Here is a 57,039-nt window from a genome sequence, read left to right as displayed (position 1 = left end):
CACGATCGCGGCAAAACACACTCTTCCGGTAAGTTATTGTTTTCTGCGCGTATTATTCCCTACCGCGGCTCTTGGCTGGATTTCGAGTTCGATCCGAAAGACTTGCTGTATTTCCGTATCGACCGCCGCCGCAAAATGCCGGTAACCATTCTGCTGAAAGCCTTGGGCTATAACAACGAGCAGATTCTGGATACTTTCTACGACAAAGAAACTTTCTATCTTTCTAAAAACGGCGTGCAAACCGATTTGATCGCAGGCCGTCTGAAAGGCGAAACTGCCAAACTCGATATCGTTGATAAAGAAGGCAACGTATTGGTTGCCAAAGGCAAACGCATTACCGCCAAAAATATCCGCGATATCAGCAATGCCGGTCTGACCCGCTTGGACGTTGATCCCGAAAGCCTGTTGGGTAAAGTGTTGGCGACCGATTTAATCGTGCCCGACACAGGCGAAGTGCTGGCTGTGGCCAATGACGAAATCACCGAAGAGCTGCTGGCAAAATTCGATATACATGGCATCGAGAAAATCGAAACCCTGTATATCAACGAATTGGATCAGGGCGGTTATATTTCCAACACCCTGCGTACCGACGAAACCGCCGACCAACAGGCCGCGCGCGTGGCGATTTACCGCATGATGCGCCCGGGTGAGCCGCCCACCGAAGAGGCGGTGGAGCTGTTGTTCAACCGTTTGTTCTTCAATGAAGACAGCTACGATTTGTCGCGCGTAGGCCGTATGAAATTCAACACCCGCACCTACGAGCAGAAACTGAGCGAAGCGCAGGCCGAATCATGGTATGGCCGTTTGTTGAACCAAACCTTTGCCGGTGCGGCCGAAAAAGGCGGCTATGTGCTGAGCGTGGAAGACATCGTGGCTTCCATCGCCACTTTGGTCGAGCTGCGCAACGGCCACGGCGAAGTGGACGACATCGACCACTTGGGCAACCGCCGCGTGCGTTCGGTAGGCGAATTGACCGAAAACCAGTTCCGCAGCGGCTTGGCACGTGTGGAGCGTGCCGTGAAAGAGCGTTTGAACCAAGCGGAATCGGAAAACCTGATGCCGCACGATTTGATTAACGCCAAACCTGTTTCCGCCGCCATCAAAGAATTCTTCGGCTCCAGCCAGTTGAGCCAGTTTATGGACCAAACCAACCCGTTGTCGGAAATCACCCACAAACGCCGCGTATCGGCGCTCGGCCCGGGCGGTTTGACCCGCGAACGCGCAGGTTTCGAGGTGCGCGACGTACACCCGACCCACTACGGCCGCGTGTGTCCGATTGAAACGCCCGAAGGCCCGAACATCGGTTTGATCAACTCGCTGTCGGTATTTGCCCGCACCAACGAATACGGTTTCTTGGAAACCCCCTACCGCCGCGTGGTGGACGGCAAGGTTACCGACGAAATCGACTATCTGTCGGCCATTGAAGAAGGCCGCTATGTGATTGCACAGGCCAACGCCGAATTGGATTCAGACGGCCGCTTAACCGGCGATTTGATTACCTGCCGCGAAAAAGGCGAAACCATTATGGCCACCGCCGACCGCGTGCAATATATGGACGTGGCAACCGGCCAGGTAGTGTCCGTGGCCGCCTCGCTGATTCCGTTTTTGGAGCACGACGACGCCAACCGCGCCTTGATGGGTGCGAACATGCAGCGTCAAGCCGTGCCGTGCCTGCGCCCCGAAAAACCGATGGTGGGCACCGGCATCGAGCGTTCGGTAGCCGTTGACTCGGCCACCGCCATCGTGGCCCGCCGCGGCGGTGTGGTGGAATATGTGGACGCCAACCGTATCGTGGTGCGCGTACACGACGACGAAGCCACTGCCGGCGAAGTGGGTGTGGACATCTACAATCTGGTGAAATTCACCCGTTCCAACCAATCGACCAACATCAACCAGCGCCCCGTGGTTAAAGCGGGCGACGTGCTGCAACGCGGCGACGTGGTGGCCGATGGCGCATCCACCGATTTGGGCGAACTGGCTTTGGGTCAGAACATGACCATCGCCTTCATGCCGTGGAACGGTTACAACTATGAAGACTCGATTCTGATTTCAGAAAAAGTGGCCGCCGACGACCGCTACACCTCCATCCACATCGAAGAGCTGAACGTGGTGGCGCGCGACACCAAACTGGGCGCGGAAGACATTACCCGCGATATTCCCAACCTGTCGGAGCGTATGCAGAACCGTTTGGACGAATCGGGCATCGTGTATATCGGTGCCGAAGTGGAGGCGGGCGACGTGCTGGTGGGTAAAGTGACCCCCAAAGGCGAAACCCAGCTTACCCCCGAAGAAAAACTGCTGCGCGCCATCTTCGGCGAAAAAGCATCCGACGTGAAAGACACCTCACTGCGTATGCCCACCGGCATGAGCGGCACCGTAATCGACGTGCAGGTGTTTACCCGCGAAGGCATCCAGCGCGACAAACGCGCCCAGTCGATTATCGATGCCGAGCTGAAACGCTACCGCCAAGACTTGAGCGACCAGCTGCGTATTTTCGACAACGACGCTTTCAGCCGTATCGAGCGCATGATTGTTGGCCAAAAAGCCAACGGCGGCCCGTTGAAGCTGGCCAAAGGCAGCGAAATCACCGCCGAATATCTGGCTTCACTGCCGAGCAAGCACGACTGGTTCGACATCCGCATGAGCGACGAATCGCTGGCCAAGCAGCTTGAGCTGATTAAAGTCAGCCTGCAGCAAAAACGCGAAGAAGCCGACGAACTGTATGAAATCAAGAAGAAAAAGCTGACCCAGGGCGACGAATTGCAACCCGGCGTGCAAAAAATGGTGAAAGTGTTTATCGCCATCAAACGCCGCCTGCAAGCCGGCGACAAAATGGCCGGCCGCCACGGTAACAAAGGTGTGGTATCGCGCATTCTGCCGGTGGAAGACATGCCCTACATGGCCGACGGCCGCCCCGTGGACATCGTGTTGAACCCGCTGGGCGTACCGAGCCGTATGAACATCGGCCAGATTCTCGAAGTGCACTTGGGTTGGGCGGCGAAAGGCATCGGCGAGCGTATCGACCGTATGCTGGCCGAGCAGCGCCAAGCAAGTGAAATCCGCGCCTTCCTGAACCAGCTCTATAACGGCAGCGGCAAACAGGAAAACCTCGACGAGTTGAGCGACGACGAAATCCTGGCGTTGGCCGCCAACCTGAAACGCGGTGCTACTTTTGCTTCGCCGGTGTTCGACGGTGCCAAAGAAAACGAAATTTACAGCATGTTGGATTTGGCCTACCCGAACGAAGACCCTGAAGTTCAGAAACTCGGCTTTAACGACAGCAAAACCCAAATCACCCTTTACGACGGCCGTTCCGGCGAAGCGTTCGACCGCAAAGTTACCGTCGGCGTGATGCACTACCTGAAACTGCACCACTTGGTTGACGAGAAAATGCACGCCCGCTCGACCGGCCCGTACAGCCTCGTTACCCAGCAGCCGTTGGGCGGTAAGGCGCAGTTCGGCGGCCAGCGTTTCGGTGAGATGGAGGTGTGGGCGCTCGAAGCCTACGGCGCCGCCTACACGCTGCAAGAGATGCTGACCGTGAAGTCCGACGACGTAACCGGTCGTACCAAAATGTATGAAAACATTGTTAAAGGCGAGCACAAAATCGATGCCGGTATGCCCGAATCCTTCAACGTATTGGTTAAAGAAATCCGTTCGCTGGGTTTGGATATTGATTTGGAACGCTATTGAGCAACAGGTTTTCAGACGGCCTGAAAAACACAGGGGCCGTCTGAAAACAGCACGCAGGCCAAACCGGGCCGGACCGGCAATCCGCTGTGCCGCATCGGCAAAACAGCGTGAAAAAACCGCATGGGCGGTACAGGCCGTCTGAAAAGCCCGGGCGTGCAACCCGAATCAGAATATCCGTATTGCTGCAAAAAATACTTCCTTCTAAGGAGCCAAAATGAATTTAATGAACCTGTTCAATCCGCTGCAATCCGCCGGTATGGAAGAGGAATTCGACGCCATCAAAATCGGCATCGCCTCACCCGAAACCATCCGCTCGTGGTCTTACGGCGAAGTGAAAAAACCCGAAACCATCAACTACCGCACCTTCAAACCCGAGCGCGACGGTTTGTTCTGCGCCAAAATCTTCGGCCCGGTAAAAGATTACGAATGCTTGTGCGGCAAATACAAACGCCTGAAATTCAAAGGCGTAACCTGCGAAAAATGCGGCGTGGAAGTTACCCTTTCCAAAGTTCGCCGCGAACGCATGGGCCACATCGAACTGGCCGCCCCCGTTGCCCACATCTGGTTTTTGAAATCGCTGCCCTCGCGTTTGGGCATGGTGTTGGACATGACCCTGCGCGACATCGAGCGCGTGCTGTATTTTGAAGCCTATGTGGTTACCGACCCCGGCATGACCCCGCTGCAACGCGGCCAACTGCTGACCGAAGACGACTACTACACCAAGCTCGAAGAATACGGCGACGATTTCGATGCCAAAATGGGGGCCGAAGGTATCCGCGAACTGTTGCGCACGCTGAATATCGCTTCCGAAGTGGAAATTCTGCGCCAAGAGCTGGAATCCACCGGTTCCGACACCAAAATCAAAAAAATCGCCAAACGCCTGAAAGTGTTGGAAGCCTTCCAGCGCAGCGGCATGAAGCTCGAGTGGATGATTATGGACGTGCTGCCGGTGCTGCCGCCGGACTTGCGCCCGCTGGTGCCGCTCGACGGCGGCCGTTTCGCCACGTCTGATTTGAACGACTTATACCGCCGCGTCATCAACCGTAACAACCGCCTGAAACGCCTGTTGGAACTGCACGCGCCCGACATCATCGTGCGCAACGAAAAACGCATGCTGCAAGAAGCCGTCGACTCGCTGCTGGACAACGGCCGCCGCGGCAAAGCCATGACCGGCGCCAACAAGCGCCCGCTCAAATCGCTGGCCGACATGATCAAAGGTAAAGGCGGCCGCTTCCGTCAAAACCTGCTGGGTAAGCGTGTGGACTATTCCGGCCGTTCCGTGATTACCGTCGGCCCCTACCTGCGCCTGCACCAATGCGGCCTGCCCAAGAAAATGGCGCTGGAGCTGTTCAAACCGTTTATTTTCCACAAACTCGAAAAACAGGGTTTGGCTTCGACCGTGAAAGCCGCCAAAAAACTGGTGGAGCAAGAAGTGCCCGAAGTTTGGGACATCTTGGAAGAAGTGATCCGCGAGCACCCGATTATGCTCAACCGTGCGCCGACCCTGCACCGTTTGGGTATTCAGGCGTTCGAGCCGATTCTGATTGAAGGCAAAGCCATCCAGCTGCACCCCTTGGTGTGCGCCGCGTTCAACGCCGACTTCGACGGCGACCAAATGGCCGTTCACGTTCCGTTGAGCTTGGAAGCACAAATGGAAGCGCGCACGCTGATGCTGGCTTCCAACAACGTATTGTCGCCCGCCAATGGTGAGCCGATTATCGTGCCTTCGCAAGACATCGTATTGGGCCTGTATTACATGACCCGCGACCGCATCAACGGCAAAGGTGAAGGCAGCCTGTTTGCCGACGTGAAAGAAGTGCACCGCGCCTACCATACCAAACAGGTGGAGCTGGGCACCAAAATCACCGTGCGCCTGCGCGAGTGGGAGCGCAACGAGCAAGGCGAGCTGGAGCCGGTGGTCAACCGCTACGAAACCACCGTCGGCCGTGCGCTGCTGAGCGAAATCCTGCCCAAGGGCCTGCCGTTTGAATACATTAACAAGGCTCTGAAGAAAAAAGAGATTTCCAAGCTGATTAACGCCTCGTTCCGCCTGTGCGGCCTGCGCGACACCGTGATTTTCGCCGACCACCTGATGTACACTGGTTTCGGTTATGCAGCCAAAGGCGGCATCTCCATCTGCGTGGACGATATGGAAATCCCGAAAGAAAAAGCCGCCCTGCTGGCCGAAGCGCAAGGCGAAGTGAAGGAAATCGAAGACCAATACCGCCAGGGTTTGGTAACCAACGGCGAGCGCTACAACAAAGTGGTCGATATCTGGGGCCGTGCTGGCGATAAAATCGCCAAAGCCATGATGGACAACCTTTCCAAACAGAAAGTCATCGACCGCGAAGGCAACGAAGTGGATCAAGAGTCGTTCAACTCCATCTACATGATGGCCGACTCGGGCGCCCGCGGTTCGGCCGCCCAGATCAAACAGCTTTCCGGTATGCGCGGCCTGATGGCGAAGCCCGACGGCTCGATTATCGAAACGCCGATTACTTCCAACTTCCGCGAAGGCCTGACCGTATTGCAATACTTTATCGCCACCCACGGTGCGCGTAAGGGTTTGGCCGATACCGCCTTGAAAACCGCCAACTCGGGTTACCTGACCCGCCGCCTGGTTGACGTTACCCAAGACTTGGTGGTGGTGGAAGACGACTGCGGCACTTCAGACGGCTTCGTGATGAAAGCCGTGGTACAGGGCGGTGATGTCATCGAACCGCTGCGCGACCGTATTCTCGGCCGTGTAACCGCTGCCGACGTGGTGGATTCTTCCGGCGAAACACTGGTGGAAGCGGGCACGCTCTTAAACGAGCAGCTGGTGGATTTAATCGACCAATCCGGTATCGACGAAGTGAAGGTGCGTACCCCTATTACCTGTAAAACCCGCTACGGCCTGTGTGCCCACTGCTACGGACGCGACTTGGCGCGCGGCAAACTGGTGAACACCGGCGAAGCCGTCGGCGTGATTGCCGCCCAGTCTATCGGCGAACCGGGCACCCAGCTGACCATGCGTACCTTCCACATCGGTGGTGCCGCATCGCGTGCCGCCGCTGCCAGTCAGGTAGAAGCCAAATCCAACGGCACCGCCCGCTTCAGCAGCCAGATGCGTTATGTGGCCAACAACAAAGGCGAGCTGGTGGTTATCGGCCGCTCTTGCGAAGTGGTGATTCACGACGAAATCGGCCGCGAGCGCGAGCGCCACAAAGTGCCTTACGGCGCCATCCTGCTGGTGCAGGACGGTGCGGCGGTGAAAGCCGGCCAAACGCTGGCTACTTGGGATCCGCACACCCGCCCGATGATTACCGAGCACGCCGGTTTGGTGAAATTCGAAAACGTGGAAGAGGGCGTAACCGTTGCCAAACAAACCGACGATGTAACCGGTTTGTCCACGCTGGTGGTGATCGACGGCAAACGCCGTTCGGCCTCCACTTCCAAACTGCTGCGCCCGACCGTGAAACTGCTCGACGAAAACGGCGAAGAAGTATGCATTCCCGGCACCAACACCGCCGTTTCGATGGCCTTCCCCGTGGGTGCGGTGATTACCGTGCGCGAAGGTCAGGAAGTGGGCAAGGGCGACGTGCTGGCGCGTATTCCTCAGGCTTCTTCCAAAACCCGCGACATTACCGGCGGTCTGCCGCGCGTGGCCGAGCTGTTTGAAGCCCGCGTACCCAAAGACGCCGGCATGCTGGCCGAAGTAACCGGCACCGTGTCGTTCGGTAAGGAAACCAAAGGCAAACAGCGCCTGATTATCACCGACGTTGACGGCGTGGCTTACGAAACCCTGATTTCCAAAGAGAAACAGATTCTGGTGCACGACGGCCAAGTGGTGAACCGCGGCGAAACCATCGTCGACGGCGCAGTCGATCCCCACGACATCCTGCGCCTGCAAGGCATCGAAGCGCTGGCGCGCTACATCGTGCAAGAGGTGCAAGAGGTTTACCGCCTGCAAGGTGTGAAGATTTCCGACAAACACATCGAGGTAATCATCCGCCAGATGCTGCGCCGCGTGAACATCGCCGATGCGGGCGAAACCGGTTTCATCACCGGCGAACAGGTGGAGCGCAGCGACGTTACCCTGGCCAACGAAAAAGCCGTTGCCGACGGTAAAGAGCCGGCACGCTACGAAAACGTGCTGCTGGGTATCACCAAAGCCTCGCTTTCGACCGACAGCTTCATTTCGGCCGCATCGTTCCAAGAAACCACCCGCGTGCTTACCGAAGCCGCGATTATGGGCAAACAGGACGAACTGCGCGGTTTGAAAGAAAACGTGATTGTCGGCCGTCTGATTCCCGCGGGCACCGGCCTGACCTACCACCGTACCCGCCGTCAGGCATGGCAGGCGCACCACGAAGCCGAAGTGGCCGAACAGGTAAAAGAGGCCGAGTAAGCCGCATCGAAATGCAAACACCGGTTGCGAAAGCAGCCGGTGTTTTTTATGGCGGAACAATCCGGCAGCTTCGGTATTCCGGGCCGATCGGGGCTTTTGTATTAAGAAAAAGTACACCCGTTATAGTCGGGCTAAACCCGACTATAACGGGTGTTGTTAGTAAACATTTGATTTTTCTTTGAAATTCATGGTCTCAGGCCGTCTGAAAAAATATTTTCAGACGGCCTGAGACCTTTGCAAAATTCAAATTGCTATCTAAAAAATCTGAACTCCGTCATTCCCGCGTAGGCGGGAATCCAGACGCTTGGCATCCAAGTATTTGTTTAATCAATACTTCAATATTTCCATCTGGATTCCCGCCTACGCGGGAATGACGGTATTTAAGCATTTCAGACGGCCTTAAGGGTATTTTTGCAAAGGTCTCAGCCTATTTTTCCAACACATCAGGCCGTCTGAAAAAATATTTTCAGACGGCCTTCGATCTATTTGCGGTATACGGTTGTTATGCTTGAGTTTGCCCAGAGTATCTGAATGGCTGCAAAAACAACCGCCGTTCAATATCTGTCCAATATCCCGTTTTTCAGCACGGCGCCCGTTTCCCTGATGATTTCCAGCCAATAGCGGGCTGTTCCGTCGTAGCAGCGGTTGCGGTGGGCGTAAACCTGAATGTGTTTGTCGGGCCACTGGCGCGCGGCGAGCCAGGCGGCGCGGCGCATATGGAAGCCGGAGCTGACCAGCACCACGCTGCGGTCGGCGGCCAGCAGCGGAGTGCTGTAAACAATGTTTTTAAACGTATCGTCGGCCTCGGTTTCTTGAACGATGGCACCGGCAGGCACGCCCATCTGCTCGGCCAGCGCCTGCATGGTTTTTGAGCCGTGGTGGAAATCGCGGTTGATGCCGCCGCTCATCACCAACCGTTTCACTTTGCCCGCTTTCCATAGTTCCACTCCCGCCGCCACACGCGCGGCCAAACAGGGGTTGGGGCGGCCCTGTTCGTAAACTTTGGTGCTTAAAATCAATGCGCTGTCGGCTGTTTGCAGATCGGCAGGCTGCCGTTTACTCAGTTTGAAGTCGCTGTAGGCAACCCAAACAGCGGCGGCTGCAAGGCAGAATAGGGCAGCGGCAGACAGGCAGGCGAGGGTGGGCAGGATTTTTTTTGTGGTGGATCGTGTTGGCGGAGTCATGACGTTTAGAACTCAGAAAAAGGGCTGAGTTTTCCGTAATTGGGAAAAAGTGGCGGTGGCGGCGGTTAAGGCCGGTAAGGCCGTCTGAAACCGTTTTCAGACGGCCTCGGGCGCTCGGGCGGGCTTAATCGGTTCCGCATGGTAGTATTTCTATAGCGACTTAAATTTAGAAGAGGGCAAGGCGATGATAAAAATCTTTTCCGGCTAACCACTTAAATCTTCGGGTAAATCCGTTATAATGCGCGCCTGTTTTACTTTTTTTAACCAGAACCATCATGAATATTCCGCAAAACGGCCTCTTGGAGCGCCTGTTCAAACTCAGCGAGCACGGCACCACCGTGCGCACCGAGCTGCTGGCCGGCCTGACCACTTTTCTGGCGATGTGCTACATCGTTATCGTCAACCCGCTGATTCTTTCGGAAACCGGCATGGATATGGGCGCGGTTTTCGTGGCCACCTGTATTTCCGCCGCCATCGGCTGCCTGATTATGGGGCTGCTGGCGAATTATCCGATTGCGCTGGCGCCCGGCATGGGCTTGAACGCTTATTTTACCTTCGCCGTGGTCAAAGGCATGGGCGTGCCGTGGCAGGTTGCCCTCGGTGCCGTGTTTATGTCGGGCATCATCTTTATTTTGTTCAGCTTTTTCAAAGTGCGCGAAGCGATTGTGAACGCGCTGCCGATGAGCCTGAAAATGTCGATTGCCGCCGGTATCGGCCTGTTTCTTGCCCTGATTGCCTTAAAAGGCGCGGGCATCGTGGTGGACAGCCCGGCCACGCTGGTGAAAATGGGCAATTTCTATGTGGAGGAAAACGGCGCCAAGCTGCCCAACTGGCCGGTTTTGCTCACCTTTTTGGGTTTCGTGATGGTGATTGTGTTGGATTACTTCCGCGTGCGCGGCGCGATTATCCTCACCATTTTGGCGTTAACCGGCATTGCCGCCGCGCTGGGTTTAACCGAGTTTAAAGGCGTGGTCGGCCAGATTCCGAGCATTGCGCCCACCTTTATGCAGATGGATTTCAACGGCCTGTTCAACATCAGCATGATCAGCGTGATTTTCGTGTTTTTCCTGGTGGACTTGTTTGACAGCACCGGCACGCTGGTAGGCGTTTCCCACCGTGCGGGGCTGCTGGTCAACGGCAAACTGCCGCGCCTGAAAAAAGCCCTGTTTGCCGACTCCACCGCCATTGTGGCGGGTGCGGCTTTGGGCACGTCGTCCACCACGCCCTATATCGAAAGCGCGGCGGGCGTGTCGGCGGGCGGGCGCACGGGTTTGACCGCCGTTACCGTGGGCGTGCTGATGCTGGCCTGTTTGTGGTTTTCGCCGCTGGTGCAGAGCGTGCCCGCGTTTGCCACCGCGCCCGCGCTGCTGTATGTGGGCGTGCACATGATGCGCAGCGCCACCGATATCGACTGGAACGACATCACCGAAGCCGCGCCTGCGTTTCTCACCATCGTGTTCATGCCGTTTTCTTATTCGATTGCCGACGGCATCGCCATGGGCTTCATCAGCTACGCCGTTATCAAACTCTTGTGCGGCCGTGCCAAAGACGTGCCGCCGATGGTGTGGGTGGTGGCGCTGGCGTGGGCGGCCAAATTCTGGTTTTTGGGCGCATAAGCCCTCGGCGACACGATCTGGAAAAAAGGCGGAGGTTTCCGCCTTTTTTGCTTTTCAGACGGCCTCAAGGTATTTTTGCAAAGGTCTCGGCCTGTTCAGAACGGTGTTTACCGCCCTTTAACAATCAGCCGGTAAATCCAAACCACGATAAATACCTGTAACGGTGTGCGCACCAGCAGATAAACCGGTCCCCACGCATTGCCGCTCATCGGAATGCGCATCATGGCTGCATAAATATTGGCAGGAAAAAACGCAATCAAAACCGTAATGGCGGCAAAAGCGGCCAACCTGCGCGTGCGGGCGAAAAAGAAGCCGGCGGCAATCGCGAATTCCAACACGCCTGTTGCATAAACCAGCAAAGTGCGCTGCGGCACCCATTCGGGCAGCATCCAAGTGAACTGTTCGGTTTGGATAAAATGCCCCGTGCCGGTGAAAACAAACAGAATACCCGCTCCCCAAGCCGCAGCGGCGCGGCTGTCAAACGGGCCGAAGCCGGCCGCAGTCGACAGGCGCAGCAGCAGATAGGGCGCGGTGAGCAGCGCCAGCATAATCAAAATATTCGTCATCGGTTTCTCCTTCCGTTGGCTTTGCCGGTATTTCTCCATGTGAAGATTGGAAAGAGGGCGGGCAGATAAGTTTCGCGTGTCGCGGGTTTCAGGCCGTCTGAAACCAAAAGCGCGTATAATACCACCCTTTGTTAATCAGATTTGCCTACCCAAATGCACATTTCCGATTTCGACTTCGAGCTGCCCGAAGCCTTGATTGCCCAACAGCCCAGCGCCGAGCGCGGCGGCAGCCGCCTTTTGGTTGCGTTGCCCGGTATGGCGCCGGCCGACACGCTGTTTGCGGCGCTGCCCGAATATTTGAACGAGGGCGATGTTTTGGTGTTTAACAACACCAAAGTGATGAAGGCGCGGCTGTTCGGCGCCAAAGAGAGCGGCGGCAGAATCGAAGCCTTAATCGAGCGCGTGCTCGACGGCAGCAGCGCGCTGGCGCACGTGCGCGCGTCCAAATCGCCCAAAGCGGGCACGGTGCTGGTGTTCGACGGCGGCATCCGCGCGGTGATGGAAGCGCGCGAAGGGGAGCTGTTCCGCCTGCGCTTCGAGGGCGCCCTCAGCGTTTATGACATTCTCGAACAAACCGGCCGCCTGCCGCTGCCGCCCTATATCGAACGCGCCGCCGACGATGGCGACGACGAACGCTACCAAACCGTGTATGCCAAACATCAGGGCGCGGTGGCCGCCCCCACCGCCGGCCTGCATTTTACCGACGCGCTCTTGCAAACCCTGCGCAACAAAGGCGTGCGCACGGCCGAAGTTACCCTGCACGTCGGCGCGGGCACGTTCCAGCCTGTGCGGGTGGAAAACATCGCCGAACACAAAATGCACAGCGAATGGTTCGATGTGCCGCCCGAAACCGTGGCCGCCGTCGAAGCCGCGAAGCAGCGGGGCGGGCGCGTGTGGGCGGTGGGCACCACGTCGATGCGCGCGCTCGAATCGGCCGCCCGCGAAACAGGCCGTCTGAAAGCGGGCACGGGCGACACCGATATTTTCATTACCCCGGGCTACCGTTTCAACGTGGCCGACCGCCTGATCACCAATTTCCACCTGCCCAAATCCACCCTGCTGATGCTGGTGAGCGCGTTTTCGGGCACGGCGCACATCCGCAGCATCTACCGCCACGCCGTCGAGCAGCAATACCGTTTTTTCAGCTACGGCGACGCCATGCTGCTGGGGCGGCAGGAAGATGCGCTTTCTTGAAACAAGAACATCCTGGCCGGCTCTGAATATTATCAAGCCGAAATGTGGGCAACCGATACGGGTTTTGCAAAAACCGCAGGCGGAGACTTTTGCAAAATACTCAGGCTTGCCCCGAATATCTGCTGTTTCTTTTCAAACAACAAGATGCTCGGGCCAAGCCCGAGCATGACGCAAGTGTTTAAAGCATCGAAAAGAATTTTACAAAGGCCGCAGGCCGTCTGAAAAAGTTTCAGACGGCCTGCGCGGCATTTGATTATATAATCCGCTTTTTCCCGAGCCGCCCCGAAACCATGATGCCGCAACGTTTTTTCCACACCCTGATTATCGGCGCAGGCGCCGCCGGCATGATGTGCGCGGCGCGCACCGGCCAAAAAGGGCGCAGCGTCGCCCTGCTCGACCATGCCGTGAAAATCGGCGAGAAAATCCGCATTTCCGGCGGCGGCCGCTGCAATTTCACCAACCGCAACCTCAACGGCCGCGACGGCTCGCAATATTATGTGTCGCAGCAGCCGCGCTTCGTGCGCCACGCCCTGTCGCGCTACACCGCGCAGGATTTTATGAACCTGCTCGACCGCCACGGCATCGCCTATCACGAAAAACACAAAGGCCAGATGTTTTGCGACCGCAGCGCGCAAGACATCATTGCCATGCTGCAAAACGAGTGCGCCCGCGGCGGCGTGAGCTGGTACACCGGCTGCACCGTTGCGGCGGTGCGCGTGTTGCAGGCGGAGCCGGAAGGCGCACGGTTTGAAGTCTGCACCGATCAGGGCGTTTTCCGCTGCCGCAATCTGGTGGTGGCCACCGGCGGCCTGGCCGTGCCTGCGGTGGGCGCCACGCCGTTCGGCTACGAGCTGGCCAAACAGTTCGGCCACAGCATCGTTCCGCCCGAAGCCGCGCTGGTGCCGCTGCGTTTCGAGCATTGGGCGCAACAGGGCTTCGACAGCCTGGCCGGCATTGCGCTGCCCGTGCGCATCGCCACGGGCGAAGGCAAACAGGCCGTTGTTTTTGATGAAGACCTGCTGTTCCGCCACAAAGGTTTGAGCGGCCCCGCCATTTTGCAGGTTTCCAGCTATTGGCAGCCGGGCCGGGCGCTGCACATCGATTTAGTGCCAGAGAGCCGGCTGGCGCAGGCTTTGTGCGACGGCAAGCACGGCCGGAAAATCCAGCTCAACACCGCGCTGAAACAGCTCTGCCCCGCGCTGCCCGAACGCCTGCTCGATTTCTGGCTCGCCCGCGCCGAATTTGCGCCGTTTGCCGCGCATAAATGGGCCGACACGTCCAATGCCGTGTTGCAGAAGCTGGGCGATAGTCTGAATAATTGGATGCTGCTGCCCAGTGGTTCGGACGGTCATAAAAAAGCCGAAGCCACCCGCGGCGGGGTGAGTGTGAAGGAAATCGACCCGAAAACCATGCAGAGCAGGTTGCAAAGCGGCCTTTATTTTATCGGCGAAGTAACCGACATCACCGGCTGGCTCGGCGGCTATAACTTCCATTGGGCGTGGGCTTCGGCGGTGTGTGCGGCCGAAGCGGCGGATTAACGGCCAACCGGCTTAGGGAAAACTACATCCGTCATACTCGGGCTTGACCCGGGTATCTTAAAATTACCGAAAAAAATAACAGATACTCGGGTCAAGCCCGGGTATGACGCAGATTTTTAGGGAGTGTAGTCAGAAGGCTTGCGAAGCGGTTTTTTGAGAGAAAATTCGCAGATGCAAGGCAAAAAGCGCAGCAAGATTGGACATCTTGCGAGCATTTTAGCTTCGCAAGTCCGCTATGCTACCTAACGCCGCAGATGCGGATTTTGACCAAAAATACCGCCGCAACGCGGTCGACTACACTCCCTAATATGCTGAAATGAATTTCTCAAAGGCGTGAGGCCGTCTGAAAAACTTTTCAGACGGCCTCACGCATCAGATGCCTATGTTTCAGATGTTTTTTCAGACAGCCTTGGCCGCTGAAAATTCATCCACTTTCTGCTGGTAGCCTTTGAGCAGGCGGGCGGATTCGGCAAACAGCGCCGATTCGCCGGCATCCAGCGGTTTGTTGATCACACGCACCGCGCCGCGGCGGTTGATGACGGCGGGCACGCCGATATAAACGCCGTGTTCGCCGAATTCGCCTTCGAGCAGCGTCGAAACGGTGAGCACCACGCTTTGGTTGTGCAAAATAGCGTTGGATATGCGGCTCAAACCCATGCCGATGCCGAGGCTGGTGGAGCCTTTGGCTTCGATGATTTCATAGGCGGCGTTGCGCACGTTGTTGTAGATTTTTTCCATATGGGCCTTGCCGTCGGCCTCTTGTTCGAGAATCTGTTTCAGGGGCATGCCGGCGATGTTGGCGGTGCTCCAGGCGGCAATCACGCTGTCGCCGTGTTCGCCGATCATCATGGCGTCTATGCTCACGGGGGCAACTTGGAATTCGTTGCCTAAACACACGCGCAGGCGGGCAGTGTCGAGAATGGTGCCGGAGCCGATTACGCGCTCTTTGGGTAGGCCGGAAAATTTCCAGGTGGCGTAAGAGAGCACGTCCACGGGGTTGGTGGCCACCAGGAAAATGCCGTTGAAGCCCGAAGCCATCACGGCGGTAACGATGCTGTGGAATATCTTGAGGTTGTTGTCGATGAGGTCGAGGCGGGTTTCGCCGGGGCGTTGCGGCAGGCCGGCGCAGATGCAGACGATGTCGGCATCGGAGCAGTCGGCATAACCACCCACCGAAATGCGAGTGGGGGTGAGCGCATAGGGCACGCCGTGGCGCAGGTCGCGCGCTTCGCCTTCGGCACGCTTGCGGTTGAGGTCGATTAATATCATATCGTCGCAATGGCCTTGGTTGAGCATCGAATAGGCGTAGCTGATGCCCACTGCGCCGGTGCCGATAACCACCACTTTGTTACCTACTTTTTTGGTCATTTTCCTATCCTTTTTTGATGTGAAGCGGTTGTTATTATAAAGGAAAGTTATAAAGGAAAGCGCTTGCAGGGGGCGCAGGCCGTCTGAAACCGCCGTTGGCCGCGCCGAGTTCTGCTAAAATACCGGGCGTTAATCTATTGCCGGAATATGGCCAAAGGCGCATACATGAATATTTCAGAAATCCGAGCCGCACTGGATGCGGTTGAAATCCCCCGCAGCACCCGCACGCTGGGCGGCGAAAAAGCCGTGCAGCAGGTAGAAGCGCGTTCAGACGGCCTGCATATCCGTTTGCAGTTCGGCTTTCCCGTTGCCCACATCGGGCAGGAGCTGGCCGAACGCGTTCAGACGGCCCTAACGCCGCTCACCGGCAGCACGCCCGTTCATTTGGGTATCGACGTGCTTATCGGCACCCACAAAGTGCAACCCGGCGTGACCACGATTAAGGGCGTGAAAAACATCATCGCCATCGCCTCGGGCAAAGGCGGCGTGGGCAAATCCACCACCACCGCCAACCTTGCCGCCGCCATGTCGCGCATGGGCGCGCGCGTGGGCGTGCTCGATGCCGACCTCTACGGCCCCAGCCAGCCCACCATGCTCGGCGTGGCCGACGGCAAACCTTCGCAGGAAAATCAGAAGCTGGTGCCCGTGCAGGCCGAAGGCGGCATACAGGTGATGTCTATCGGTTTTCTGGTCGACACCGACCAAGCGGTGGTGTGGCGCGGCCCCATGCTCAGCCAGGCGTTGCAGCAGCTGCTGTTCCAAAGCGAATGGGACGACGTGGACTACCTCTTCATCGACCTGCCGCCCGGCACCGGCGACATCCAGCTCACCCTGTCGCAGAAAATCCCCGTAACCGGCTCGGTGGTGGTTACCACCCCGCAAGACATCGCCTTAATCGACGCGCGCAAAGCGGTGGATATGTTCCAAAAAGTGAATATCCCGATTTTCGGCGTGCTGGAGAATATGTCGGTGCACATCTGCTCCAACTGCGGCCATGCCGAAGCCGTGTTCGGCAGCGACGGCGGCAAAAACCTGGCCGCCAAACTCGGTGTGCCGCTGCTCGGCCAACTGCCCCTGAGCCTGCCCGTGCGCGAAGCGATGGACAACGGCACGGCGTTTGCCATGCAGCAGGCTCAGCCCGCCATCGCCGGCATCTACACCGAAGCCGCCTGGCAGATTGCATTGGCGGTGGCCGACAAAGGCAAAGATTTCAGCAGCCGCTTCCCGAGAATCGTGGTGGAATAGGATAAAGGTTGGCATACACTCAGGCCGAGACCTTTGCAAAAAGCCGTTTTAATCCTGAATTTATTTATATTTCGCCATACTCGGGCTTGACCCGAGTATCTCTTTTTCTTCACAAACAAACAGATGCTCGGGTCAAGCCCGAGCATGACGCAAGTGTTTTAAGGTGTCGGAAAGAATTTTGCAAAGGTCTCAGGCCGTCTGAAGAAGATTTCAGACGGCCTCAGGGAGTTACAAGTTATGCCGGATTTAACTCCTGCGTCATGCCCGGGCTTGACCCGGGCATCTCATTGTTTTCCAAAAATGGCCGATACTCGAACCACGTCCGGGTATGACGGCGATCGGGTGTTTCAGACGGCCTGAAGTTTTGCGGAAAACCGAACCGGCTTCCCAACCTTTACGTTGCATCAAAACGCATCACACCGCTTCAAACAGCGCATCGTGTCCGAACACCACCGAAGTCATGCTCAGTGATTTGCCGACGATGTCGTCGTTGAAAATCTGCAACGGTTCGTCTGCACCGGCGGCACCGGCGGCATACAGCAGCGGCCACCAATGCTCGGGCGTAGGCGCGGCCAGATGCAGCGCCGGCGGGTAGGCCGCCTCATCGGTGAGCGCCTGCGTGTCGCCGTTTTCCAGCCAGCCGTTCACCAAGCTGCGCGCGCTTTCCGCCCATTCGTAGGCACTGCCGGCTTCGTCGGGCGCACGCCGGTCCATCAGGCGCAGGTTGTGGACGATGTCGCCGCTGCCTACAATCAGCACGCCTTGTTCGCGCAGCGGTGCCAAGCGGCGGGCAAGCGCGAAATGGGCAGGTGCGTCGAGATTCACATTCAGGCTCAGCTGCACCACGGGAATATCGGCTTCGGGAAACACATGGCACAACACGCCCCAAGTGCCGTGATCCAAGCCCCAACCGAAATCGGCGGCCACGGCGTGTCCGCCCAGAAGCGATCGGATTTCGGCCGCCAATTCGGGGCTGCCCGGCGCGGGATAGCGTACGTCGAACAGTTCCTGCGGAAAACCGCCGAAATCGTGGATGGTGCGCGGCTTGGGCATGGCGGTTACGGCGGTGCCGTCGGTGCACCAATGGGCGGAAACGGCCAGCACGGCGCGGATTTCGCCGCCGTAGCGCTGCCGCAACGCTTGGCCGAGCCGGCGCCAGTTGCGGCTGTAAGGCGTGTCGCGCACGGCGTTCATCGGGCTGCCGTGGCCGAGAAACAAAACGGGCAGTTTCATGGCTGAATCTTTCTGTATCATGGAATGGCAGTCAGTATATGCCTGCCCGTTTGTTTGATAAATAGGCCGTTTATTGATTTATCTTTTCCTATTGGGAAATTTAATCCCGCATGGTTTGAGGCCGTCTGAAAACTTTCAGACGGCCTCAGCAGGAAAATATGCCCATTCATCGGATAAATGGCGGAAGGTAATAAACTTTCAGAAGTTAATATTATGGTAGATATCAAATTAAAAACTTAAGCGTTAACATCTTGGCGGCATATAGGAAAAATAACTGCCGATACATGACGGTATTTTAGAAAAACATATATCGGATGGTTCGGATGCCGTTTTATGGTGGGATCATGCCATATATTCATATTTTATATATCACTCTACAAGTATATATTCATAATATGATTATACGGTTAAATTTTTTTATTTCTTTATTGCAAAAAAAAACTTAATCAAACGAAACAAAATTAAGTCGATGAAACTCATACGAACCAGATTTGTTTGATATTTATTATCGGTAAATCTATATTTCATTAATTTTTTTATTAGGAGTATTATCTATGACAGCTTTGACCGTGAATAATATGGGTATGCAGGAATTAACCATGACTGAACTGGATTTGGTTGCAGGTGGTTGGGATTGGGGTAATGTCAATTGGGGCAGAGCTGCTGCAATAGGTGGGGTAACTGCCGTTGGCGGCGGTATTGCCGGTGCTGCAGGCGGCCCCGGTGGTGCGGCATTGGGAGCTGTCGGTGGTTTTGTTGGCGGTTTTGGCGCAGCAGTAATCAGCGATGCCTGGTAAGCCTTAATTGTTAGCAAGATAGGATAGCTTAGTGTGTTTTATCTAAGTTATCCGTTATGCTGATGTGGTTGATTGATATAATTATAGGAGTTGTTATGAATATTGGAAGATTTATATTGATTTCGGGAAGTATCTTTTTTATATTTATGTTGTTATCTTCTTATTTTTTAATGTATCCGACAATTGGGGAAGCCCTTCAATTTACCGTTATTGCCACACTTATTTTTGTGCCGGTCAATTTCTTATTAAATAAGGCTTTTAACCAAAAGGCGTTTGGGAAAAATAAAGAAAAATAAAAACAGATTTTATCTAAAATATTTACTTCAATCGGAAACTCCGATATGCAAAACAATCCCCCAATCAGAATGGTATATATTCTGGTTTGCTTTTCAGCTGCATATTTTTTGGTATACAAACCGTTAAATATACAGGGCATATATACCGTTATGCTGATTCTTTCAACGGCATATATTGCCGATCTGCTTTATACCGCCCACCTTTTTATCAGCCGAAAATATTCAAACGGCTCCAAATAGCTGTAGGTAGCTATGCAGGTTCATTTTTCCTTATGTTTGAGGCCGTCTGAAAGCTTTTCAGACGGCCTCAAACATTCATAGAATCAAAAAACGGGCGCTAACCGAACGCTTCAACCCGCACTTCTTCGCCCGCCGCCGCGCTTAATGCCTGATTGAGCACGGCGAAAAACTCGCTGCCGTCGCGGGTGGCGAGCCAGCGGCCGTTGTTTTCGGCAAAGTGGTAGCCGCCGCTTTTGGCGGCAATCCATAATTCTTGGTTGGGCGTGTGGCGGTTAACGATAATCTGCGTGCCGTCGTCCGCTTCGATGGTGAGCACGTTGCCGCTCAGCTGGCAGTCGAAATCCCAGCCGCCTTCATCGATTTGGTCTTCGATGTGGGCGAATAAAGCATCGGAGTGCTGCAAAAATTCACTTTCGGTCATGATGGCTTTGTGCGTTAAAGCATTTTTGTTTAAGATACCGAATCTTGCCACATTAACGTGCCAAACGAAAGATAATGATGAAACCCACCCTGTTGTTTGCCGCCGCCGCCGTGCTGCTGGCCGGTTGCGGCTATAAAGGCGATTTATACCTGCCCAAAGAAGGCGACGACGCCCGCTTCGGCGTGATTCAAACCGGCCTCGAGCTGCCCCGTAAAGAACCCGCCGCCCCCGAAAAGTAAAAAAACCATGACCTTACATTGCGAACAAATCCCCTATAGCCGCCTGGCCGAAGAATTCGGCACGCCTTTGTATGTATACAGCCAAGCGGCGCTCACCAATGCTTTCGGTGCCTACACCGAAGCCTTTTCCGCGCTTGAGCCGCTGGTGTGTTATGCCGTGAAAGCCAACGGAAACCTGAGCATACTCAAACACTTTGCCTCGCTCGGCAGCGGGTTCGACATCGTTTCGGGCGGCGAACTGGCGCGCGTGCTGGCGGCAGGCGGCGATGCGGGCAAAACGATTTTCTCGGGCGTGGGCAAAAGCGAGGCCGAAATCGAGTTTGCGCTCAACGCAGGCGTGTTATGCTTCAACGTGGAAAGCCTGCCCGAGCTGGACCGCATTCAGGCCGTGGCCGGGCGCATCGGTAAAACCGCACCGGTTTCGCTGCGCATCAATCCCGATGTCGATGCCAAAACCCACCCTTATATTTCCACCGGCCTGAAAGCCAACAAATTCGGCATCGCCTACACCGACGCGCTGGCCGCCTACCGTTACGCTGCGGGTTTAAGCCGTCTGAAAATCGTCGGCATCGACTGCCACATCGGCTCGCAGCTCACCGATTTAAGCCCGCTCACCGAAGCCTGCGAACGCATTCTGCTGCTGGTTGACCGGCTGGCCGAAGAAGGCATCGGGCTGGAACATATCGACTTGGGCGGCGGCATCGGCATCGTGTATCACAACGAAAGCGCGCCCGACCTCAATGCCTATGCCCGATCCGTCGCCCGCATGATGGCCGGGCGCGGGCAGAAACTGGTGCTGGAACCCGGCCGCAGCCTGGTGGGCAATGCCGGCACGCTGTTAACGCGGGTGGAGTTTGTGAAGCAGGGCGAAGAGAAAAATTTCGTGATTGTCGATGCCGCCATGAACGATTTGATGCGCCCCGCGCTTTACAACGCCTATCACCGCATCGAAGCCGTCGAGCTGCGCAATATCAAACCGTTTACCGCCGACGTGGTCGGCCCCGTGTGCGAAACCGGCGATTTTCTCGGCCAGCAGCGCGAGCTGGCCTGCGAAGCGGGCGATTTGCTGGTGGTGGCCAACGCCGGCGCCTACGGCAGCAGCATGGCCAGCAACTACAACACCCGCAACAGGGCGGCAGAAGTGTTGGTAAACGGCGGCGAAGCCCGCCTAATCCGCCGGCGGGAAACGTGGGAACAGCAAATGGCCAACGAAACGGCGTGTTTGTAGCGGTTGGCAAAAATCTTCAGGCCGAGACCTTTGCAAAAACACGTTTTAACCCTGAATTTATTTATGTTTCGTCATACCCGGGCTTGACCCGGGTATCTGTTATTTCTTTTGAAACAAAAAGATGCTCGGGTCAAGCCCGAGCATGACGCAAGTGTTTTAAGGTATCGAAAAGAATTTTGCAAAGGTCTCAGGCCGTCTGAAATGCGGTTGTTCAGACAGCCTGAAACGTTTCCGGTGGGGCAGGATGCGGATGCCGCTTGTAGGATTATTACGCCTTTTGTCGGCTGCTTGGCTATTTTGTTGTATTTTTTATGGTTTTGGCAGGGTTGTGAAGTAGAATAATTTCAGTAATTTACATACATTCGTGTATTTTTTGCACGGAAAGGCCGTCTGAAAAATTGCCCGTGGCGGTCTAAGTTATTAAAATGCCAACATTTCAATCTCCCCCACGCGCATGAGCCTTCCTCCCTTTATCGAAATGAAAAACGTGGCGTTTGCCTACGGCGAGCGTCCGATTCTCCAAAACATCAATTTCACCATCGAACAAGGTAATTTTGCGGCCATTATGGGCGGCTCGGGCAGCGGCAAAACCACGCTGATGCGCCTGATAACCGGCCAAATCCGCCCGCAGCAGGGGCAGGTGTTGGTGGAGGGGCGCGATTTGGCGCGCCTGAGTGCGGGCGAGCTTTACGAACACCGCCGCCGCATGGGCGTGCTGTTCCAGCACGGTGCGCTGTTTACCGATTTGTCGGTGTTCGACAACGTGGCGTTCCCCATGCGCGAGCTGACCAAACTGCCCGAAGCGGTTATCCGCGATTTGGTGGTGTTGAAACTGAACGCCGTCGGCCTGCGTGGCGTGGAAAACCTGATGCCGTCCGAATTGTCGGGCGGTATGGCGCGGCGGGTGGCGTTGGCGCGCACCATTGCGCTCGATCCGGAAATCATGCTTTACGACGAGCCGTTTACCGGCCTCGACCCCATTTCGCTGGGTGTGATTGCCCACTTGATCAGCCGCATCAACAAGGCGCTGCGCTCGACCAGCGTGATGGTTACCCACGATATCGAGCAGTCGCTCTCGATTGTGAACCAGGTGATTTTTCTCGCACACGGCGAGATTGTGTTTTCGGGTACGCCCGAAGAGATGCGCAGGCAGAATTCGCCGTGGGTGCAGCAGTTTGTCGGCGGCCTGCCCAACGGCCCCGTGCCGTTCCGCTACCCCGCGCCCACCAGTTTGCAGCAGGATTTGCTGGGCCGCTAGCCCGAGACCTTTGCAAAACCGTCAGATGTGGATGCAGTTCAAGGCGTAGCAGCGCAGCGAGCGCAGACATAACATGGAGTTAGGCAAGCGAGCGAGTAGCACACAACGCAGAAATGCGCCGCAGATGGCGGTTTTGCAAAGGTCTCAACCTGGTTTTCAGACGGCCTTTGCAGCGGTTCCCCGGCAGGCCGTCTGAAAAAACGATTTTAAATATTTGGATAATGCAGGCAGAGGGTTTAGGCCGTCTGAAAAACACCCACATTAAAAGAAACCATGAATTTTATTCAAACCACAGGGGCGAAAACCCTGGACTTTATCCGCGCGCTCGGCAGCGTGTGTCTGTTTTTTTTGCAGATACTCGCCAAATCGGGCACGGCTTTGTCGCGCTTTCGGCTGAGTGTGCGCCAGATGTATTTTGCGGGCGTGCTCTCGGTGCTGATTGTGGCGGTGTCGGGCCTGTTTGTGGGCATGGTGCTGGGCTTGCAGGGCTATACGCAGCTTTCCAAATTCAAATCGGCCGATATTCTCGGCTATATGGTGGCCGCCAGCCTGCTGCGCGAGCTCGGCCCCGTGCTGGCGGCGATTCTGTTTGCCAGCAGCGCGGGCGGTGCGATGACCAGCGAAATCGGCCTGATGAAAACCACCGAGCAGCTCGAGGCGATGAACGTGATGGCGGTGAACCCCGTTGCCCGCGTGGTGGTGCCGCGTTTTTGGGCGGGCGTGGCGTCGATGCCACTGCTGGCATCGATTTTCAACGTGGCGGGCATTTACGGCGCTTATCTGATCGGCGTGCAATATCTGGGTTTGGACAGCGGCATTTTCTGGTCGCAGATGCAGAGCAATATTTCCATTCAATATGACGTGGTGAACGGCTTGATTAAATCGGCCGTGTTCGGTGTGGCGGTTACGCTGATCGCCGTGCACCAAGGCTTCTACTGCGTGCCCACGTCGGAAGGGATTCTGCGCGCCAGCACCCGCACGGTGGTGTCGTCGGCGCTCACCGTGCTGGCCATCGATTTTATTTTAACTGCATTGATGTTTACCGAGTAAAGCCATGAAAAAGAGTGTTTTGGAATTTTGGGTCGGCTTGTTTGTCTTACTGGGCGTGGCCGCCGTGGGCTTTCTGGCCTTCCGCGTGGCGGGCGGCGCGGCGGTGGGCGGCGGCTCCGGCCAAACCTACACGGTGTATGCCGACTTTACCGACATCGGCGGCCTGAAAGTGAACGCTCCCGTGAAAGCGGCCGGCGTGCTGGTGGGGCGCGTGGGCGGCATACGGCTCGACCCGAAAAGCTATCAGGCCAAAGTGAGCCTTGATTTGAACAGCCAATATCAGTTCAGCACCGACGTATCGGCGCAGATTCTCACCTCCGGCCTGCTGGGCGAACAGTATATCGGCCTGCAACAGGGCGGCGATGAAGAAAACCTGGCCGCCGGCGACACCATCACCGTAACCGGTTCGGCTATGGTGCTGGAAAACTTGATCGGCAAGTTTATGACCAGTTTTGCCGAGAAAAACTCGGGCGGTTCGGAAACCGCAGCAGGCACTGAGCCTGCCGCCGAGTGATTTTGTTTATTCCGATTAATTGATACGGAACTCCGATAGGAAAACCAACCATGAAAAAATCAGCCTTATTCAGCGCTTTGGGCATCGGCCTGTTGAGCATCAACCTTGCTTTCGCCACACCTGCCGAAGCGGTTAACCAAGTGCGCACCAATGCTACCCAAGTGTTGAACATCTTGAAAGAAGCCAACGGCAGCAACGATGCCGCCGTGCGCCGCAAAGCCGAAAGCTATGCCCTGCCCAACTTCGATTTCCAACGCATGACCGCGCTGGCGGTGGGCAACCCGTGGCGGACCGCTACGGCTGCGCAGAAACAGGCGCTGTCGAAAGAGTTTCAAACCCTGCTGATCCGCACTTACTCCGGCACCATGCTGAAATACAAAAACGCCAGCGTGGTGGTGAAAGACAACCCCGTGGTTAACCGCGGCGGCAAAGAAGTGGTGGTGCGCGCCGAAGTTACCCAGCCCGGCGGCAAACCCGTGGTGATGGACTTCACCACTTATCAAAGCGGCAGCAAATACCGTGCCTACAACGTGGCCATCGAAGGCGCGAGCCTGGTAACGGTGTACCGCAACCAATTCGGCGAAACCATTAAAAACAAAGGTATCGACGGTTTGATTGCTGAGCTGAAATCGAAAAACGGCGGCAAATAAACCATGGAATCCGAAGTGCGCGACGGCGTGCTGTATGTGGGCGGCAACGTAACCGTGAAAACCGTTACGCAGGCCGTTTACAGCCGTTTTGAACAGCAATGCCGTCTGAAAGAAACCGCCGCCGTCGACTTTTCGGGCGTTAACCGCGCCGATTCCGCCTGTGTGTCGCTGCTGCTGACCGCCCTGCGCGCCAAGCCCGCCGCGCCGGCGTTGCGCGGCATTCCCGCTTCGGTCGAAGCCTTGGCCGAACTGTATGAAATCAACGAATGGGTGAACCCGTGAAAAAATCCGCCATTCCCCTGATTATGCTCGGCCTTGCCGCCGCCCAGCCCGCCTGGGCCGAACGCAATCCGGCAGACCCCTACGAGCGTTACAACCGGGTGATGTTCAAAGTAAACGACACCGCCGACAAATACGTTATCTCCCCCGTGGCACGCGGCTACCGCGCCGTTACGCCCAAACCCGTGCGGATGGGCGTAACCAACTTTTTCGACAACCTGCGTGATGTGGTCAGCATGGGCAGCAACCTGCTGCGGCTGGACATCAAACGCGCCAGCGAAGACTTTGTGCGCGTGGGCATCAACTCCACCTTCGGTTTGGGCGGCTTGATCAATATCGCCGATGCGGGCGGTGTGCCCAACAACAAAAACACCTTGGGCGACACATTCGCCTCTTGGGGCTGGAAAAACAGCAATTATTTCGTTTACCCGCTGATGGGGCCGTCCACCGTGCGCGACAGCGTCGGCGGCACCATCACTTATCTCTATCCGGTTAAAAACGCGATTTTCAAAACCGATTCTTTGCGTATCGGCGCCACCGCGCTCAGCGCGGTCAACACCCGCGAGCAGTATCTGGATCTCACCGACAGTTTGGGCGATGCGGCCATCGACAAATACGCCTACACCCGCGATATCTTTATGAAAATGCGCGCCCGCCAAACCGGCGCCAGCCTGCCGCAGGGAGCCGATGAAGACATCGACATCGACGATTTGGTTACCGACGAAAACGGCGCGCCGCCCGCACAGGAATATACGCCCGCAGCGGAGCCTGCCGCTCCCGAAGCCCGACTGCCCGAAAGCAGCCTGAATGTGCCCGAGGCACAAAACGGAGTGTTAACCTTATGGGAACCCGATAGTGCGCAATAAGGGTTGAGGCCGGAACCTTTGCAAAATTCTTTCCGACACCTTAAAACACTTGCGTCATGCTCGGGCTTGACCCGAGCATCTTTTTGTTTCAAAAGAAATAACAGATACCCGTTGAGCACGGGTATGACGAAATATCATACATTCAGGATTAAAACGGCTTTTTTGCAAAGATATCAGGCCGTCTGAAAAATAAAAAAGAGCAGAAACGCAACGCTGCTCTTTTTTATTTTTCAGACGGCCTAAACGGATTTCGCAAAGGCCTCTGTCTGAGGCCTTTGCAGGCACGCTAGTATTTTAAAGCTCTGCGTCATACCCGGGCCAAGCCCGAGTATCTTTCTTGATTGTTTCTTAAAACCCGATGCTCAAGCGGTAATCCGATTGCCTTAAACGCAAGCCTTCAAACAATCGCGCACCAAATCCGGGCCGCGGAAAACCATGCCGCTGTAAAGCTGCACGGCGGCGGCGCCCAAGTGCATTTTTTCCGCCGCATCTTCCCCGCTGAGAATTCCGCCCACGCCGATAGCCGGCAGTTTGCCGTCGAGATGCCGCACCAATTGCAAGAGCACCAGATTGCTTTTTTCACGCACGGGCCGGCCGCTCAAGCCGCCTTGTTCGTCGGCCAGCGCATGGCTGCCGAGGGCGGTTTTATCGATGGTGGTGTTGGTGGCGATGATGCCGTCGATTTCGGTTTGCTCGGCGATATGGGCAATATCGGCGATTTGTGCTTCGCTTAAATCGGGGGCGATTTTCACCGCCAGCGGCACATAACGGTTATGCACGGCAGCCAGGCGCGACTGTTTGTTTTTCAAGGTGTAAAGCAGCCGGCTCAACTCATCGCCGCCCTGCAAATCGCGCAGGTTTTTGGTGTTGGGCGAAGAGATATTCACTGCGATATAACCCGCATAAGCGTATGCTTTTTCCAAACAAATCAAATAATCGTCGGCCGCTTTTTCAATGGGGGTATCGGCGTTTTTGCCGATATTGATGCCGAGAATGCCGTTATAGCGGCTGTTTTGGATGTTTTTCACCATCGCGTCGATGCCGTGGTTGTTGAACCCCATGCGGTTGATAACGGCTTCGTGTTCCGGCAGGCGGAACAGGCGCGGCTGCGGGTTGCCGCTTTGCGGGCGCGGCGTTACCGTGCCCACTTCGATAAAACCGAAGCCCAGCGTGGCCAGCGCGTCGATATATTCCCCGTTTTTATCCATGCCCGCAGCCAGTCCCACGGGGTTGGGCAAATCCAGGCCCATCAGGCGGGTAGGGCGGGTTTGGTTGTTTACCTTGGGCAGCAGGCCGAGCCGGTAGGCGGTGCCCAAAGCGGCCAAAGTGAAGTGGTGTGCTTTTTCAGGATCGGTTTTGAATAAAAAGGGGCGCAGAAAAGAATACATAATGAATAAGCCGCTTATATAGTGATAAAAAGTATGCAAACGTTAACCAATGGTTATTTTACCTGAACGGTTTTATTTCGGGCAGTATCGGGCAGGAGTTTGAGATAGCGCAAACACAACGGAAATAGCGGTGTCGGCCAAAGCATCGGACGCAATCGCCGCCGTTGCGCCGGCAGGCTTTGTATTAAAATTACAAAAGCTGGGGTCTGTGCAGCGCCGCGGGCCGTCTGAAAAGAAAATTTAAGGAAAAACATGGAAATCACGCTTTATTTGGTGCGCCACGGCAAAACCGTATTCAATGCGGTGGGCCGTTTGCAAGGTTGGAGCGATTCGCCGCTGATGCCGGAAGGCCGGGAGGCGGCGCTGGTGTTGGGCAACAGTTTGCGGCGCGAGGCGGTGTTTGACGCCGCATTTGCCAGCAGCAGCCCGCGCGCGCTGGAAACCGCACGGTTGGTTTTGCAGGCGGCGGGGCAGGCCGGGCTGCAAATCACCACATTGGAAGCATTGCGCGAATATTGTTTCGGCGGTTTTGAAGGCGAGAAAACGCAAACCGTGTATGAAATGGCGGCCGCCCATCAAGGCGGGGCCGATGTGGAAACCTGGCTGAACCGCTACCGCCACGGCACGCATAATATTTTGGCGGAAAGCGTCAGCGCCCTCGACCCTTTAAAGCTGGCGGAAACCGAGCGCCAGTTTGTCGGCCGTTTGCAAAAAGGAATGGCGCAACTGGTAGAAAGCGTGCCGGAGGGCGGCAACGTGCTGCTGGTTTCGCACGGAATGGCAATTACCGCGTTGCTGAAAAGCATAGATCCGACAGCGGTTCTATATAGGAGTGTAAAAAATGCAACAGTTTTGAAACTTCATTTCAACGGAGCCAAGTGGCGGATTTTAAGCGAAAATATTCAATATTCATAAATAAACAAATTGAATATTTCATAGATTAAGTTCAACCGATTTTCTTTTATTTAATGACTTATAAATAAAACAAATAAAAAAATGTATTCTTTATTGGTTAATTATTAAATTAATGTAAATTTAATTTTAAATTTAATTTAAAATGGTAAAGAAATAAAGATTGCATTATTATCTTTGGTTACTGTTTTTGTAAAAAATATATCCCGTATTGAGAAAAAGGGTAATAAAAACTGAGGTTTTCATTGTTAAATTTTACTTTGGTCAAATGCCGTTAAGTTATATTATTGAAATCAAGAAACGGATAAGGCCGCCCGGCAGTTTAGTTGGTTACGGTCTGGTTTCAGTAATTTTAACCGTATCGGAAAGCCGGTTCTGCAAACAAGCGGTATGCGGCTGTTTGCGGCCGAGTCAGATATAGGCTGGGACGATACTCTTTATTTATCGGGAGATAACCATGAACCGTAAAAATGTTCAAACCAATGTAAAACCCCGTCTGCTGGCTGCGTCTGTTGCCGCCGGTTTGATGACTATGGCTTCTGGTGCGTATGCCAATGTGGCTTATGTGGCCGGCACAACCAATAATGTCCAATATTTCAGCGTCGGTGATTCTGATATTGGTTCCGCAACCAAGCCGGTGGGTTCTCTGCCTGCTTCTACTAACAATAATAAGGACAGCCAAGGTGCAACAGGCCGTTACGCTGTTGCCATCGGTTACGGCCCGACTGCCACCAACCAAGGTTCGATTGCTATCGGCACAACCAGCACTTCCACCCAAAACGGCTCGGTTGCGTTGGGTGCGTTGTCTTCGGCTACCGGCACTTCGGCTACCGCTTTGGGTAACTTGGCTCAAGCTGTTTCTAACGCAGATACGGCTATCGGTCGCCGTGCCATTGCCAGCGGCGGTTCCAGCACCGCTTTGGGTCAGGAATCGAGAGCAACCGGCAACTATGCCAATGCCTTTGGCGGCGCGGCTACTGCAAGCGGCCAGCATTCTAATGCAATCGGCACGCGCTCTAACGCTTCCGCACAAAATGCCATTGCGTTCGGCACAAATGCAAACAGCTCGGCTGTAAACGCTGTTGCCATCGGTGCGACTTCACAAGCCAGCGGCGTGAACAGCGCGGCTTTGGGTGTTGCTTCAAAAGCCAGCGGAACACAAAGCGTTGCTTTGGGCCGCAATGCCAATGCTTCTTTGGATAACTCCGTTGCTTTGGGTGCCAACTCTACCACCACCGCTTATGTTTCCACCAATTCCGCAACCGTGGGCAATCTCACTTACGGCGGCTTCGCAGGCACTTCGCCGGTGGGTACCGTTAGCGTGGGTTCTTCAGGTGCCGAGCGCACGGTGAGCAATGTTGCCGCCGGCCGCATTAACGCCACCAGCACCGATGCCATCAACGGCAGCCAGTTGTACAGCGTGGCCCAACAGGTGAACACCAATACCACCAACATCACTAACTTGGGCGACCAAATCAACAATGTCAACAACAGCGTAAACAATGTTTACCAACACGTTGGCGATTTGGATAAAGACCTGCGCGCCGGTATCGCCGGTGCCACCGCCATCGGCTTTTTGCAACGCCCGAACGAAGCGGGCAAGAGCCTGGTGTCTGCCGCTGTGGGCGGTTACCGCAACCAACAGGCTTTGGCCGTGGGTTACGCGCACAACTCCGACAACAACAAATGGTCAACCAAATTCGGCGTGGGCGTGAACACCCGCAAAGATGTGAACTGGGGCGCAAGCTTGGGTTACCAGTGGTAATAACGGCAAAGGCCGTCTGAAAACGGCGGCCTTTCTCAAAGATTACATGATTGAAAGGAAATCATAATGAAACTGTCTGCATTGATTTTACCCGTAGCCGCCGCCCTTGCTCTGGCCGCCTGCGGTAACTTGAGCAAAGTAAGCAAAGAAGGCACCACCGACAGCCCCGTATGGCCGAACCCCGAAAAAACCACCTTCCGCCACAGCGGCAGCCAGCACGGTTCTTGGCCCAACTGGGACAACGTGCGCCAAATCGAAGCGGGTATGAACAAAGACCAGATCTACAACCTGATCGGCCGCCCGCACTTCAACGAAGGCCAATACTTCGTGCGCGAGTGGGACTACCTGTTCAACTACCGTGAAAACGGCGAACACAAAACCTGCCAATACAAAATCTTGTTCGACAAGAAAATGAACGCGCAAAGCTTCTTCTGGCTGCCCGAAGGCTGCGGCCCGAAAGAGAAAGAACCCGTTCGCGAAGTGATTGTCCGCGAAGTGCAAACTTCTCCGCAACGCATCCGCCAATAAGCAAGCGCACATTGGCATAACAAGCAGAAACTGTGATGAAAAAACTTGCAGTCATTGCCATGCTGCTCGGCCTGAGCTTCGCTGTTCAGGCCGGCAGCATTCAGCATTTGAAGAAACGCAAAGCGGTGGTTTATACCGACCGCGCCGAGCTGTGCCTCGAAAACAACCGCTGTTATCCCGTTTTAATCGGCAAAACCACGCCGAAGGGCACGTTTGACCTGAATATCGTGAAAACCACCCAGCGCGGCTACGGCGGCGATGTGATGAAGTTTAAAGACGACGGCGACTTTATGTTTGCCATCCACCGCGTGTGGACGTTAAAGCCCGAAGAGCGGCGCATGGAACGCATCGCGTCTTCCCGCGTGAAAGACCGTGTGATGACCAACGGCTGCATCAATGTAACCGACGATTTATACAACAAGCTGAAAGCCTATTTTGTGTTGGAAGTGGTTTGATTCATTTGCCAAGCATTTTGCGAAAGCAAAGGCCGTCTGAATATATTTTTCAGACGGCCTTTGTTTTTTAGCCGGTTTTTTGCAAAGGTTTCGGGCAGTTTAAAGTTTCTGTACCGCTCTTGGATCGAGTCTCCGCCTTTACAAACAACGGCGCGCCAACGCAGGCAGGCGCGTGCGCACGCTTTGCAGGCGGGCGGCATCGAGTTCTGCCATCACTATGCCTTCGCCTTCGGGCAAAACGTCGAGAATCTCGCCCCACGGGTCGATAATCATACTGTGGCCGAAGGTGCGCCGCCCGCTTTCGTGCGTGCCGCCCTGTGCCGAGGCAACCACATAACATTGGTTTTCAACGGCGCGGGTGCGCAGCAGCAGCTCCCAATGCGCTTTGCCGGTGGTGTAGGTGAAGGCGGCGGGCAGCATCATCACGTCGAACGGCAGTTGGGCGCGGAAAAATTCGGGAAAGCGCAAATCGTAACACACGCCGGCGGCCACATTGATGCCGTCGGCACTGAAATGCGGCACGCTTGCGCCCGCCAAGATGGTGTCGGCCTCGGCGTAGCGCTCGCCCAAGCCCGAATAGCCGAAGAGGTGTATTTTGTTGTAAGCGCCGATACATTCGCCGTTGCGGCCGTAAACCTGCATGGTGTTGAGCACCTTGCTTTTATCGGGACTTTGCAGCGGAACCGTGCCGCCGAAGAGCACCACGCCGTTTTGTTTGGCGGTTTCGCTTAAGGCCGTCTGAAAAGCCCCGCTGCCCAAAGGCTCGGCAACGGCCAGTTTGTCGGTGTCGCTAACGCCCATCAGCGGCCAGTATTCGGGCAGCAAAACCCAAGCGGCTCCGGCGGCGGCGGCTTTTTCCACCAGGCGCTGCATGGTGCGGATGTTTTCTTCGGGACGGGTGCCGGATACCATTTGAACGGCGGCGGCGCGTAGGGTGTGCATGGGGTTCTCCTGTTTCAGACGGCCTTGATACGGCCTGAATCTTTGCTTTCATTATGATTTATTTACCGCATATCTGTTACACTTTTTGCATTCGGTAACCCAATAACGGTGCAATCATGAACAGAACAACAGTTTGGCTGCTGGCATCGCTGCTGCCGGCGGTGGCGGCGGCGGAAGTGCGGCTTTACGGCAATATCCGCAGCGGCGTGGAAGTGTCGCAAACCAAAATCGGCGGCGAGCGCCACAGCCGCACTTCGGTAAGCGATTTCGGCAGCTATATCGGCTTGAGCGGTTCTCACCCGATAGGCGGGGGCGGAACCAATGCGGTGTGGAAATTCGAGCAGGATGCGCCGGCCGGCCGCAGCAGCGGTTCGATGCGTGATTATTTCCGCGAAAAGAAAGCGGGGGCGGGCTGCATATACCGGATTGAGCGGTGTGGCGAACCGTTTGCATGATTATGAAATATCAGGCCGTCTGAAAACTTTTCAGACGGCCTGAGTTGGTTTTACACGCCCATTTTTCTGTGGCTTTCTGTAACTTTCACTGTTTGAACTATTGGCCGACTTGGCAGTCTTAACCCCGATATACAGCGGCGGCGATGAAGTTTCAGCCGGCAGATGCCGTCTGAAAAGATTAAACCGCTGCAAAACCACTTGAATGGGAGGCACACGGTGTCTGAAAATCACCCCATGGCCGGCAATAATAAATCTGCCGGTTATGCGAACAGCACTAACGGTTGGGCGATAGTTAGTTTGGTTTTTGCGATTTTAGGCTGGACGTTCGTTTTGTTCGGCTTCGGCCAGCTTATAGCAGTGGTTGCCGGCCATATCGCCCGCCGCCAAATCAGTAGGCGCGGTCAGGCTGGGGACGGCATGGCGGTTGCCGGGTTGGTTTTAGGCTATATTCTTATTCTGCCTGTTTTGATGTTTCTGATTGTCGGCTTGATCGCACTGGTTGTTACGGGTAGTGCAGATGTCATTAACCAGCTTCGGCCTTAGCGTGTTGGAAAAGGTCTCGGCCTGAGACCTTTGCAAAATTCTTTTCGATGCCTTAAACACTTGCGTCATGCTCGGGCTTGACCCGAGCATCTTGTCGTTTTAAAGGGATAACAGATACTCGGGTCAAGCCCGAGTATGACGGTAGCTTTGGCAGGTGTATCGGCAGGCAGGCGGCATAGTCCGCCAAAATTTCAGCCTGCTTAATTCACGCGCTGCGTTTCGGCTCGCCGCGCACCGGTGCGCCGTTGGCAACGTAATAAGGTGCGTCGGACTTGGGCAGCGGGGTGCGGCCGCGGATTTTGTCGGCGATTTTCTCGGCCAGCATAATGGTGGTGGCGTTGAGGTTGCCGGTGATGATGTCGGGCATAATCGAGGCATCGACCACGCGCAAGCCGGTTATGCCGTGCACGCGGCCTTCGCCGTCGGTTACCGCGTCGCTGCCTTCGCCCATCGCGCAGGTGCAGGAAGGGTGGTAGGCGGTTTCGGCGTGGTTGCGCACATATTCGTCTAACTCGGCGTCGCTTTGCAGGTTTTCAGACGGCGTGATCGCCGCGCCGCGATAGCGGTCGAGCGCGGGCTGGTTCATGATTTCGCGGGTGATGCGGATGGCGGCACGGAATTCTTCCCAATCCTGCTCGTGGCTCATGTAGTTGAAGAGTATGCTCGGGTGTTCGGCGGGATTGGCCGATTTGAGTTTCACGCGGCCGCGGCTGGGCGAACGCATCGAGCCGACGTGCGCCTGAAAGCTGTGGGCTTTGCTGGCGTTGCGGCCGTCGTAGCGCACGGCGATGGGTAGAAAGTGGTATTGGATATTCGGCCAGGCGAATTTTTCGTGGCTGCGGATAAAGCCGCCGCCTTCAAAGTGGTTGGTAGCGCCCAGGCCGGTGCCGCAAAACAGCCATTCGGCGCCGATGGCGGGCTTGTTCCACCAGTTGGTTGCGGGGGCGATGGAAACCGGCTCTTTGCATTCGTATTGCATGTAAAGCTCGAGATGGTCTTGCAGGTTGTTGCCCACGCCGGGCAAATCGAGCACTTCGGCCACGCCCGCTTCTTTGAGCCATGCGCCGGGGCCGATGCCGCTGCGTTGCAGAATCTGCGGCGAGGCAATCGCGCCGGCGCACACAATCACTTCGCGCTGCGCTTCAACCGTTTTCAGACGGCCTTGGTGTTCGAAGCGCACGCCGCGTGCGCGTTTGCCGTCGAACAAAACCACATCGGTTAATGCGCCGGTGAGAATGGTGAGCCGTTCGCGGTGGCGCGCCATATCGAGATAACCGCGGGCGGTGGAGGCGCGGCGGCCGTTGGGGGTAACGAAGCGGTCCATCGGGCCGAAGCCTTCCTGTTGGTAGCCGTTCAAATCGTCGGTACGCGGGTAGCCGGCATCCGCGCCTGCCTGAATCATGGCTTCAAACAAGGGATTCACGCCTGCTTTGGCGGTGGTAACGTGTATCGGCCCGCTGCCGCCGTGATAGGCGTTTTCGCCTGCGTCGCGGTGTTCGGCCTTTTTGAAATAAGGCAGGCAGTCGGAATATGACCAATCGGCCAGGCCGGGCTTTTGCGCCCAATGGTCGAAATCGAGCGCGTTGCCGCGGATATAGCACATGCCGTTAATCAGCGACGAGCCGCCCAAACCTTTGCCGCGCCCGCAATCCATGATGCGGTTGTTCATAAACGGCTCGGGGTCGGTTTTATAGCCCCAGTTGTAGGTGGTGCCTTGCAGCGGCATCGCCAGCGCGGCGGGCATTTGGGTGCGGAAGTCGAGGCGGTAGTCGGGCAGGCCGGCTTCCAAGAGCAGCACGGACACGTTTTCGTCTTCGGTTAAGCGTGCCGCCAGCACATTGCCCGCGCTGCCCGCGCCGATGATGATGTAGTCGTAGGCGGGTTTTAATGATTTGGTCATGGATTATCCTTTGCTGTTTTCAGACGGCCTTTCGGTGTTTCAGGCTACTTTTCAGACGGCCTTAAAACACCGATTGGTAATCCCCCAATTCCACCAGCACCGATTTGGTTTGCGTGTAGTGCATCAGGGTCTGCACGCCGTTTTCGCGGCCGATGCCGGATTGTTTGTAACCGCCCACCGGCATTTGCGCGGGCGATTCGCCCCAGGCGTTGATCCAGCAGATGCCGGCCTGCAATTTGCCGATGATGCGGTGGGCGCGTTTGAGATCGGGCGACACCACGCCGGCGGCCAGCCCGTAGCCGGTGTTATTCGCACGCACCACCACTTCTTCTTCGGTGGTGTAGGCCAGAATGCTCATCACCGGGCCGAAGATTTCTTCGCGGCAGATGGTCATTTCGTCGGTGCAGTCGGTAAACACGGTGGGGGCGACATAGGCGCCGTTTGCCAGGCCGTTTTCTTGCAAACGGCCGCCGCCCGCAATCAGGCGCGCGCCTTCGCGTTTGCCTTGTTCGATGTAGGCGAGCACTTTTTCCATATGGGCAAAGCCGGCGAGCGGGCCGAAATTCACGTTTTCGTCGAGCGGGTTGCCGATTTTGATGCGCGCCACCCGTTCGAGCACGGCGGATTCGAAATCCGCTTTCAGCTTGGCGGGCACAAACACGCGCGTGCCGTTGGTGCACACTTGGCCGGAGCTGTAAAAATTCGCCATCAGCGCGATGTCGGCCGCCAAAGCCAAATCGGCGTCTTCGCAGATAATCAGCGGCGATTTGCCGCCCAGCTCCATGGTTACGTCTTTCAAAGAAGACGATGCGGCCTGCGCCATCACTTTTTTGCCGGTGGCCACGCCGCCGGTGAACGACACTTTGGCGATTTCGGGGTGTGTGCCCAAGGCTTCGCCCACGCGCCAATCGCCTTGAACCACGTTGAACACACCGTCGGGCAGGCCTGCTTCGGTGAAGATTTCCGCCAGTTTCAGCGCGCCCATCGGCGTGATTTCGCTGGGTTTGAACACCATCGCGTTGCCTGCGGCCAGTGCGGGCGCGGCTTTCCACATGGCGATTTGAATCGGGTAGTTCCATGCGCCGATGCCCGCCACCACGCCCAACGGCTCTTGACGCGTGTAGGCAAACGCGCTTTCGCGCAGCGGAATCTGGCGGCCTTCGACGGCTTGCGCCAAACCGGCGTAGTATTCGATGACGTCGGCGCCGGTAACGATGTCCACATACCGGGTTTCGCTCAAGGGTTTGCCGGTGTCGAGCGTTTCGATGCGCGCCAATTCGTCATTGCGTTCGCGCAGAATGGCTACGGCGTTTAACAAAATACGGCTGCGTTCCGCCGCCGTCATCGCCGCCCAAATTTTCTGCCCGGCCGCGGCAGAGGACACCGCCGCTTCGATTTCTTCGGCCGTGCTCTGCTGAACGAGGGCAAGGGTTTCGCCGTTGGCAGGGTTGGTATCGGCAAAGGTTTCGGCGGCGGGGTTTTCGGCGGCGTAGGCGCCGTTGATGTAGGCGGTGAGTGTGGGCATAGGCATCCTGATCCTTGATAGTAATATGAAAAAGGGTTTGATTTTTTAAGCTAACATATTTTCAGACGGCCTGCACGGCAAAAAGGTTCAGGCTGAGACCTTTGCAAAACCCCCAGATGCGGATGCAGTTCAAGGCGTAGCAGCGCAGCGAGCGCAGACATAACATGGAGTTAGGCAAGCGAGCGAGCAGCGCACAACGCAGAAATGCGCCGCAGATGGGGGTTTTGCAAAGGCCTCAAGGCCGTCTGAACGGGGCAGACTTTAATATCAGTCAAACCGGCGGCCGCTATGCGCAACGGCGGCGGCAAAATATGTTATAAAGCAGGTTTTCAAAACCCGTATTGGAGCAAGCACATGGAATTAGTATTTATCCGCCACGGACAAAGCGAATGGAACGCCAAAAACCTGTTTACCGGCTGGCGCGACGTGAAACTGAGCGAGCAGGGGCTGGCCGAGGCCGCCGCAGCGGGCAAAAAGCTGAAAGAGAAGGGTTATCTGTTTGACATCGCCTTCACTTCGGTGTTAACCCGCGCCATCAAAACCTGCAACATCGTGCTGGAAGAGAGCGACCAGCTGTGGGTGCCGCAAGTGAAAAGCTGGCGTTTGAACGAGCGCCACTACGGCCAGTTGCAGGGTTTGGATAAAAAACAAACCGCCGAAAAATACGGCGACGAGCAGGTGCACATTTGGCGCCGCAGCTACGATACCCTGCCGCCGCTGCTCGACCCGAGCGACGAATTTTCGGCCCACAACGACCGCCGCTACGCCAACCTGCCGGCCGACGTGGTGCCCGACGGCGAAAACCTGAAAGTTACCCTCGAGCGCGTGCTGCCTTTCTGGGAAGACCAAATCGCCCCCGCCATTTTGAGCGGAAAACGCGTGCTGGTGGCCGCCCACGGCAACTCGCTGCGCGCGCTGGCCAAACACATCGAAGGCATTTCCGACGACGACATCATGGGTCTGGAAATCCCCACCGGCCAGCCTTTGGTGTATAAGCTCGACGACAACCTGAAAGTGGTTGAGAAATTCTATCTGTAAGCCTGAGCGGCAATAAAGAAACAGGCCGTCTGAAAATATTGTTTTTCAGACGGCCTTTTCCTTTACACAATTTAAACCGCACCTAATTTTGGCATAAATATCGCACTCTACAATGCGCTGTATCGGAAGGCCGGCAACTGCGGATTCCATCTTTTTTATCTTGATATTTTTTTAGGAGTGCGATTATGAAAACACGCTTCAACACTTTGGCCGCCGCCGGCTTGGCTGCTTTGCTGGCTCTCAACAGTTATGCTTCGGCCGATAATGGCCGGCAGAAAACCGCCGCCGTGGCGCAAACCCAGGTAACGCCCGCGCAGGCCATTGCCGCCGCTCAGAAACAGGCCGGCGGCCAAGCCACCGAAATCCAATTGAAAGGCAAATACGGCACGCCCGTTTACCATGTGGAAGTGCGCAACGGCCAGCAGGAGCACACCGTTTATGTTGACGCCGCCAGCGGCAAAGTTGTCGGCAGCAAAGCCGAAACCGAATGGAAGCCCGCCCGCAAAGCCGCCGTGTCGCTGGAGCGCGCCATCCAAGCCGCCCAAAGCACCGTTCAAGGCCGCGTGATGGAAGCCGAGCGCGACAGCAACCGCGGCCAGCTGGTGTATAAGGTTGATATCCTCGGTGCCGACAATGTGCCGCACAAAGTGATTGTGGACGCCGACAGCGGCAAAGTGCTGAATTCTTTTGTGGATTACGACGACTAACCCGCAAACGGATACAATATGCAGAGGCCGTCTGAAACCCGCCGTGGTTTGATTTTTCAGACGGCCAACAACGGATAGAGTGAATCCACACTTCGGTACAAGGCAGCAAGCCGCAGCAACGCCGTAACGAAGTAAGTGGATTCACGCTATGCAACCCAATCATCAAGCCGCAGCGATGATTGGGTTTGCCGCCGTTAAAGGGAAAGAGCCATGAGGATTTTATTGGTAGAAGACGACAACATGATTGGCCGTGCGGTGGAAGGCAGCCTGAAAGACAGCCGCTACACCGTCGATTGGGTGCGCGACGGCAAAACCGCCGTCGATACGCTGGCCGCCCAGCCCTACGATGCCGTATTGCTCGATTTGGGGCTGCCCTACAAAGACGGCCTGCAAGTGCTGCAAGATATCCGCTCGCGCGGCCTGACCCTACCCGTTTTAATACTCACCGCCCGCGACGACATCACCAGCCGCCTGCAAGGCCTGGACAACGGCGCCGACGACTACATCATCAAACCTTTCGAAATGTCGGAAGTGCTCGCCCGCATCCGCGCCGTAATGCGCCGCACCGGCGGCAGCGCCGTCAACACGCTCGACAACGGCGTGCTCACGCTCGACCCCGCCACCTATTACGCCAAACGCCACGACAGCGGCGAAAACGTGCCGCTTTCCAACCGCGAATTCGCCATACTGCACGCGCTGATGCTGCACCCGGGCACCATACTTTCGCGCAGCGATTTGGAAGACAAAGTGTATGCCTGGGGCGAAGAACCCGAAAGCAACGCCATCGACTACCTGATTCACGCCCTGCGCAAAAAACTCGGCCACGACAGCATCAAAAACGTGCGCGGCGTCGGCTGGCTGGTGTCGAAAAAAAGCGAAAACTAACCGGCGCGGTTCCCGTTTGCTTTCAGACGGCCAAAAGCCTTTGCAAAAATATCGTGAGGCCGTCTGAACATACTTACCGGGACCTTGCAAAATTCTTGCTGACACCATAAAACACTTGCGTCATGCTCGGGCTTGACCCGGGCATCTTGTTGTTTGAAAAGAAACAGCAGATACCCGGGTCAAGCCCGGGTATGACGGAATATAAATATTTCAGACGGCCTTAACGGCTTGCAAAGGTTTCAGGCCGTCTGAACACACCCGTTCCGAAAGGTTTTACCGTTTTATGTCCCGCCATCCCTCGATACAGGCCCGCCTTTCCGTTTTTCTCACGCTGATTATCCTGCTCACCGCTGTGGTTTCGGGGATTTCCACCTTCTACGCCATGTTTGAAGAAGCGCAGGAGCTGCAAGACGACCTGCTCAGGCAGGCAGCCATGCTCACGCAGAAAAACGAGCTGGCGGGCGATACCGGCTACACCGAAATCGACAACGACACCCGCATCTACATCCAGCCCCTGAGCGACAACAGCCGCTTCAACCTGCCCGCAGACGGGCACGAAGGCTTTTCCGACATCACCGACAAACAAAAAGGCAAACCCTACCGCGCCTATATCCACCATTATCCCGACGGCAGCCGCTTCGCCTTTATTCAGGAAACCGAATTCCGCGACGATGTAGCGTTCGACAGCGCATGGCACGCCGTGCTGCCCCTGCTGGTGCTCGCCCCCGTGGCCGTGCTGTTGAGTATGCTGATTATCTACACCACCCTGCGGCCGGTGGCCGAATTGTCGAAACAGGCCGAAACGCGCAACGAAAACGACCTCTCGCCGCTTGCCGCCGCCAATATCCCGCAGGAAATCTACGGCTTCACCGAAGCCATCAACCACCTGCTGCGGCGCGTGGGGGAGGGCGTTTACCGCCAGCAGCGATTTATCGCCGATGCCGCCCACGAACTGCGCTCGCCGATGACCGCACTCTCGCTTCAGGCCGAGCGCCTGAACACCCGCGATCTGCCCGCCGACACCGTACAGCTGGTTAACGATTTGCGCGAAGGCATCCGCCGCAACCGCCGCCTGCTCGAGCAGCTGCTGTCGATGGCAAGGGCGCAGTCCGACGAAAAACGGGTGCATCAAACCATACAGATCAGCCGCACCTGCCGGCGGCTGATACAGGATTTATACCCGCTGGCCGAAGCCAAAAATATCGATCTGGGCGCAGGCTGCAACGACGAAACCGAGCTTTTCGGCGACGAAACCGAAATCTACACCCTGCTTAAAACCCTAACCGAAAACGCCATTTCCTACACACCCGAAAACGGCAGGGTTGATGTATGCGTCAAAGCCCGCAACGGCGGCTGCCTGATAGAAGTGGAAGACAACGGCCCCGGCATTGCGCCCGAAGAGCGCGAACGCGTGTTCGACCCGTTTTACCGCATTTTGGGCAGCGGCACCGAAGGCAGCGGTTTGGGGCTGTCGATAGCCAAAACCATCACCGAACGCTACGGCGGCCGCATCACGCTGGCCGATGCCGAACAGTTCGGCCACGGCCTGAAAGTGAGCGTGTGGCTGCCACACGGGAATATTCAGGAAGAATCAGGAAAGTAAGGTAGAAACCTTTGCAAAAACCCTGCCCTATCCTGAAAAATATTTTTACCCCGTCATACCTGTGCCCAACCCGGGTATCTGTGATTTCTCTTGAAACAAAGAGATGCTTGGGTCAAGCCCGAGCATAACGCAGAGGGTTTAAGATATTGGAAGGTATTTTTGCAAAGGCATCAGGCCGTCTGAAATTTTGAACTGTCCCCCAATACTTGGACAAGTTAAGAATCTTTCTCAAACAGCCTTTTCAAGCTGGGTTCTGTAGCCGACAGGACTCAGCTTTTTCAAGTTTAAACTAATCCGTTCATGATTGTAGTAATGTATGTAATCATCTATTACCTCTGTCAGCTCCGCCACCGACAGCGCACCTTCCTGATAGAAACTCTCCGTTTTCAGTGTACCGAAAAAACTCTCCATCGGCGCATTGTCCCAACAATTGCCTTTGCGCGACATACTTTGCACAATCCCTTTCTCAGCCAATTTCGTTCGATAAGCCTCGGTGCGGTAAAGCACACCCTGGTCGGAATGCAGCAGCGGCGTTTGGCCTTTCAGACGGCCGAATGCTTGGTCCAACATTTGCGCCACCATTTTACTGTTTGCTCTGCGGCCTAAAGAATAGGCCACAATCTCCCGATTAAACACATCGGAGACCTTTGCAAAACCGCCATCTGCGGCGCATTTCTGTGTTGTGCGCTGCTCGCTCGCTTGCCTATCGTGTGATATGTCTGCACTCGCTGCGCTGCTACGCCTTGAACTGCATCCACATCCGGCGGTTTTACAAAGGCCTCATCCAATATCGGCGATAAGTACAGCTTCCCGTCTGTGCATTTAAACTCCGTCACATCGGTCAGCCATTTGTCTGCCGGTTTGTCGGCGGTAAACTCACGATTGAGAATATTGTCCGAAGCCTCTCCTACTGCTTGCGGACGGTAGGTTTTTTTACTGCGGACTTTGGCTTTTAGTCCCAACAAACCCATAATGCGCCGCACTTTCTTTTTGTTCCACGACAATACGGCGGCAATCCGCCGATGACCGTAACGGCCTTTGTGTCGGCGATAGACTTCACCCACTGCGGTTTTGGCCGCCGCATCGGGATCGGCTTTGCCGATATGGTAATGAAAGCTGCTTTTGGGAATGCCGGCACTATGCAGCAGATATTTCAGCGGGTGCTTCGCCCTCAACGTTTGAACGGTTTCGCAGCTTTGGCGGCGTTCTTTTCGTTGAGGGCTTTCATGTGCTTTAGGTAGTCGTTCTCCGCCCTCATGTAACGTAACTCTTCAATCAGTTCCGCCTGGGTTTTTTCGTGGTCGGGTTTGTCGGCGATAAACGGGTTTTTGCGTTGGTCTTCATAGTCTTCATAAACGTAGCCTGCGGGTGTTGAAGTGCGGCAATACCGCCTTGCCGATAGGCGGCTATCCAACGGCGCAGGTGGGTGCGTGAGACGTTGAAGTGCTCTGCGGTGCGCTGTTGGCTGTGCACTTGGTGGTAATGGAGTACGGCTCGGTATTTGAAGTGTAGGTTATATTTGGACATAAGAAAACTGCACCTTTTAAAGTTGGAGGGGGTGTCCAATTTTTGGGGTGCAGTTCAGTTTTTTCAGACGGCCTGATAATGCAGAAAAACCTATTTTTACAGAAGATTGAATATAATCGCAGTTTTCCATTCAACACGGCGGCCACGATGGCAAAACGCATACGCACCCATTACGACAACCTCAAAGTCGCGCAAGATGCGCCGATTGAAGTGATCCGTGCCGCCTACCGTTCGCTGTGCAAAAAATACCATCCCGACCAAAACCGCGACAACCCCGATGCCGAGCGTATCATGAGTTTGGTCAACCGCTCTTATGCCGTGCTTTCCGACCCCGAGCAACGCCGTGCCCACGACGAATGGATAGCCGCCCAAGGTGCGGCTGAAAAACCGGTTTCTTCGCCCATGCCGAAAAACCCCAGCCCCGAACCCGGCCTGTTCGCCCAGGCCCTGTATGCACGGCGTTTGTGGTTGGGATTGCTGTTTTTCGCCGCCTTAATCGGCGCGCTGTTTTGGCTGGCCGGCCAACAGCGGGAGGCTGCCGCCGATATGCCCGTTGCCCGGGCCGACACCGCACCGGCGAGCTACCCCGAATTCGCCCAATATATGGCAGGCTATCCCGTGCTGGCCGAAACCGGCAACGGCATGGTGAAAATCGACAATCAGGCCAACCGCTCCGCCGTGTTGGCGCAGATTTACCCCGAAAACGGCAATACGGCCCTGCGCACCATCTATATCCCCCCGCGCGCCGACTTTACCGCATTCAACTTGCCCTCGGGCAACTACCGCATCAGCTACCGCCAGCTTGCCGACGGCAGCTTGGAAAACACTGTTTTCACGCTTTCAGACGGCCAAACCCAAGCAGCGGTGGTGCAGTTGGAAAGCGCCCGCGCCGGCGTGCCGTGAGGCCGAAACCTTTGCAAAACCCATTGAGGCCGTCTGAAATGTGAGATTCCGTCATTATCGGGCTTAATCCGATAATCCATTGCAATAACAAGCAGATGTTGCCGGACCCCGTGCATTTGCGTTAAGTTTTCAGACGACATTTAGGGTATTTTTGCAAAGGTCTCGGCCTAAAAGAATTTTGCACAGGTCTCAAATAATCTCAAATAATTCAGATAGGAGCCACCCTATGTCGAAATGGGATGAACGCTACCAGCCCGAAGAATATGTGTTCGGCACCGAGCCGAACGAATTTATCGCCCGCATCCGCCCCTACCTGCCCGCACAAGGCAGGGCATTGGATTTGGCCACCGGCGAAGGGCGCAACGGCATTTTTCTGGCGCAGCTCGGTTTGGAAGCCGAAGGTGTGGATATGTCGGCCAGAGGGCTGGAAAAAGCGCAAAAACTGGCGCAGCAAAAAGGCGTGCGGTTTGCCACCCGCTTGGCCAACATCTCCGAAATGGATTTACCGATCGACCATTATGCCGTGATTACCTCGGTATTCTGCCACTTTGCCGAACCCGAGCGCAGCCGCACCCTGCAACGCATGATAACCGCACTGCAAAGCGGCGGCCTGTTTGCCGGTGTGTTCTACCACCCCGACCAAATCGGCCGCGGCACCGGCGGCCCGTCCGACCCCGCCATGCTTGGCACGCTGGAAGAAATGCAGCAGGCGCTGCACGGTTTGGAATGGCTGGTGGCCGAACACAGCCTGCGCGAAATGAACGAAGGCAGCCGCCATCAAGGCGTCAGCTCGGTGATTTACCTGCTGGGGCGCAAGCCGTGATGCGGGGTTTGGCTTTGGCAAAATTCCTTCCAGTATCTCAAAATCTCTGCGTCATACCCGGGGTTAACCCGACTATCCTTTTGTTTCAAAAGAAATAACGGATACCTGGGTCAAGCCCGGGTATGACGAAACAGAAATAAATTCAGAATTAAAACGTATTTTGCAAAGGTCTCGGTATTTAAACATTTCAGGCGGCCTCAAGGCAGTTCTGCAAAGTCTCGGGCTGTTTTGTATCTGGCGCAGAATACGGTTCAGTAAGTTGTTCGGTTTGCAGACAAAAAAAGCGGGCAACCCTTGCGGATTGCCCGAATACCTCAAATCAGAGATTTACGCTTCACAAACAATACAGGCTTGCGCCTGCACTTTATCCGCACAGCTCAACTCTATGCAGATAAAGAGGTCGGTTTCAGACGGCCTTTCGTTGAGGCCGTCTGAAACGGTCTCTTACGAGAATTGGTTCATGGTGTTGTCTTTACCGCCCGCTTTCAGTGCGGCTTCGCCGGCAAAGTATTCTTTGTGGTTGTCGCCAATGTCGGAACCGGCCATGTTTTGGTGTTTCACGGTGGCGATACCTTGGCGGATTTCTTCACGCTGAACGCCCTTCACATAAGCCAGCATACCTTGGTCGGCAAAGTAGCCTTTGGCCAAATTGTCGGTTGACAAGGCGGCGGTGTGGTAAGTGGGCAGGGTAATCAGGTGGTGGAAGATGCCGGCTTGGGCAGATGCATCTTTTTGGAAGGTGCGGATGCGCTCGTCGGCTTCTTTGGCCAAATCGGTATCGTCGTAATCCACGCTCATCAGTTTGGCGCGGTCGTAGGCAGATACGTCTTTGCCGGCCTGCTGCCATGCATCGAACACTTGCTGGCGGAAGTTCAGCGTCCAGTTGAACGAGGGGCTGTTGTTATACACCAGTTTGGCGTTCGGAATGGTTTCGCGGATTTTATCCACCATTTCTTTAATTTGGCCGATGTGCGGTTTTTCGGTTTCGATCCACAGCAGGTCGGCGCCGTTTTGCAGCGAGGTTACGCAGTCGAGCACCACGCGGTCGATGCCGGTGCCTTTGCGGAACTGGAACAGGTTGCTCGGCAGGCGCACGGGTTTGATGGTTTTGCCGTTGGTGTTCACAATCACGTCGCCCGGTTTGATTTGGCTCAGGTCGGTGATTTCTTCGCCGTCTAAGAAGCTGTTGTATTGGTCGCCCAAATCGCCCGGCTGCAATGAGTAGGCAATCTGTTTGGTTAAGCCGGCGCCCAAAGAGTCGGTGCGGGCGACGATCACGCCGTCGTCCACGCCCAATTCCAGGAATGCGTAGCGGACGGCATTGATTTTCGCCAGGAAATCAACGTGCGGAACGGTTACTTTGCCGTCTTGGTGGCCGCATTGTTTTTCATCGGAAACTTGGTTTTCGATTTGGATACAGCAGGCGCCTGCTTCAATCATTTTCTTGGCCAAGAGATAGGTGGCCTCGGCGTTGCCGAAGCCGGCGTCGATATCGGCGATAATCGGCACAACGTGGGTTTCGAAGTTGTCGATTTGGTTTTGGATTTCCTGTTCTTTGGCTTTGTCGCCGGCGGCGCGGGCGGCATCCAGCGCGGTAAACAGCAGGTCGAGTTCGCGGGCGTCGGCCTGTTTCAGGAAGGTGTAAAGCTCTTCAATCAAAGCCGGAACGCTGGTTTTTTCGTGCATGGATTGGTCGGGCAGCGGGCCGAATTCGGAACGCATGCCGGCCACCATCCAGCCGGAGAGATACAGGTAGCGTTTGTTGGTGGTTTTTTGGTGTTTTTTAATCGAAATCAGTTTTTGCTGGCCGACAAAACCGTGCCAGCAGCCGAGCGATTGGGTGTAGTTTGCGGGGTTTGCATCGTATTCGGCCATGTCGCGGCGCATAATGGCTGCGGTGTATTTGGCGATATCCAAGCCTGTTTTGAAGCGGTTTTGCAGCCGCATACGGGCAACGTATTCGGGGGTAATCGCGCTCCAGCCTGAACCCATCTGCTGCTTCAGCTCTGCTGCTTCTTTGATTTCGTTTTGGTAATTTGCCATCTCTGTTAACTCCTTTGTTCTCGCTTGATTTTTGGAATACCGTTTACACGTTATTGATTTCGTGTAGTGGGGTGTAGTCGGAATTTACCCGCTTTTTTTCATCTTGCCAAGCCCTTATTGCAAAGTTTTTGATTTTTATGCGGGTTTTGAATGATTGGCGGCGGGTGGTTTTGGAACTTTATGGCTGTTGTCGGGCGGTTTTTTATATTTTTTGGGGAAATATGCTGTTTTCGGGATATTTATTATCAGGGTTTGAGGTGTCGCATTATTGTTTTCCAACAACGGCAATAGTGTAGTGGTTTGAATTTCAGGGGTTTGTTTTGGATGGTGTTGCTGCCGCACAATATCGGCTATGCCGAAAGCTTAATAGGTAGCGGCGTGTAATCCGGTGTTCGGCAATAAAAAATGCCGCCTTTCTTTAATACGTTAAGAAAGGCGGTTTGTATGGTGTAAAGGCCGTCTGAAACGTTAGCCGTAAAAGCCCGGCTCGCCTTCGGGGCGGGTTTTGAAGCGTTTGTGCAGCCAGAAATATTGCTCGGGGTGTTCGCGCGCGCGCGCTTCGATAAAGTCGTTCATGCGCTGCGTGTCGGCCTCTGCGCTCTCGGTGGGGAAGTTTTCCCAGGCGGGATAAAAACGCAGCGTTACGGTGTTGTCGGCTTCGCGAGTGGGGATGGCGGGGATGACTTTGGCGCCGGTTAAACCTGCGATGCGGCTCAATCCGGCAATGGTGGCGGTGGGAATGCCGAAAAAGTTAACGAAAATCGAATCGTTGCGGCCGAAATCTTGGTCGGGCAGATAGAGAAAGGGGGCGCTGCTTTTGCGGATTTGTTTGATAATCGCCCGCAATCCTTCGTTGCGGCCGATTAAAAACACGTTGTTGTAGCGGTGGCGGCCTTTGAGAATCTGCTCGTCCATCGCCCGGTTTTTCTGGTGGGAATACATGCTGGTAAGCGGCACGTCTTGGTTGAGGGTGTAAACGGCCATTTCAAAGGCGGTGAAATGGGGGTAGAGCAGAATCACTTTTTCGCCCGCCGCCAGCGCGTTGTCGAGATGGTGTTTGTCTTGATAGCGCACGAAGCGGCGCAGGCGTTCGGCGGGGGCGTACCAATAAAGGCCGTATTCGAACATCAGTTTGGCCATATGTTGGAAATGGCGTTTCAGCACGGCGGTGCGTTCGGCTTCGCTCCACTCGGGAAAGCATTTCTGCAAATTGGTTTCGCCCACTTTACGGCGCGGTTTGACGGCGTAATAGGCCAAAAAACCGACAAAGTCGGCCAGTTTGTGAATCAGGCAAAACGGCAGCAGCTGAATTAAATATAAGATAAAGAAAGCGAATTTCATTTGTCGGCTGTCGGGTTGGGCGGGTGGCCGTATTATAGACGCGAACGCTGCTTTTTTATATAAACCTTTTCGGGTTTGGGGCGGGCTTACATCGGCATGGCGAAACGGCGCACAAATACTGGCATCCGGTTTTCAGACGGCCTTTTCAGACGGCCTGAGCAGATTTTGCAAAGGTTTCGGCTTGTTATCATCTGCTCAATAAATCATTTGACTATAAAACGGTGTTTGGGCAATTCTGCCGATAGGCTACAATAAGCCCCGCATTTTTTGTTAAGCGTTTTGAGATGAAAACTTTTTCCGCCCTGCTGCTGTTTTGCGCCGCCGCCCATGCCCACGCCGCCCACGGTTTGGCTTTGGGCCAGCCTGTGCGGCACCCTGCCGGCTTCAAATCGTTCGATTATGTCAACCCCGATGCGCCCAAAGGCGGCACGTTTACGCTGCCTCTGCCCGGCGGTTTCGACACACTCAACCCGTTCACGCTCAAAGGCGACCATGAGGCGGGCACCGCTATGCTCACGCTCGACACGCTGGCCGAAAAAGGCAAAGACGAGCCGTTTGCCATGTATGGTTTGCTGGCGGAAGACATTTCTCCGGCTTCAGACGGTCTTTCCGTAACCTTCAAACTCAACCCCAAAGCACGCTTTCACAACGGCGACCCCGTGCTGGCCAAAGACGTGGCCGCCTCGTTCAACACCCTCACCCGCGACAAAGCCGCCGCGCCCATGTACCGTTTTTATTGGGCAGACGTGGCGCGCGTGGAAACCCCCGATGCGCGCACGGCGGTGTTCCGCTTCAAAAAGCGCAACGCCGAACTGCACATGACTTTGGGCGAGCTGCCCGTGTTTTCGCATAAAAGCTACCCCAAGGGCCTCGCCGCCGCAGCCAACACCCCGCCCATCGGCTCCGGCCCCTACCGCCTGCACAAAACCGATGCCGGCCGCCTGAGCGAATTCGTGCGCGACAAAAATTATTGGGCGCAAAACCTGCCCGTGCGCAAAGGCATGTATAACTTCGACACCGTGCGCTTCAAATACTACAAAGACGACAGCGTGCGCATCGAAGGCATCAAAGGCGGGCAATACGATTTCGTGCAGGAAAACATCGCCCGCAACTGGGCGCGCGCTTATCCCGACGCCGTGTTGTCGAAACGCAAACTGCACAAACACGAATGGCGGCACAACAACACCGCCGGCATGCAGGGTTTCGTGATGAACCTGCGCCGCAAGCCTTTCGACGATATCCGCGTGCGGCAGGCGCTAGTGGAAAGTTTCGATTTTGAAAACACCAACACACGCCTGTTTTACAGCACCTACCGACGCAGCAACAGCTTCTTCACCAACGGCGAAACCGCCGCGCGCGGCAAACCTGCCGGTGCAGAATTGGCCTTGCTCAACGGCGTGAAACAGCATCTGCCCGCCGCCGTGTTTACCCAAAACGCGCCCGAGCCGCCCAAAACCGATCCCGTGCTCGGCGTGCGCCCCAACCTGCTCAAAGCCCGCGCCCTGCTCGAGCAGGCAGGCTACCGCTACCGCAACGGCATCTTGGTCAACCCGCAGGGCAGGCCGCTGGTGATTGAGTTTCTCAGCCCCAACAAAACCTATGAGCGCGTAACCGCAAAATGGCGCAACGATTTGGCCAAAATCGGCGTGCTGATGAACGTGCGCGTGGCCGACCCCGCCGTTTACCAAAAGCGGCTCAACAGCTTCGATTTCGACATGACCATCACGGTGTATGCCAACAGCGAAAGCCCCGGCAACGAACAGTTCGACTACTTCAGCTGCGCCGCCGCCAAAACCGACGGCAGCCGCAACTGGGCGGGCGTGTGCCATCCCGCCGTAGAGGCCCTGCTCAAACATTTCGAGAGCTTCACCAGCCGCGCCGAATTGGTGGCCGCCTCCCGCGCGCTCGACCGCGTCTTGCGCCACCAATACATCATCGTGCCCAACTGGTATGCCGACCGCCACCGCGTGGTGTACCGCGACACCTTGGGCATACCCGCCAACCGCCCCAAATACTATTCCCCCGCAGAATGGGCGTTGAGCACGGGCTGGGTGAAACGGTAGCGCAGGCAGCGAACCACAAAAGGTTTCAGGCCGTCTGAAAACCGGCGGCCGGTTCGCCCTGATGTTCAGACAGCCGCTAACTTGATACAAAGCAAAAGGCCTTTGCGGACAAGCAACTTAAAATACCCGTAGCGGTCTATCTCATATAAACTGAAAACACAAACCGCCCCAAAAAAGCAGACTAACCGTTACCACAAACCGAGGAGGTGCATCATGTATCAACGTATTCTGGTTCCCGTAGACGACAGCACAGCAGCCCTGCATGCCCTGAAAGAAGCCTGCCAACTGGCCAAACAGCTTGATGCCGCCATTTTGGCCGTGCATGTGGTGGACGTAGCCCAGTTTGATTGGGGCGCGCCAACCTTTAACGATGCCGCAGCCTTGCGCAAAGCCGTGGAGGCCACCGGCGTTAAAGTGCTCGAAAAAAGCCAAGCCGAGCTGGAAGCGGCGGGCGTGCGCTACGACAGCCTGATTATGGAAAGCGCGGGCGACAAAATAGCCGATTTGTTGATCGAGCAGGCCGAAGCGGAAAACTGCGACTTAATCGTGATGGGCACACACGGCTTTTCCGGCCTGATGCACCTGCTGATGGGTTCCGTTGCCGAAGGCGTAGTGCGCAAATCCGACGTGCCGGTGCTGCTGGTGCGCCGCAAAGACGATTAAACGTCCGAACCAACCGCCGAAGGTTTCGGTTTGAATATTATATAGGGGCTTAGGAAGCAAAATTAGCCCAAGGGTCGATTTCGCAGTATTTTAAGCAAGACTTTATACAGATCATCATGTCTGTGATTGAAGCGAAATTCGGTTTTCTTTAAGTGTAAATAAAAAGTCTGTTTCGATACACCGTTAAATTTAACCAAGCGGTTTTTGGCATAACCCCAAAACGACTCGATGCCGTTAATGTGTTGTGCACCCCGGGCGAACTCGTCTGCACCATGATGTACCCTGAGGTGCTTTTCATAGCCCATATCAACCAAGCCGTGATAGCCGCGCCAGCCGTCGGTATTGATGACACTTTCAACAGCAATCCGCCCTCGAATAACCTGTTACAGTGTAGCTTTCGAGGTATCCGGCACGATTTCGGTATAGACTTTGTCATCCCGTTTTAAAATGCCGAAAACAATGGTTTTGCCTCCCGCTCCCCGCCCGCGTTTACCTCGGATGCGTTTGGCGCCGAAGTAGGATTCGTCCAGTTCGACCACCCCGGCAAAAGGAGTTTGCCGTTCACATTCAGCGGCCATGCGGCAACGCAGTTTGAGAAACAGATTATTGATACTTCGGATACTGATGCCGGTGAGTCTGGCGGTATCGGAAGTGGTCAAATCAAGTGCGGAAAGGTGCAGGATTTGACGGGATTTTGATTCGGTAATTTTACTGAACTTTTGGTACTTGTTTTTAATAGGCATATCAGAAGTTTATCATCATTTTTGCTGATTTTGCTTCCTAGCTGTAGAAAAAGCTAGTGTTGTTTACAGTATTTGAAAGACAATACTGCATGAACATCCATAAAAATACCCGGCTAACCCCGCATAACCGCCAGGCCATTTGGCGCGCTTATACACAAGACAAAATCAGTGTAACTTCGTTGGCACAACAATACCGTGTCAGCAGAGTAACGATTTACCGCATACTCAAAGCAGCCCGGTTGCAGCTGCTCACCCCGCAAAAAAGCACCAACAACCGCTTTAAACAAGCCAAATACGGCATGAAACGCCTGGCTAAAGTTGAGCGGGAAATCGAAGAGAAACTCAAAAAACAGGCAAAGCGTTACAACCAATCCTATCCCGGCGAAATGGTTCATTTCGATACCAAACGGCTGCCTTTGCTACAAAACCAAAAAGCAACCGACCCTCGGGATTATCTGTTTGTTGCCATTGATGATTTTTCCCGCGAGCTGTATGCTGCAATATTGCCGGACCGTACAGCAGCCAGCGCAGCCAAATTTCTTTTGCGCGATGTGATAGATTGTTGTCCCTATACCATCGAATGCGCCTATTCCGACAACGGTGTGGAAATCGTGGCAATGCGGAGCACCCGTTTGGCATTGCCTGTGTGCAAAACAACATAAGCCAAAAATTCACCCGTGTTGCCCGGCCGCAAACCAATGGTAAAGCCGAGCGGGTTATCCGTACCTTAATGGAAATGTGGCATGACAAGCATCCGTTTAAGGATTCGGCGCTCCGGCAAAAAGAGTTATGTCGTTTTGTTAACTTTTATAACACCGTCAAGCCCCACAAGAGCCTGAAAGGCGACCCCCCTTTTTGAGGTTTTACAGGCTTCATTCCCAACCTGTTGTGTAAACAACCCGACCATTTCCTACACTTAAAGGCCGTCTGAAAACCTGAACTGTCCCCCAATACTTGGACAAGTTAAGAATCTTTATCAAACAGCCTTTTCAAGCTGGGTTCTGTAGCCGACAGGACTCAGCTTTTTCAAGTTTAAACTAATCCGTTCATGATTGTAGTAATGTATGTAATCATCTATTACCTCTGTCAACTCCGCCACCGACAGCGCACCTTCCTGATAGAAACTCTCCGTTTTCAGTATACCGAAGAAACTCTCCATCGGCGCATTGTCCCAACAATTGCCTTTGCGCGACATACTTTGCACAATCCCTTTCTCAGCCAATTTCGTTCGATAAGCCTCGGTGCGGTAAAGCACACCTTGGTCGGAATGCAGCAGCGGCGTTTGGCCTTTCAGACGGCCGAATGCTTGGTCCAACATTTGCGCCACCATTTTACTGTTTGCTCTGCGGCCTAAAGAATAGGCCACAATCTCCCGATTAAACACATCCAATATCGGCGATAAGTACAGCTTCCCGTCTGTGCATTTGAACTCCGTCACATCGGTCAGCCATTTGTCTGCCGGTTTGCCGGCGGTAAACTCTCGATTGAGAATATTGTCCGAAGCCTCTCCTACTGCTTGCGGACGGTAGGTTTTTTTACTGCGGACTTTGGCTTTTAGTCCCAACAAACCCATAATGCGCCGCACTTTCTTTTTGTTCCACGACAATACGGCGGCAATCCGCCGATGACCGTAACGGCCTTTGTGTCGGCGATAGACTTCACTCACGGCGGTTTTGGCCGCCGCATCGGGATCGGCTTTGCCGATATGGTAATGAAAGCTGCTTTTGGGAATGCCGGCACTATGCAGCAGATATTTCAGCGGGTGCTTCGCCCTCAACGTTTGAACGGTTTCGCAGCTTTGGCGGCGTTCTTTTCGTTGAGGGCTTTCATGTGCTTTAGGTAGTCGTTCTCCGCTCTCATGTAACGTAACTCTTCAATCAGTTCCGCCTGGGTTTTTTCGTGGTCGGGTTTGTCGGCGATAAACGGGTTTTTGCGTTTGGTCTTCATAGAGGCAGCCTGCGGGTGTTGGAGTGCGGCGATACCGCCTTGCCGGTAGGCGGCTATCCAACGGCGCAGGTGGGTGCGTGAGACGTTGAAGTGCTCTGCGGTGCGCTGTTGGCTGTGCACTTGGTGGTAATGGGGTACGGCTCGGTATTTGAAGTGTAGGTTATATTTGGACATAAGAAAACTGCACCTTTTAAAGTTGGAGGGGGTGTCCAATTTTTGGGGTGCAGTTCACCTTTTCAGACGGCCTGAAGCCTTTGCAAAATTCCTTTCAGTATCTTAAAACTTCTGCGTCATGCCCGGGCTTGACCCGAGCATCTTTATTGTTTCAAAAGAAATAACAGATACTCAGGTTGGGCACGGGTATGACGAAACATAAATAAATTCAGAATTAAAGCGTATTTTGCAAAGGTCTCGGCCTGAAGTGTGTTTAAACCGGCTTCAAAAGCCTCTGGCTGTTAAGGGCAGCCGCTTACCGGTTAGATCCCGCCACCATATCGATCAGAAACAGGCGGCAGTCGAGGTTACCGTTAAACAGCGGGATTTTGCGTTTGGGCGAGAGGCGCATCAGCTTGGGCATTTCGCGGTCGGCGGTGAACATGCCGGCGCGCCAGCCCGCGTAGTGTTGTTTGAGCCATGTGCCCAGCTGCGGATAAAGCGCGTGCAGCGCCTGCACTTCGGCCAGCCGCACGCCGTAGGGCGGGTTGGAAACCATGATACCGTTGTCGCCGTTGGGGCGGACGGACTGTGCATCCTGCACGCGCCAATCAATCAGGTTGCCGACGCCGGCGGCTTGGGCGTTGGCTTCGGCGGTGCGTATCATGAAACGGTCGTTATCGCTGCCTCCGATGGGGGCGGGCGTTTGCGGCAGCGCTTGCTGTTCGGCTTCGCGGCGCAGGTTCTGCCATAATGCAGCATCAAAATTTTTGAGTTTTTCAAAGCCGAAACGGCGCATCAGGCCGGGGGCGCGGCGGGCGGCTATCCGGGCGGCTTCGATGGCGAGGGTGCCGCTGCCGCAAAACGGGTCTTGAAACGGCTGCGTGCCGTCGTAGCCCGCCAGCAGCAGCAGGCCGGCGGCGAGGTTTTCGCGCAGCGGGGCTTCGCCCGTGTCTTGGCGGTAGCCGCGTTTGAACAGGGCTTCGCCGCTGGTGTCGATAAAAATCTGTACGGTTTGTTCGCCGATAAAGGCGTGTACGCGCACATCAGGGTTGGTTTTGCCCACGCTGGGGCGTGCGCCGAGCGCGTCGCGGAAGGCGTCGCACAGGGCGTCTTTGATTTTCAGGGCGGCGAAATCGAGGCTTTTCACCCGTGCGCGCCTGCCTTCCACTTTCGCTTTGAAGGTTTGTTCCAGCCCGAACCATTCGGCCCAGCGGATATTGCGGGCGAGGGTGTAGATGTCGGCTTCGCTGCGGTAGCTGCCTTTGGTCAGTTGCAGCAGCACGCGGCTGGCGGTGCGCGAATGCAGGTTGATGCGGTAAACCTGTTCCAGCGTGCCTTTGCAGGCCACGCCGCCGTCGGTGGGTTCGGGTTGGCCGCAGCCGAGCGCGGAGAGTTCCTGCTGCAAAACGCTTTCGAGGCCGCGCGGGCAGGTGGCGAAGAGGGAATAGCGGGTCATGGGGGCTTTCGGTGTGGTGGGATTCGGGCCGGAGCCTTTGCAAAACCCCAATCTACGGCGTATTTCTGCGTTGTGCGTTTATGCCTTTTAGGGTGCTGCTTGCTCGTTTGCCTATCTGCTTGATATGTCTGCACTCGCTGCGCTGCTGCGCCTTGAACTGCATCCATATCCGGGGGCAAAGGTCTCAGGCCGTCTGAATCGTTAAAAATCAGATAATGCGGTTGATTATAGCTGTGTGCAGGGCTTTGCGGCAGAATATTTCAGACGGCCTGCCCGGCTGATTTTATAATATGCTTTTTCCATTTCAAGGGTTGTTATGAACGCCACCGAAATCATCCACATCATCGGCACCGCCGCTTTCGCCCTTTCCGGCTATCTGGTCGGCGTGCGCAAGCGGCTGGATATGCTGGGCGTGATGATTACGGCCATGCTGACCGCCATCGGCGGCGGCATGATGCGCGATGCCATTGTCGGCCGCATACCGCTGGTGTTCACCCAAAACACCGCATGGGCGGTTATCGGCATCACGTTGCTGCTTGCCTGGGGGTTCAAGCTGCAAAACACCCGCAAACGCGAGCTGGCGGCGGTGTTTTTATGGGCCGACTCGTTGGGTTTGGCGGCGTTCACCATCACCGGCGCGCAGGCAGGCTTGGCGCTGGATGTGAACATTTTCGGCGTGGTAATGCTCGGCTTTATCACGGCGGTGGGCGGCGGCATTGTGCGCGATGTGCTGGTGAACGATATTCCCATGATTTTACGCAAGGATTTTTACGGCACCGTGTCGGTGATTATCGGCCTTGCGCTCTACGGTTTGGACAAACTGGGCTGGGTAAACCCGTTCACATTGAATCTGCTGCTGTTCGGCGGTTATGTGCTCAGGCTGTGGGCGCACCGCGTGGCTTGGCGGCTGCCGAAGTTTTAATGCAGGCCGTCTGAAACGGTGGCTTTCGAGCGGCCTTATCTTTTATACTTCGCCATCCGTTTGCCAACCCCATACTGTTTCAGACGGCCTAAACGGCTTGCAAAGGTTTCAGGCCGTCTGAAAACCTTATCTAACCGAAAGATTGCCATGCCAGACATCTTAAACAAAATCCTCGCTACCAAAGCCGGGGAAGTGGCCGCCGCCAAAGCCGCGCTGCCTTTAAACGAACTCAAACCGCAGGCGCTGGCGGCCGAGCCTGCGCGCGGATTTGTGGAAGCCATCCGTGCCAAACACGCCGCCGGCCTGCCGGCGGTGATTGCCGAAGTGAAAAAGGCCAGCCCTTCCAAAGGCTTGATCCGCCCCGATTTCCACCCTGCCGACATCGCGCGGGCTTATGAGCGCGCCGGCGCGGCCTGTTTGTCGGTGCTGACCGACGAGCAGTATTTCCAAGGCTCGCCCGAATATCTCAAGCAAGCCAAAGCCGCCGTAAACCTGCCCGTGCTGCGCAAAGACTTCATCATCGACGACTATCAGGTTTATCAGGCCCGCGCCTGGGGCGCCGATGCCGTGCTGCTGATTGCCGCCGCACTCGAAGCGCATGAATTGGAGCAGTTCGAGCACACCGCGCACAATCTGGGCATGGCGGTGCTGCTGGAGCTGCACGACCCCGCCGAGCTGGAAAAGTGCCGCAACCTCACCACGCCGCTGTGGGGCGTGAACAACCGCAACCTGCGCACGTTTGACGTGTCGTTGCAGCAAACGCTCGACCTGCTGCCCGCGCTTGCAGGCAAAACCGTGGTTACCGAAAGCGGCATCCGCAACAAAGAAGACGTAACCTTTATGCAGAACCACGGCGTGCACACCTTCTTAATCGGCGAAACCTTTATGCGTGCCGACGATATCGAAGCGGCGGTGAAAACGCTGTTTTAACAAACAGGCCGTCTGAAACTTAACGCGGATGTGCCGGATATTTCCGAACTATCCGTCTTCCGCCTGAACGGCAAATGCCGGATTATCGGGTCAAGCCCGATAATGACGGAATCCAACATTTCAGACGGCCTCAATGAATTTTGCAAAGGCCGTATAACACAGGTTTTTTCTACCCCGCCGTTTCGGGCAAAGCTTGCGTTTGCCTGTTTTTACGAAAAAACCGCTTTTAATTTAAAGCGGCGCCCACCATTTAGAGGCCGTTAAAACAACCGCATAACACAAGGAAAACACCATGAATGTTCCCGTTTCTTACGCCGCTTCCTACCCGCACACCTGCAACAAAGCCCTTTATGTGGCGATGGCGCTGCTGTTCGGTACGTTCGGTGTGCACAAGTTCTGTGCCGGCCGCGTGTGGATGGGGATACTGTATTTTCTGCTCAGCTGGACGTTTATCCCCACCGTTATCGGCATTATCGAAGGCATTTTCGCCGCCTTCAAACCCACCGACTCGCTGGGCGCCATTGTGGTGTGAACCAAAACGCAGCCGAGGCCGTCTGAAACCTTGTGATTTCAGACGGCCTTTTTACGTTTGTTTTACATTTATAGTGGCTTAAATTCAAAACAGGACAAGGCGCCGAGCCGAGACAGTACAGATAGTACGGAACCGATTCTGTTGCCGCTTCAGCGGCTTACAAAATCGTTCTCTTTGAGCTAAGGCGAGGCAACGCTGTACTATTTTGAATTTAAGCCACTATATTACGTTTATACGATAAAACCGCCGTTCCGTATGGCGGCGCACACAAACGCCAAGCGCGCGGTTATAGTGCCGCATCACGCCTTGCCGGTTTTTCTGAAAGTATGGATTATGAAAAAAATCACTACCGCTTTAGCCGCCGCCGGTCTGGTTGCGGCCTTGTCGGGCTGCCAGGCCCTCACTTCCGTGTTCCCCGCCGATAAAACCACCGCCGCTGCCGACCCCGTGCAGGAAGTGGGCGCCGTAACCGAAGTGTT

The 57,039-nt window shown here is 55.4% G+C and carries 50 protein-coding genes and 7 pseudogenes (2 of these 57 only partly in view); 37 read left to right on the top strand and 20 right to left on the bottom strand.

What is annotated here, in order from left to right:
• Both rpoB and rpoC read left to right on the top strand, forming a co-directional pair.
• Nucleotides 1–3,693, top strand: the 3' portion of a protein-coding gene (gene rpoB, locus H3L92_RS10725) for a DNA-directed RNA polymerase subunit beta (protein WP_085366667.1). The gene continues 486 nt to the left of window position 1, outside the view; the window shows 3,693 of its 4,179 coding nt (coding positions 487–4,179); its start codon lies off the left edge, out of view; its stop codon occupies nt 3,691–3,693.
• A 214-nt stretch (nt 3,694–3,907) separates the two neighbouring features.
• Complete coding sequence (gene rpoC / locus H3L92_RS10720) at nt 3,908–8,083, top strand: DNA-directed RNA polymerase subunit beta' (protein WP_085366669.1); 4,176 nt, start codon at nt 3,908–3,910, stop codon at nt 8,081–8,083.
• Nucleotides 8,084–8,637: 554 nt separating this feature from the next.
• Here the strand turns inward: rpoC and H3L92_RS10715 are convergent.
• Entirely contained in the window at nt 8,638–9,267 is a 630-nt protein-coding gene (locus tag H3L92_RS10715) for a YdcF family protein (protein WP_085366671.1), read from the bottom strand.
• A 275-nt stretch (nt 9,268–9,542) separates the two neighbouring features.
• Here H3L92_RS10715 and H3L92_RS10710 point away from each other — a divergent pair, with 275 nt between their 5' ends.
• Nucleotides 9,543–10,883 carry an NCS2 family permease gene (locus tag H3L92_RS10710; protein ID WP_115336234.1) on the top strand — a complete coding sequence of 447 codons (1,341 nt, stop codon included), beginning with the start codon at nt 9,543–9,545 and terminating at the stop codon, nt 10,881–10,883.
• Between the two features lie 107 nt (nt 10,884–10,990).
• Here H3L92_RS10710 and H3L92_RS10705 read toward each other — a convergent pair whose 3' ends face one another.
• On the bottom strand, nt 10,991–11,449 hold the full coding sequence (locus tag H3L92_RS10705; protein WP_085366675.1) for a DoxX family protein: 459 nt from the start codon (nt 11,447–11,449) through the stop codon (nt 10,991–10,993).
• Nucleotides 11,450–11,602: 153 nt separating this feature from the next.
• Here H3L92_RS10705 and queA point away from each other — a divergent pair, with 153 nt between their 5' ends.
• Both queA and H3L92_RS10695 read left to right on the top strand, forming a co-directional pair.
• On the top strand, nt 11,603–12,643 hold the full coding sequence (gene queA / locus H3L92_RS10700; protein ID WP_085366677.1) for a tRNA preQ1(34) S-adenosylmethionine ribosyltransferase-isomerase QueA: 1,041 nt from the start codon (nt 11,603–11,605) through the stop codon (nt 12,641–12,643).
• 290 nt (nt 12,644–12,933) lie between these two features.
• Nucleotides 12,934–14,181 (top strand): BaiN/RdsA family NAD(P)/FAD-dependent oxidoreductase, encoded by a 1,248-nt coding sequence (locus H3L92_RS10695; RefSeq protein WP_085366679.1) that lies wholly within the window; start codon nt 12,934–12,936, stop codon nt 14,179–14,181.
• Nucleotides 14,182–14,580: 399 nt separating this feature from the next.
• On the opposite strand, the gene H3L92_RS10690 is transcribed toward H3L92_RS10695, so the two are convergent.
• Complete coding sequence (locus H3L92_RS10690) at nt 14,581–15,549, bottom strand: L-lactate dehydrogenase (protein WP_085366681.1); 969 nt, start codon at nt 15,547–15,549, stop codon at nt 14,581–14,583.
• A 165-nt stretch (nt 15,550–15,714) separates the two neighbouring features.
• Between H3L92_RS10690 and apbC the strand changes: the two genes are divergently transcribed.
• Entirely contained in the window at nt 15,715–16,794 is a 1,080-nt protein-coding gene (apbC, locus tag H3L92_RS10685; RefSeq protein ID WP_085366682.1) for an iron-sulfur cluster carrier protein ApbC, read from the top strand.
• Nucleotides 16,795–17,208: 414 nt separating this feature from the next.
• On the opposite strand, the gene ygiD is transcribed toward apbC, so the two are convergent.
• The gene (gene ygiD / locus H3L92_RS10680; protein WP_085366683.1) at nt 17,209–18,027 is read right to left on the bottom strand and encodes a 4,5-DOPA-extradiol-dioxygenase; all 819 of its coding nucleotides are present in this window, start codon (nt 18,025–18,027) and stop codon (nt 17,209–17,211) included.
• 554 nt (nt 18,028–18,581) lie between these two features.
• Between ygiD and H3L92_RS10675 the strand changes: the two genes are divergently transcribed.
• Both H3L92_RS10675 and H3L92_RS10670 read left to right on the top strand, forming a co-directional pair.
• Nucleotides 18,582–18,824 (top strand): hypothetical protein, encoded by a 243-nt coding sequence (locus tag H3L92_RS10675; RefSeq protein ID WP_085366684.1) that lies wholly within the window; start codon nt 18,582–18,584, stop codon nt 18,822–18,824.
• A gap of 95 nt (nt 18,825–18,919) precedes the next feature.
• Complete coding sequence (locus H3L92_RS10670) at nt 18,920–19,120, top strand: hypothetical protein (RefSeq protein WP_143824363.1); 201 nt, start codon at nt 18,920–18,922, stop codon at nt 19,118–19,120.
• A gap of 337 nt (nt 19,121–19,457) precedes the next feature.
• Here the strand turns inward: H3L92_RS10670 and cyaY are convergent, their stop codons facing one another.
• Entirely contained in the window at nt 19,458–19,784 is a 327-nt protein-coding gene (gene cyaY / locus H3L92_RS10665; RefSeq protein WP_085366688.1) for an iron donor protein CyaY, read from the bottom strand.
• A gap of 74 nt (nt 19,785–19,858) precedes the next feature.
• On the opposite strand from cyaY, the gene lptM reads away from it, so the two are divergent.
• The 3 genes from lptM (at nt 19,859) to H3L92_RS10650 (ending at nt 22,506) form a co-directional block, all read left to right on the top strand.
• On the top strand, nt 19,859–20,020 hold the full coding sequence (gene lptM / locus H3L92_RS10660) for an LPS translocon maturation chaperone LptM (RefSeq protein WP_085366689.1): 162 nt from the start codon (nt 19,859–19,861) through the stop codon (nt 20,018–20,020).
• A gap of 7 nt (nt 20,021–20,027) precedes the next feature.
• Entirely contained in the window at nt 20,028–21,248 is a 1,221-nt protein-coding gene (lysA, locus tag H3L92_RS10655; RefSeq protein ID WP_085366686.1) for a diaminopimelate decarboxylase, read from the top strand.
• A 454-nt stretch (nt 21,249–21,702) separates the two neighbouring features.
• Nucleotides 21,703–22,506: an ABC transporter ATP-binding protein gene (locus H3L92_RS10650; RefSeq protein WP_085366687.1), complete on the top strand. Its 804-nt coding sequence runs from the start codon at nt 21,703–21,705 to the stop codon at nt 22,504–22,506.
• On the opposite strand, the pseudogene H3L92_RS13430 reads toward H3L92_RS10650, so the two are convergent.
• Nucleotides 22,502–22,645, bottom strand: a pseudogene (locus H3L92_RS13430) (lipoprotein signal peptidase); the annotation flags it as partial. The gene H3L92_RS10650 and the pseudogene H3L92_RS13430 overlap by 5 nt on opposite strands.
• 134 nt (nt 22,646–22,779) lie before the next feature.
• Here H3L92_RS13430 and mlaE point away from each other — a divergent pair.
• Genes mlaE through H3L92_RS10625 form a run of 5 tightly spaced genes read left to right on the top strand, consistent with a single transcriptional unit; the run spans nt 22,780 to nt 25,865 of the window.
• On the top strand, nt 22,780–23,556 hold the full coding sequence (gene mlaE / locus H3L92_RS10645) for a lipid asymmetry maintenance ABC transporter permease subunit MlaE (protein ID WP_085366960.1): 777 nt from the start codon (nt 22,780–22,782) through the stop codon (nt 23,554–23,556).
• Between the two features lie 4 nt (nt 23,557–23,560).
• Entirely contained in the window at nt 23,561–24,070 is a 510-nt protein-coding gene (mlaD, locus tag H3L92_RS10640; RefSeq protein WP_085366959.1) for an outer membrane lipid asymmetry maintenance protein MlaD, read from the top strand.
• A gap of 50 nt (nt 24,071–24,120) precedes the next feature.
• Entirely contained in the window at nt 24,121–24,720 is a 600-nt protein-coding gene (locus H3L92_RS10635) for an MlaC/ttg2D family ABC transporter substrate-binding protein (protein ID WP_085366958.1), read from the top strand.
• Between the two features lie 3 nt (nt 24,721–24,723).
• On the top strand, nt 24,724–25,002 hold the full coding sequence (locus H3L92_RS10630; protein ID WP_085366957.1) for an STAS domain-containing protein: 279 nt from the start codon (nt 24,724–24,726) through the stop codon (nt 25,000–25,002).
• Between the two features lie 23 nt (nt 25,003–25,025).
• Nucleotides 25,026–25,865, top strand: coding sequence for an MlaA family lipoprotein (locus H3L92_RS10625; protein ID WP_372338530.1), 840 nt, complete (start codon nt 25,026–25,028; stop codon nt 25,863–25,865).
• 383 nt (nt 25,866–26,248) lie between these two features.
• Here the strand turns inward: H3L92_RS10625 and H3L92_RS10620 are convergent, their stop codons facing one another.
• Nucleotides 26,249–27,253: a quinone-dependent dihydroorotate dehydrogenase gene (locus tag H3L92_RS10620; protein WP_085366956.1), complete on the bottom strand. Its 1,005-nt coding sequence runs from the start codon at nt 27,251–27,253 to the stop codon at nt 26,249–26,251.
• A 252-nt stretch (nt 27,254–27,505) separates the two neighbouring features.
• Here H3L92_RS10620 and H3L92_RS10615 point away from each other — a divergent pair, with 252 nt between their 5' ends.
• From H3L92_RS10615 to H3L92_RS10600, 4 genes are all read left to right on the top strand, one after another.
• Nucleotides 27,506–28,168, top strand: coding sequence for a histidine phosphatase family protein (locus tag H3L92_RS10615; RefSeq protein ID WP_085366955.1), 663 nt, complete (start codon nt 27,506–27,508; stop codon nt 28,166–28,168).
• 454 nt (nt 28,169–28,622) lie between these two features.
• Nucleotides 28,623–29,930 (top strand): YadA family autotransporter adhesin, encoded by a 1,308-nt coding sequence (locus tag H3L92_RS10610; protein WP_085366954.1) that lies wholly within the window; start codon nt 28,623–28,625, stop codon nt 29,928–29,930.
• A 66-nt stretch (nt 29,931–29,996) separates the two neighbouring features.
• Nucleotides 29,997–30,458: an outer membrane protein assembly factor BamE gene (locus H3L92_RS10605; protein WP_085366953.1), complete on the top strand. Its 462-nt coding sequence runs from the start codon at nt 29,997–29,999 to the stop codon at nt 30,456–30,458.
• A 35-nt stretch (nt 30,459–30,493) separates the two neighbouring features.
• Nucleotides 30,494–30,913: a L,D-transpeptidase gene (locus H3L92_RS10600; RefSeq protein WP_085366952.1), complete on the top strand. Its 420-nt coding sequence runs from the start codon at nt 30,494–30,496 to the stop codon at nt 30,911–30,913.
• A 138-nt stretch (nt 30,914–31,051) separates the two neighbouring features.
• Here the strand turns inward: H3L92_RS10600 and H3L92_RS10595 are convergent, their stop codons facing one another.
• Nucleotides 31,052–31,855 (bottom strand): carbon-nitrogen hydrolase family protein, encoded by an 804-nt coding sequence (locus H3L92_RS10595; protein WP_085366951.1) that lies wholly within the window; start codon nt 31,853–31,855, stop codon nt 31,052–31,054.
• Between the two features lie 116 nt (nt 31,856–31,971).
• On the opposite strand from H3L92_RS10595, the gene H3L92_RS10590 reads away from it, so the two are divergent.
• Nucleotides 31,972–32,310: a porin gene (locus H3L92_RS10590; protein ID WP_085366950.1), complete on the top strand. Its 339-nt coding sequence runs from the start codon at nt 31,972–31,974 to the stop codon at nt 32,308–32,310.
• Nucleotides 32,311–32,526: 216 nt separating this feature from the next.
• Entirely contained in the window at nt 32,527–32,853 is a 327-nt protein-coding gene (locus H3L92_RS10585) for a DUF4190 domain-containing protein (RefSeq protein ID WP_211276430.1), read from the top strand.
• 205 nt (nt 32,854–33,058) lie between these two features.
• On the opposite strand, the gene betA is transcribed toward H3L92_RS10585, so the two are convergent.
• From betA to H3L92_RS13425, 3 genes and pseudogenes are all read right to left on the bottom strand, one after another.
• Nucleotides 33,059–34,753, bottom strand: coding sequence for a choline dehydrogenase (gene betA, locus H3L92_RS10580; protein WP_085366949.1), 1,695 nt, complete (start codon nt 34,751–34,753; stop codon nt 33,059–33,061).
• Between the two features lie 61 nt (nt 34,754–34,814).
• Nucleotides 34,815–36,278 carry a betaine-aldehyde dehydrogenase gene (gene betB, locus H3L92_RS10575; RefSeq protein ID WP_085366948.1) on the bottom strand — a complete coding sequence of 488 codons (1,464 nt, stop codon included), beginning with the start codon at nt 36,276–36,278 and terminating at the stop codon, nt 34,815–34,817.
• Between the two features lie 50 nt (nt 36,279–36,328).
• A pseudogene (locus tag H3L92_RS13425) lies at nt 36,329–36,553 on the bottom strand (lipoprotein signal peptidase).
• Between the two features lie 79 nt (nt 36,554–36,632).
• On the opposite strand from H3L92_RS13425, the gene H3L92_RS10570 reads away from it, so the two are divergent.
• The 4 genes from H3L92_RS10570 (at nt 36,633) to H3L92_RS10555 (ending at nt 40,511) form a co-directional block, all read left to right on the top strand.
• On the top strand, nt 36,633–37,316 hold the full coding sequence (locus H3L92_RS10570) for a 2,3-diphosphoglycerate-dependent phosphoglycerate mutase (protein WP_085366961.1): 684 nt from the start codon (nt 36,633–36,635) through the stop codon (nt 37,314–37,316).
• A 185-nt stretch (nt 37,317–37,501) separates the two neighbouring features.
• Entirely contained in the window at nt 37,502–38,023 is a 522-nt protein-coding gene (locus H3L92_RS10565) for a PepSY domain-containing protein (protein ID WP_085366947.1), read from the top strand.
• 210 nt (nt 38,024–38,233) lie between these two features.
• Nucleotides 38,234–38,908, top strand: coding sequence for a response regulator transcription factor (locus H3L92_RS10560; protein WP_085366946.1), 675 nt, complete (start codon nt 38,234–38,236; stop codon nt 38,906–38,908).
• Nucleotides 38,909–39,191: 283 nt separating this feature from the next.
• Complete coding sequence (locus tag H3L92_RS10555) at nt 39,192–40,511, top strand: ATP-binding protein (protein WP_115336232.1); 1,320 nt, start codon at nt 39,192–39,194, stop codon at nt 40,509–40,511.
• 228 nt (nt 40,512–40,739) lie between these two features.
• Here H3L92_RS10555 and H3L92_RS10550 read toward each other — a convergent pair whose 3' ends face one another.
• Entirely contained in the window at nt 40,740–41,129 is a 390-nt protein-coding gene (locus H3L92_RS10550) for an IS3 family transposase (RefSeq protein ID WP_182115348.1), read from the bottom strand.
• Between the two features lie 29 nt (nt 41,130–41,158).
• On the opposite strand from H3L92_RS10550, the pseudogene H3L92_RS13420 reads away from it, so the two are divergent.
• Nucleotides 41,159–41,337 (top strand): annotated as a pseudogene (locus tag H3L92_RS13420) (lipoprotein signal peptidase).
• Between the two features lie 115 nt (nt 41,338–41,452).
• On the opposite strand, the pseudogene H3L92_RS13750 reads toward H3L92_RS13420, so the two are convergent.
• Both H3L92_RS13750 and H3L92_RS10540 read right to left on the bottom strand, forming a co-directional pair.
• Nucleotides 41,453–41,575 (bottom strand): annotated as a pseudogene (locus H3L92_RS13750) (IS3 family transposase); the annotation flags it as partial.
• A 211-nt stretch (nt 41,576–41,786) separates the two neighbouring features.
• Nucleotides 41,787–42,038 carry a helix-turn-helix domain-containing protein gene (locus H3L92_RS10540; RefSeq protein WP_245945433.1) on the bottom strand — a complete coding sequence of 84 codons (252 nt, stop codon included), beginning with the start codon at nt 42,036–42,038 and terminating at the stop codon, nt 41,787–41,789.
• A 147-nt stretch (nt 42,039–42,185) separates the two neighbouring features.
• Here H3L92_RS10540 and H3L92_RS10535 point away from each other — a divergent pair, with 147 nt between their 5' ends.
• The gene (locus tag H3L92_RS10535) at nt 42,186–42,941 is read left to right on the top strand and encodes a J domain-containing protein (protein ID WP_085366073.1); all 756 of its coding nucleotides are present in this window, start codon (nt 42,186–42,188) and stop codon (nt 42,939–42,941) included.
• Nucleotides 42,942–43,167: 226 nt separating this feature from the next.
• Nucleotides 43,168–43,764 (top strand): class I SAM-dependent methyltransferase, encoded by a 597-nt coding sequence (locus H3L92_RS10530; RefSeq protein WP_085366074.1) that lies wholly within the window; start codon nt 43,168–43,170, stop codon nt 43,762–43,764.
• 444 nt (nt 43,765–44,208) lie between these two features.
• Here H3L92_RS10530 and H3L92_RS10525 read toward each other — a convergent pair whose 3' ends face one another.
• Both H3L92_RS10525 and H3L92_RS10520 read right to left on the bottom strand, forming a co-directional pair.
• On the bottom strand, nt 44,209–45,807 hold the full coding sequence (locus H3L92_RS10525) for an isocitrate lyase (protein WP_085366075.1): 1,599 nt from the start codon (nt 45,805–45,807) through the stop codon (nt 44,209–44,211).
• A gap of 468 nt (nt 45,808–46,275) precedes the next feature.
• The gene (locus H3L92_RS10520) at nt 46,276–47,148 is read right to left on the bottom strand and encodes a lipid A biosynthesis lauroyl acyltransferase (protein WP_085366076.1); all 873 of its coding nucleotides are present in this window, start codon (nt 47,146–47,148) and stop codon (nt 46,276–46,278) included.
• Nucleotides 47,149–47,432: 284 nt separating this feature from the next.
• Between H3L92_RS10520 and H3L92_RS10515 the strand changes: the two genes are divergently transcribed.
• Nucleotides 47,433–49,211 (top strand): extracellular solute-binding protein, encoded by a 1,779-nt coding sequence (locus tag H3L92_RS10515; RefSeq protein WP_085366077.1) that lies wholly within the window; start codon nt 47,433–47,435, stop codon nt 49,209–49,211.
• A 213-nt stretch (nt 49,212–49,424) separates the two neighbouring features.
• A complete protein-coding gene (locus H3L92_RS10510) occupies nt 49,425–49,874 on the top strand; it encodes a universal stress protein (protein ID WP_085366078.1) in 450 nt (149 codons plus the stop codon).
• Between the two features lie 62 nt (nt 49,875–49,936).
• Here the strand turns inward: H3L92_RS10510 and H3L92_RS10505 are convergent.
• A pseudogene (locus H3L92_RS10505) lies at nt 49,937–50,617 on the bottom strand (IS1595 family transposase).
• Nucleotides 50,618–50,706: 89 nt separating this feature from the next.
• Between H3L92_RS10505 and H3L92_RS10500 the strand changes: the two are divergent.
• Nucleotides 50,707–51,537, top strand: a pseudogene (locus H3L92_RS10500) (integrase core domain-containing protein).
• Between the two features lie 56 nt (nt 51,538–51,593).
• Here the strand turns inward: H3L92_RS10500 and H3L92_RS10495 are convergent.
• The 3 genes from H3L92_RS10495 to H3L92_RS10485 form a co-directional block, all read right to left on the bottom strand.
• A complete protein-coding gene (locus H3L92_RS10495) occupies nt 51,594–52,394 on the bottom strand; it encodes an IS3 family transposase (protein WP_085366649.1) in 801 nt (266 codons plus the stop codon).
• Nucleotides 52,391–52,738 carry a helix-turn-helix domain-containing protein gene (locus tag H3L92_RS10490; RefSeq protein ID WP_085367038.1) on the bottom strand — a complete coding sequence of 116 codons (348 nt, stop codon included), beginning with the start codon at nt 52,736–52,738 and terminating at the stop codon, nt 52,391–52,393. The genes H3L92_RS10495 and H3L92_RS10490 overlap by 4 nt, the downstream gene beginning before the upstream one ends.
• Nucleotides 52,739–53,033: 295 nt before the next feature.
• Nucleotides 53,034–54,176, bottom strand: a complete 1,143-nt coding sequence (locus H3L92_RS10485) for a THUMP domain-containing class I SAM-dependent RNA methyltransferase (RefSeq protein WP_085367037.1) — start codon at nt 54,174–54,176, stop codon at nt 53,034–53,036.
• Nucleotides 54,177–54,213: 37 nt separating this feature from the next.
• Between H3L92_RS10485 and H3L92_RS10480 the strand changes: the two are divergent.
• From H3L92_RS10480 to H3L92_RS10460, 5 genes and pseudogenes are all read left to right on the top strand, one after another.
• A pseudogene (locus tag H3L92_RS10480) lies at nt 54,214–54,381 on the top strand (lipoprotein signal peptidase).
• A 111-nt stretch (nt 54,382–54,492) separates the two neighbouring features.
• Nucleotides 54,493–55,098 carry a trimeric intracellular cation channel family protein gene (locus H3L92_RS10475; RefSeq protein ID WP_085367036.1) on the top strand — a complete coding sequence of 202 codons (606 nt, stop codon included), beginning with the start codon at nt 54,493–54,495 and terminating at the stop codon, nt 55,096–55,098.
• A gap of 147 nt (nt 55,099–55,245) precedes the next feature.
• A complete protein-coding gene (gene trpC, locus H3L92_RS10470; protein WP_085367035.1) occupies nt 55,246–56,028 on the top strand; it encodes an indole-3-glycerol phosphate synthase TrpC in 783 nt (260 codons plus the stop codon).
• A 292-nt stretch (nt 56,029–56,320) separates the two neighbouring features.
• On the top strand, nt 56,321–56,560 hold the full coding sequence (locus H3L92_RS10465; RefSeq protein ID WP_085367034.1) for a TM2 domain-containing protein: 240 nt from the start codon (nt 56,321–56,323) through the stop codon (nt 56,558–56,560).
• Between the two features lie 255 nt (nt 56,561–56,815).
• Nucleotides 56,816–57,039, top strand: the beginning of a protein-coding gene (locus H3L92_RS10460) for a prolyl oligopeptidase family serine peptidase (RefSeq protein ID WP_115336229.1). The gene runs 1,147 nt beyond the window's last position; the window shows 224 of its 1,371 coding nt (coding positions 1–224); it begins with the start codon at nt 56,816–56,818; its stop codon lies beyond the right edge, outside the window.

The sequence above is a fragment of the Neisseria dentiae genome (assembly GCF_014055005.1).
GTDB classification, from domain to species: domain Bacteria; phylum Pseudomonadota; class Gammaproteobacteria; order Burkholderiales; family Neisseriaceae; genus Neisseria; species Neisseria dentiae.
Note: the sequence above shows the minus strand (reverse complement) of the source record. Positions and strands in the feature narration are given on the sequence as shown.

Coding starts and splice junctions, on each gene's coding strand:
- rpoC (WP_085366669.1), top strand. CDS start 3,908: ATGAATTTAATGAACCTGTTCAATCCGCTGCAATCCGCCGGTATGGAA.
- H3L92_RS10715 (WP_085366671.1), bottom strand. CDS start 9,267: ATGACTCCGCCAACACGATCCACCACAAAAAAAATCCTGCCCACCCTC.
- H3L92_RS10710 (WP_115336234.1), top strand. CDS start 9,543: ATGAATATTCCGCAAAACGGCCTCTTGGAGCGCCTGTTCAAACTCAGC.
- H3L92_RS10705 (WP_085366675.1), bottom strand. CDS start 11,449: ATGACGAATATTTTGATTATGCTGGCGCTGCTCACCGCGCCCTATCTG.
- queA (WP_085366677.1), top strand. CDS start 11,603: ATGCACATTTCCGATTTCGACTTCGAGCTGCCCGAAGCCTTGATTGCC.
- H3L92_RS10695 (WP_085366679.1), top strand. CDS start 12,934: ATGATGCCGCAACGTTTTTTCCACACCCTGATTATCGGCGCAGGCGCC.
- H3L92_RS10690 (WP_085366681.1), bottom strand. CDS start 15,549: ATGACCAAAAAAGTAGGTAACAAAGTGGTGGTTATCGGCACCGGCGCA.
- apbC (WP_085366682.1), top strand. CDS start 15,715: ATGAATATTTCAGAAATCCGAGCCGCACTGGATGCGGTTGAAATCCCC.
- ygiD (WP_085366683.1), bottom strand. CDS start 18,027: ATGAAACTGCCCGTTTTGTTTCTCGGCCACGGCAGCCCGATGAACGCC.
- H3L92_RS10675 (WP_085366684.1), top strand. CDS start 18,582: ATGACAGCTTTGACCGTGAATAATATGGGTATGCAGGAATTAACCATG.
- H3L92_RS10670 (WP_143824363.1), top strand. CDS start 18,920: ATGAATATTGGAAGATTTATATTGATTTCGGGAAGTATCTTTTTTATA.
- lptM (WP_085366689.1), top strand. CDS start 19,859: ATGAAACCCACCCTGTTGTTTGCCGCCGCCGCCGTGCTGCTGGCCGGT.
- lysA (WP_085366686.1), top strand. CDS start 20,028: ATGACCTTACATTGCGAACAAATCCCCTATAGCCGCCTGGCCGAAGAA.
- H3L92_RS10650 (WP_085366687.1), top strand. CDS start 21,703: ATGAGCCTTCCTCCCTTTATCGAAATGAAAAACGTGGCGTTTGCCTAC.
- mlaE (WP_085366960.1), top strand. CDS start 22,780: ATGAATTTTATTCAAACCACAGGGGCGAAAACCCTGGACTTTATCCGC.
- mlaD (WP_085366959.1), top strand. CDS start 23,561: ATGAAAAAGAGTGTTTTGGAATTTTGGGTCGGCTTGTTTGTCTTACTG.
- H3L92_RS10635 (WP_085366958.1), top strand. CDS start 24,121: ATGAAAAAATCAGCCTTATTCAGCGCTTTGGGCATCGGCCTGTTGAGC.
- H3L92_RS10630 (WP_085366957.1), top strand. CDS start 24,724: ATGGAATCCGAAGTGCGCGACGGCGTGCTGTATGTGGGCGGCAACGTA.
- H3L92_RS10625 (WP_372338530.1), top strand. CDS start 25,026: ATGCTCGGCCTTGCCGCCGCCCAGCCCGCCTGGGCCGAACGCAATCCG.
- H3L92_RS10620 (WP_085366956.1), bottom strand. CDS start 27,253: ATGTATTCTTTTCTGCGCCCCTTTTTATTCAAAACCGATCCTGAAAAA.
- H3L92_RS10615 (WP_085366955.1), top strand. CDS start 27,506: ATGGAAATCACGCTTTATTTGGTGCGCCACGGCAAAACCGTATTCAAT.
- H3L92_RS10610 (WP_085366954.1), top strand. CDS start 28,623: ATGAACCGTAAAAATGTTCAAACCAATGTAAAACCCCGTCTGCTGGCT.
- H3L92_RS10605 (WP_085366953.1), top strand. CDS start 29,997: ATGAAACTGTCTGCATTGATTTTACCCGTAGCCGCCGCCCTTGCTCTG.
- H3L92_RS10600 (WP_085366952.1), top strand. CDS start 30,494: ATGAAAAAACTTGCAGTCATTGCCATGCTGCTCGGCCTGAGCTTCGCT.
- H3L92_RS10595 (WP_085366951.1), bottom strand. CDS start 31,855: ATGCACACCCTACGCGCCGCCGCCGTTCAAATGGTATCCGGCACCCGT.
- H3L92_RS10590 (WP_085366950.1), top strand. CDS start 31,972: ATGAACAGAACAACAGTTTGGCTGCTGGCATCGCTGCTGCCGGCGGTG.
- betA (WP_085366949.1), bottom strand. CDS start 34,753: ATGACCAAATCATTAAAACCCGCCTACGACTACATCATCATCGGCGCG.
- betB (WP_085366948.1), bottom strand. CDS start 36,278: ATGCCCACACTCACCGCCTACATCAACGGCGCCTACGCCGCCGAAAAC.
- H3L92_RS10570 (WP_085366961.1), top strand. CDS start 36,633: ATGGAATTAGTATTTATCCGCCACGGACAAAGCGAATGGAACGCCAAA.
- H3L92_RS10565 (WP_085366947.1), top strand. CDS start 37,502: ATGAAAACACGCTTCAACACTTTGGCCGCCGCCGGCTTGGCTGCTTTG.
- H3L92_RS10560 (WP_085366946.1), top strand. CDS start 38,234: ATGAGGATTTTATTGGTAGAAGACGACAACATGATTGGCCGTGCGGTG.
- H3L92_RS10555 (WP_115336232.1), top strand. CDS start 39,192: ATGTCCCGCCATCCCTCGATACAGGCCCGCCTTTCCGTTTTTCTCACG.
- H3L92_RS10540 (WP_245945433.1), bottom strand. CDS start 42,038: ATGTCCAAATATAACCTACACTTCAAATACCGAGCCGTACTCCATTAC.
- H3L92_RS10535 (WP_085366073.1), top strand. CDS start 42,186: ATGGCAAAACGCATACGCACCCATTACGACAACCTCAAAGTCGCGCAA.
- H3L92_RS10530 (WP_085366074.1), top strand. CDS start 43,168: ATGTCGAAATGGGATGAACGCTACCAGCCCGAAGAATATGTGTTCGGC.
- H3L92_RS10525 (WP_085366075.1), bottom strand. CDS start 45,807: ATGGCAAATTACCAAAACGAAATCAAAGAAGCAGCAGAGCTGAAGCAG.
- H3L92_RS10520 (WP_085366076.1), bottom strand. CDS start 47,148: ATGAAATTCGCTTTCTTTATCTTATATTTAATTCAGCTGCTGCCGTTT.
- H3L92_RS10515 (WP_085366077.1), top strand. CDS start 47,433: ATGAAAACTTTTTCCGCCCTGCTGCTGTTTTGCGCCGCCGCCCATGCC.
- H3L92_RS10510 (WP_085366078.1), top strand. CDS start 49,425: ATGTATCAACGTATTCTGGTTCCCGTAGACGACAGCACAGCAGCCCTG.
- H3L92_RS10490 (WP_085367038.1), bottom strand. CDS start 52,738: ATGTCCAAATATAACCTACACTTCAAATACCGAGCCGTACCCCATTAC.
- H3L92_RS10485 (WP_085367037.1), bottom strand. CDS start 54,176: ATGACCCGCTATTCCCTCTTCGCCACCTGCCCGCGCGGCCTCGAAAGC.
- H3L92_RS10475 (WP_085367036.1), top strand. CDS start 54,493: ATGAACGCCACCGAAATCATCCACATCATCGGCACCGCCGCTTTCGCC.
- trpC (WP_085367035.1), top strand. CDS start 55,246: ATGCCAGACATCTTAAACAAAATCCTCGCTACCAAAGCCGGGGAAGTG.
- H3L92_RS10465 (WP_085367034.1), top strand. CDS start 56,321: ATGAATGTTCCCGTTTCTTACGCCGCTTCCTACCCGCACACCTGCAAC.